This window comes from Caballeronia sp. PC1 (assembly GCF_021353155.1).
GTDB lineage: Bacteria > Pseudomonadota > Gammaproteobacteria > Burkholderiales > Burkholderiaceae > Caballeronia > Caballeronia cordobensis.
This window is the reverse complement of the sequence record NZ_JAJUBH010000001.1, coordinates 2,799,406-2,857,076: the sequence shown is the minus strand read 5'-3', so window position 1 is coordinate 2,857,076 and position 57,671 is coordinate 2,799,406. Positions and strand designations below refer to the sequence as shown.

Genomic DNA, 57,671 nt, shown 5'->3' with positions numbered 1-57,671 from the left:
CGCCGCGGCCGATATGGCGCAGAAGCTGAGCGCGGCTCCGGCTCCGGCGGCAACGCGCGCGCCCGCCTCTTTACCCGCCCCGGCGATGCAGTCCGGCTATCGCGCCGCGACGAAAGCCGCCGACGCCGCGATGCGCAACGCCGCACTTGAACTCGAAGCCCGCGCCGACGCCGCCGATGACTCGATGAACGACGCAAGCGGCATGATCGTCATTCCCGGTCCCGGCGATGCGAAGCCTGCGCGCGCTGCCGCGCCCGCGACGTCGGTTGCCTCTGTCGCGCCCGCGCTCGCGAAAGCGCCCGCCGCTTCGGCCTCGCGCGATGTCATGCCCGTCGTCGTGACGCGCGACGATGGCCTCGCCCGCGCGACGAATGCGAAACCGATCGCGGCCAGCCCCGCATCGCCGATGCAGCGTGTCAGCTTCACGCCGTCCGCGGCGGCAGCAGCCTTGCCGCAGCCAGCCGGCGCTGGCGCCGCGATGCAGGACGGCGAATCGATCCGCGTCGCCGCGCTCAATTTTCTGCAGCAGCAGGCCGCGGGCTTGCCGGGCAAGGTCGAGATCGCCGTCACGCCCGTCTTTCCGCGCGGCCTCGCCGCCTGCTCCGCGCTCGATCCGTTCATGCCGACCGGCGCGCGGCTCTGGGGCCGCATGACCGTCGGCGTGCGCTGCGTCGGCGAGCGGCCCTGGACGCTCTATGTCCAGGCGCGCGTGTCGATCAACGCCACTTACTATCAGGCCGCGCGCGCGATCGCGCCGGGCGAAGTGCTGACCAACGCCGATCTCGTCGCCCGCGACGGCGATATCACCGCGATGCCGCAGGCCATCGTCACCGATCCGGCGCAGGCCGTGGGCGCGGTGGCGCTCTCGCGCGTGCCGGCAGGTTTGCCGCTGCGCACCGACATGCTGCGCGCCGCGACTTCCGTGGCGATCGGCCAGAGCGTGCGCGTGGTCGCCGGCGGCTCCGGCTTTTCGATTTCCGCCGAAGGCACCGCGATGAACAATGCCGCGCCCGGCCAGCAGATTCGTGTGAAAACCGCCGCGGGACAGATCATCACCGGTGTCGTGAAAGACGCCCAGACAGTGGAGATTTCGCTGTAAAGGAACCGATGTGTTCGGTCCCCCACGTTTGTTTCATTTTGTTGCAAATGCGCTCGAAGCCCGCCAGATAAGGCTCTCAGCGCGTCAAGCAGATCGAACGGCAGTTGGCAGTCCGCGGGCAGGGTAAAGTTTTCAAGACCCACCGCCGATAAAGGACTCAACACGTTCGGGAATGGACATCGTGAAAATCGAATCGAATAGCAACACCAATCTGGCAAGCCTTCAGGACACCCTCCAGCGCGCGTCGCAGAACGACGCAAAAGGCGCTGCGGGCAACGTGCAACAGTCGGACGCGAATCCGGCGCAGAACTCGACGGTGAGCTTGTCGTCGTTGTCGAGCGACCTGCGCGCATCGAACGGCTCGGACATCGATACGGCGAAAGTCGAATCGATCAAGGCCGCGATCCGCGACGGCAGCCTGAAGATCGACACGAGCAAGATCGCCGACGGCATTCTGAGCACCGCGCGCGACCTGCTGCAAACGAGAACCCCGCCGACCGGCGGCTGAACGCTTCCCCGGCGCGCGACGAGCGCGTGACGGCGAGCGTTCGCGAAACCGGGCGGCTTTTTGAAACCGCTTCTGCTTTAAGAGCGATGCAATGAAAGACGCCCTGCTTGCTACCGTCACCGAAGAAGTCGCCGCTGTTCAGGCCTTCGAAAACCTCCTCGTCGAAGAGGAAAAAGCGCTGATCGCCGCGCAGCCGCTTCCGGCGCTGCCTTCGATCATCGAGAACAAGACCGCGCTGACCGAGCGCATCGCCGTGCTCGAAAAGGCCCGCGACGCGCAGTTGAACGAACTCGGTTTTCCCGGCGGCTTCGTCGGCATGGAAGCCGCAGCCGCGGACGACCGCGCGATCGCCGAGCAATGGGCGCTGCTCACCGCCGCCGCCCGTCGCGCGAAGCAGGGCAACAACAACAACGGCGTGCTGATCCGCACGCGCATGGACTACAACCGCAAGGCGCTCGCCGCATTGCAGGTCGCGCCGTCGAAAAGCGGCTTCTACGGCCCGGACGGTCGCGTGCCGGGCGGCTGAGCGGCACGGAACATCATCGGCGAAACGGCGCGTGCTTCAGGCGAGGCACGCGCCGCTTTTGTTTCCGGCGCTTTCATCTACCGAATAACCCCCTTTTCCCCGGCTTTATCCGCCGATGGCCGCTCGACGCCTTCCGCAATAATCGCTTTCATCAAAAAGCGGCTTCGCGCCGCTTGCAATGGCAAACGATGCGAGCAACGGAGTAAGGTCCGGTGGCAGAAGAAAGCGATCTCGAAAAAACCGAATCAGCGACTCCCAAGCGCCTGGAAAAGGCGCGGGAGGAAGGCCAGGTTGCGCGCTCGCGGGAACTCGCCTCTTTCGCGCTGCTCGCGGCGGGATTTTTCGGCGTGTGGGGCCTGTCGGGGCCGATCAGCCAGCACTTGCAGTCGATTCTGCGCGGCGCGTTCACCTTCAATCACGAAACCGTGCTCGACACGCGCCAGATGATGATCGGCGCGGCGAACGCGAGCAAGGAAGGCTTGTTCGCCGTGCTGCCGGTGCTGCTGCTCTCGGGTTTCGCCGCGCTCGCCGCACCGATGGCGCTCGGCGGCTGGCTCATCACAACGAAGCCGCTCGCGCCGAACTTCGGGCGGCTCAATCCGATCAGCGGCCTCGGCAAGATTTTCTCGATGCAGGGGCCGGTGCAGCTCGGCATGTCGGTGCTAAAGACGGTGGTCGTCGGCGGCCTGGCGGGCTGGGCGATCTGGAGTCGCAAGGCCGAAGTGCTGGGCCTGCTGACCAAACCGCTTTCCCTCGCGCTCGCCGACGCGATGCATTTGATTTTCGTGTGCTGCGGCATGGCGATCGCCGGGCTGTTTCTCGTCGCGGCCGTCGACGTGCCGTATCAGCTGTACTCGCACGCGAAGAAGCTGCGCATGAGCAAGGAAGAAGTGAAGCGCGAGCACAAGGAAAGCGAAGGCGATCCGCACATCAAGGGCAAGATTCGCCAGCAGCAGCGCGCGGCCGCGCGTCGCCGGATGATGCAGGCGATTCCGACCGCCGATGTCATCGTGACGAACCCGACGCACTTCGCCGTCGCGCTGCAGTACACCGACGGCCAGATGCGCGCGCCGAAGGTCGTCGCGAAGGGCGTGAATCTGGTCGCGGCGCGCATCCGCGAACTGGGCCGCGAGCACAACGTGCCGCTGCTCGAAGCGCCGCCGCTCGCGCGTGCGCTGTATCACAACGTCGAGATCAACCGCGAGATTCCGGGCGCGCTGTATGGCGCGGTCGCGCAAGTGCTGGCGTGGGTGTATCAGCTCAAGCGCTACAAAGAAGACGGCGGGATCAAGCCGGACGAACCGTCCGATCTCGACGTGCCGAAGGAACTGGACAAAGGCGGCGTTTCCGACGCCGACGCCGATCGGGAGGCCGCCGAGGCCCTGACCGGCGACAACACTGACAATGGAGCCGCAGCATGAACGCGCGCGCTGGATTTTTCGCCAAACGGCCCGACGCGCTGGGCACGCAGAACCTTCGCGCCTTAGCCGGCCCGATCCTGATCTGCATGATCCTGGGCATGATGATTCTGCCCTTGCCCGCGTTTTTGCTGGATCTGCTGTTCACCTTCAACATCGCGCTGTCGGTGATGGTGCTGCTCGTCAGCATGTACACGCAAAAGCCGCTCGATTTCGCGGCGTTCCCGAGCGTGCTGCTGTTTTCCACGCTGCTGCGCCTTTCGCTGAACGTGGCGTCGACGCGTATCGTGCTGCTCGAAGGCCACACCGGCCCGGATGCCGCCGGTCAGGTGATCGAATCGTTCGGGCACTTTCTCGTCGGCGGAAACTTCGCGGTCGGCATCGTCGTGTTCGTGATTCTGATGATCATCAACTTCATGGTGATCACGAAGGGCGCGGGACGTATCGCGGAAGTCGGCGCGCGCTTCACGCTCGACGCGATGCCCGGCAAGCAGATGGCCATCGATGCGGACCTGAACGCCGGCCTCATCAACGAAGAGACCGCGAAGAAGCGCCGCCAGGCCGTGGCGCAGGAAGCGGAGTTCTACGGTTCGATGGATGGCGCGTCAAAATTCGTGCGCGGCGACGCCATCGCGGGCTTGCTGATCATGGTCATCAACGTGGTGGGCGGGCTGATCGTCGGCATGCTCCAGCACGACATGGACTTTGCGCACGCGGCGACCAATTACACGCTGCTGACGATCGGCGATGGCCTCGTCGCGCAGATTCCGTCGCTCATCATCTCGACGGCGGCGGGCGTGATCGTGTCGCGCGTCGCGACCGAGGAAGACATCGGCACGCAGTTGACCGGCCAGTTGTTCCAGAATCCGCGCGTGCTGATGATTACGGGCGTGATCATCGGCATCATGGGCCTGATTCCGGGCATGCCGCACTTCGCGTTCATGCTGCTCGGCGGCGGTCTCATCTACGCCGCGCGCACGATGAACAAGCGCGCCGAGGCGAAGAAGAAAAGCGCCGTCACCGATGTCACGCCGCTCGCGGCGAGCGCCGCCGCCGCGACGGCCGAGAACGCGGAGGCGAGCTGGGAAGACGTGTCGCTCATCGATCCGCTGGGGCTGGAAGTGGGTTATCGCCTGATTCCGCTCGTCGATCGCAACAGCGATGGTGAACTGCTCAAGCGCATCAAGGGTATTCGCAAGAAATTCGCGCAGGAAATCGGCTTTTTGCCGCCAGTCATTCACATTCGCGACAATCTGGAGTTGCGGCCGAACGGCTATCGCATCGCGCTGAAGGGCGTGGAAGTGGGCGTCGGAGAGGCGTTTCCGGGGCAGTGGCTCGCGATCAATCCGGGGCAGGTTTCGGCCGCGCTGCCGGGCAACCAGACGACCGACCCGGCGTTCGGGCTGCCCGCCGTGTGGATCGACACGAACTTGCGCGAACAGGCTCAGGTGTATGGCTACACCGTGGTCGATGCGAGCACAGTTGTCGCGACGCATTTGAACCATCTCGTCGTGACGCACGCGGCGGAGTTGCTTGGACGTCAGGAAGTGCAGGCGCTGATCGAGCGCATCGGCAAGGACACGCCTTCGCTCACGGACGATCTGGTGCCCAAGGTGCTGTCCCTCACGACGTTGCAGAAGGTGTTGCAGAACCTGCTCGACGAAAGCGTGCCGATTCGCGATATGCGCACGATCCTCGACGCGTTGCAGGAACATGCGCCGCGCATGTCCGATCCGCACGATCTCACCGCAGCGGTGCGTCTCGCGCTGGGCCGTGCGATCACGCAGCAGTGGTATCCGGGCGCCGACGACCTGCAGGTGATGGGCCTCGATCCGACGCTTGAGCGTGTGCTGTCGCAGGCATTGTCGACGGGTGCGAATCCGGGTCTGGAGCCGGGCCTCGCGCAAACGCTGCTGAACTCGACGCAAAACGCGATCATGCGTCAGCAGAATCTGGGCTTACCGCCGGTGTTGCTCGTGCAGCATTCGCTCCGGGCGATGCTCGCGCGGTTCCTGCGCAGAAGCTTGCCGCAGTTGAAGGTGATTTCTTATGCCGAAGTGCCGGATACGCGGAACGTGAAGGTGGTGAATTTGATCGGGGCGTGATTACGCGTCGGCTGATTCCGCTTTATCTTCCGCCGGACCGGAAATGTACAGCCTGACGGGACGGCCTTCCAGGTCCAGATCCGCCCTCGCGAAAAAGCGGAGCGCCTCGCCGAAAAGCATCGCCTGCACGTAGCGATTGTCGGGCCGATTGAAGGCCGGATCGATCACGATGGCGGGTACGCGCTCGGTGTCGCCGTCGAGCGTGACCTTGCATGCGCCGGTCGTCATATCGAACTCCGAAATCACGCCGACATACTGCCTGCTTTCGGACGGCACGACGGCTGCCCGCGAAAACGCGCGCTTGTGGTCCTTGTCCAGCGTCATGAACCGGTCGCCTTCAGCATAGAGATCGATTTGACTGCACGAGCGGTCGATTGGACTGAGCGCCTGGGTTGCGGCGGAGCGGAGGATTTCGGCGAGTTTGTCGATGAGCGACACCAGCTTGTCAGCCATGCCGACGACGCTCTCGGTGTTCGCCTGATTGTTTCGCAACGCCATCTGCAATGCATCGTGGACGTGTTGCAGGCTTTCGCTGGCGTATTGGGTCTGATTCTGATCGCGTCGAGCGAATTCCTCGTCGCGCCGGGACATTTCCTGATCGCGCCGTGACAATATTTCGTTGACGTATTTCATTTGATCTTGCTCGCGTCGAGACAATACGTACTGAACCACGACAGCAAGCACGGCCCCAAACGCGCCGGACCATAGTTCCTTGCTAGTCGCCATGCTTTTCACCATTGCCAGGACTTCGAAGCAACGATGTTCCATGACGGGCGAGCACACCACGCGGACATCGAGCGCTTCGAGATTCGTGTTGAGTCTGCCCGTCAGCAACGCATTGGAGCACAACGCGAAGATGCGTGCTAAGCCCCGAATGGATTGTCCGAGCTGATTCAGATCAATCTCATGCGACGCGGCGTCGTTGCCTTCATACCGCACGCTGATGGTGGAGAGACAATGCCACTGTGCTGTTCCGACGACGCCAAGCATGGCTTATTCCTTGAGATGAACAATATCGTCATCCTAAGCAATGATTCGCGCGCCGGAAATCGGCCGGATGGACGACTTGCGCCTCATCGCGGCCCGATATAAGCCGGCTCAACACTCCACAATATTCACCGCTAACCCGCCGCGCGACGTCTCTTTATATTTGGTCTTCATATCCGCGCCCGTCTCCCTCATCGTCTTGATGACGGAATCCAGCGAAACATAATGCGACCCGTCGCCACGCATGGCCATGCGCGCGGCGTTGACGGCCTTCACCGAGCCCATCGCGTTGCGCTCGATGCACGGAATCTGCACCATGCCGCCGACCGGATCGCAAGTCAGCCCGAGGTTATGCTCCATGCCGATTTCCGCGGCATTCTCCACTTGCGCGGGCGTTCCGCCGAGCACGGCCGCCAAAGCGCCGGCCGCCATCGAGCACGCGACGCCGACTTCGCCCTGACATCCCACCTCGGCGCCGGAGATGGAAGCATTCATCTTGTACAGAATGCCGATGGCCGCCGCCGTCAAAAGAAAATCGATCACGCCCTGCGTGTTCGAACCCGGCACGAACCGGTCGTAGTAATGCAGCACCGCCGGGATGATCCCCGCCGCGCCGTTCGTCGGCGCAGTCACGACCCGTCCGCCGATCGCATTCTCTTCGTTCACCGCGATCGCGTAGAGATTGATCCAGTCGATCATCGACAACGGATCCCGCAGCGCCTGTTCCGGCTTGCCCGCCAGCGCGCGATACAACTGCGGCGCGCGCCGTTTCACCTGAAACGGCCCGGGCAGACAACCTTCCGCCTCCGGATTGCCGATGCCGCACCCGCGCGCGACGCAATCTTGCATCACGTCCCAGATGCGCAGCAGCCCGGCGCGAATCGCTTCCTCGCTATGCCAGACGCGCTCGTTTTCCCACATCAGCTGCGCGATCGATTTGCCCGACTCCGCGCACATTTTCATCAGCTCGTCGCCGGTCTGGAACGGATACGGCAACTGCTCGTGCGCGGTCAGCACCGCGGTGTTCGCCGCGCCCGCCGTGACGACGAAACCGCCGCCGACCGACAGATACGTCGCTTCACGCAGCAGCGCGCCGTTCGCGTCGAAGGCGTAGAGCTTCATGCCGTTCGGATGCTCCGGCAACGCTTGCCGATAAAACACAATGGATTCTTTCAGCGTGAACGGAATCTCGTGCGTGCCGAGCAACGCCAGCTTCTTCGAGGCGCGCACGGCGTCGAGCCGCGGCACGATGCGCGAGGCATCGACGGTATCGGGCGCGTCGCCCATCAGGCCGAGCATCACGCCGCGGTCGGTGCCGTGGCCCTTGCCTGTCGCGCCGAGCGAGCCGTACAACTCGCATTTCACCGACGCCGTCGCGGCGAGCAGCCCGTCGCGCTCGAGCCCTTGCGCGAACATCAACGCGGCGCGCATCGGTCCGACGGTGTGCGAGCTCGAAGGTCCGATGCCGATCTTGAAGAGGTCGAATACGCTGACTGCCATGACATCACCTACCTGAAAGTTTTAACGCGCCGGCAGCGGCAGACACACCGCGAGCCAGGCGGGCGGCGTCGGTGCGAGCCGCAGCGCGACCGGCGTGTAGCGGCCGTCGAGACGCGCCGCCAGATGAAAGAGTTCCGCCGCGTTCTTCGGGTCCCACTGCCCCGAAAAGCCCGGCAATCCGGCTTCGCGACGCTTGGCGTCGAAAGCCACGGACGACTTCACGAATTCGTCATGCGTCTTCGTGCCGAGCGCATACGGCGTGAGCCAGTTGAGCGCCACGGCCAGCGTCGCGCCCGACTGCGCGCGCTCCGGCAGCCAATTGCGATTGTGCCGCCGCGCGGCGAGCGCCGCGGTCACGAGCGGCTGAAGATCGTAGGTGACGTAGCGCAGCGCGTCGCGTTCGGCGAAATCGACCGTCGATCCGTCCGGCGCGATGTTGTCGCCGATATGCTCGACGAACAGCCGCTGCGCCGCGTTGATGAGCTTGCGGTCGTCGATGGTGAACGCGCCCATCGCAACCAGTTTCACGCGGTGGCTCTGCCAGTTGTTGCGGTAATTACCCGTGAGCGGACGCGGTTGCTTGTCCATATCGGCGACGTAGCCCGTCACCATCTTCGTGATGAAGGCGTTCGCCGCGTTGCGCGTCTTCACGGGCAACGCGCTCGCCGTGAGGTCGTACGCGAGAATCAGCGATTCGAAATGGGTCTCGTCGATCGGATTGAAGCTCGGCTGATACGTCGTGGTCCACGCCAGCAGAAAGCGGTCGACGAGACGCAGATAGCGCTCGTCGCCGGTTGCGCGCCACGCGAGCGCCGCATCGCGCATCAGGCCGAGGTCCTTTTCGGCTTCGATGCTCTCGTCGTAAATACCTTCGTGCGGCAGCGTGCCTTCGGTGTGCAGCTTCGCGCGCGGTTTCGGCTGATCGTTGACGTGCGATTGCACCGTCTTCACGAGCGCCTTCACGCCGGGATCGGCATTGGTGCGCTCGCTCGTCTGCATCGCGGGCGCGGCGCAGAAATTCATCGCGGCATGCGCCGTCAACGAACATGCGCACAGTATCGCCAGCGCCGTGAATCGGCCTATTTGTTTCATCTCTCGCACCTTCCGCGCCATGCGAACTCCTTGATTGGCTTTGGTCCGGGGTGAGATGTTAGCCGGTTCGACGCGCGCCGCGATACCGTCCGACAATGCTTTACGTTGTCAGCTTACTCCGCGTAGTCAGAGATCGGCACGCACGAGCACATCAGATTGCGATCGCCATAGGCGTTGTCCGCGCGCCCGACCGGCGACCAGTACTTGCGCGCAATCAGCGACTTCAGCGGATACGCCGCCGCTTCGCGCGTGTACTTGTGCGACCATGCGTCCGACGTGACCTCCGCCGCCGTATGCGGCGCGTTCCGGAGCACGTTGTCTTCGCGATCGGCGCGACCTTCTTCCACCGCGCGGATTTCCTCGCGAATCGCGATCATCGCGTCGATGAAACGGTCGAGCTCTTCCTTCGATTCCGATTCGGTCGGCTCGACCATCAGCGTGCCGGGCACGGGGAAGCTCATCGTCGGCGCATGGAAGCCGTAGTCGATCAGGCGCTTGGCGACGTCTTCCACCGAAATGCCGCTCGATTCCTTGATGGGCCGCACGTCGAGAATGCACTCGTGCGCGACGAGACCGCCCGCGCCGCTGTACAGCACCGGATAGTGCGGCGCGAGGCGCTTCGCGACATAGTTCGCCGCGAGAATCGCGCTTTCGGTCGCGGCGGTGAGGCCTTGCGCACCCATCATCGCGATGTACATCCACGAGATCGGCAGGATCGCGGCCGAGCCATACGGCGCCGACGACACCGCGCCGATGCCCGCTTCATCGCGCTTGTAACCGGTGGACGCCTGATTCGGCAGGAACTTCGCCAGATGCGCGCCGACCGCGACCGGACCGACGCCCGGTCCGCCGCCGCCGTGCGGAATGCAGAACGTCTTGTGCAGGTTCAGGTGCGAGACGTCGCCGCCGAACTGGCCGGGCGCGCAGAGGCCGACCATCGCGTTCATGTTCGCGCCATCGACATACACCTGGCCGCCGTGCGCATGCACGATCTCGCAGATTTCGCGGACGTTGCGCTCAAAGACGCCGTGCGTCGACGGATACGTGATCATGATCGCGGCGAGATTCGCCGAATGCTTCTCGGCCTTCGCTTTCAGGTCGTCGATATCGACGTTGCCGTTCGCATCGCACGCGACGACCACGACCTGCATGCCCGCCATCTGCGCCGACGCCGGATTGGTGCCGTGCGCGGACGCCGGAATCAGGCACACGTTGCGATGCCCTTCGCCGCGCGACTCGTGATACGCGTGAATGATGAGCAGGCCCGCGTATTCGCCTTGCGAACCCGCGTTCGGCTGCAGCGACACCGCCGCGTAACCCGTGCATGCGACGAGCATCTGTTCGAGCTGATCGATCATCGTGCGATAGCCGAGCGTCTGCTCGGCGGGCGCGAACGGATGAATCGCGGCGAACTCGGGCCACGTCACCGGCAGCATTTCCGAGGTTGCGTTGAGCTTCATCGTGCACGAACCGAGCGGGATCATCGTGCGGTCGAGCGCGAGATCCTTGTCCGAGAGACTGCGCAAATAGCGCAGCATTTCGTGCTCGGAATGATGGCGATTGAAGACCGGATGCGTGAGATATTCGCTTTCGCGCTTCAATGCGCCGGGAATCGGATCGCTCACGGAAGCATCCAGCGCGTCGATGTCGAACGTTTCGGTCTTGCCCGCGACTTCCGCGAAGAGCGCGAAGAGCTTGAGCAGGTCGTCGCGCGTGGTGGTTTCGTCGAGTGACACGCCCACTTGCGTGGCGCTCACACGGCGCAGGTTGATGCGCGCCGCATAGGCCGCCTGATGCAGCGCGGTCGTGTTTGCGCCGCTTTGCACGGTGACCGTGTCGAAGAACGTTTCGTTCGCGATCGTGTAGCCCAGTTTGCGAAGACCCGCCGCGAAAATCGACGCGACGCGGTTCACGCGCAGCGCGATCGTCTTGATGCCGCGCGGTCCGTGATACACCGCGTACATGCTCGCCATGATCGCGAGCAGCGCCTGCGCCGTGCAGACATTCGACGTCGCTTTTTCGCGGCGAATGTGCTGTTCGCGCGTTTGCAGCGCGAGACGCAGCGCGGGATTGCCTTGCGCATCGACCGTCACGCCGACGAGACGGCCCGGCATTTGGCGCTTGAATTCGTCGCGCACGGCCATGTACGCCGCGTGCGGGCCGCCGAAGCCGACCGGCACGCCGAACCGCTGCGTATTGCCGATGGCCACATCCGCGCCCCATTCGCCCGGCGGCGTGATGAGCGCGAGCGCGAGCAGATCCGCCGCCGCGACCACATGACCGCCCGCCGCGTGAATCTTTTCCGCCAGTTCGCGATAGTCGCGCACGTCGCCGTTCGCGCCGGGATATTGCAGCAGCACGCCGAACGCGTTCGCGCTCGCGGCATCCGCGGCCGGTCCGACCTTCACTTCGATGCCCGCCGGCTTCGCACGCGTCTGCACCACTTCGATGGTCTGCGGCAAAACATCGTCCGCCACATAGAAGACGTTCGATTTCGGCTTGCCGACGCGCTGCAGCAGCGTCATCGCCTCGGCGGCGGCGGTGGCTTCGTCGAGCAGCGATGCGTTCGCCATCGCGAGACCCGTCAGGTCCATCACCATCTGCTGGAAGTTCAGGAGCGCTTCGAGACGCCCTTGCGAAATCTCCGGCTGATACGGCGTATAAGCCGTGTACCACGCCGGATTTTCGAGCACGTTGCGCAGGATCACCGCCGGCGTGTGCGTGCCGTAATAACCCTGGCCGATGTAAGTCCGGAACACCAGATTCTCGTCCGCCAGCTTGCGCAGGTAGGCGAGCGCTTCGGCCTCGCTCTTGGGCTGCGTGAACGCGCCGAGCGGCAGCGTTTCCTTGCGGCGGATCGATTCAGGAATCACCGCGTCGATGAAGGCCGCGCGCGACGCGAAGCCAAGCGCATCGAGCATCGCGCGCTGGTCTTTTTCATCGGGGCCGATGTGCCGCTCGGCGAATGCGTCGTGGCATTCGAGCGCGGCGAGTGACAAGGGGGTGCGGTTCATCAGGCGATCCGGGTGTTCGAGCTTCATGTGAATTCCTGCTGACGACGAAGGCGCGGCGGCCTTCGTCCGTGAGATAGATTATTCGCCGATCGACTTGCCGTAGCCTTCGGCGTCGAGCAGCTTGTCGAGACCGGCGTCGCCCGACGGCTTGATCTTGAAGAGCCAGCTTTCGTACGGCGCGCCGTTGACCTGATCCGGCGCGGACGTGAGCGCATCGTTCGACGCGACCACTTCGCCCGAGACCGGTGCGTAGATATCGGAGGCGGCCTTCACCGATTCGATGACGGCGATCGCATCGCCCGCCGCGACGGTCTTGCCCGCGGCCGGCAGTTCGACGAACACGATGTCACCGAGCGCTTCCTGCGCGTGATCGGTGATGCCGACGGTCAGCGTGCCGTCGGCTTCGGTGCGGACCCATTCGTGCGATTCGGTGTATTTCAGATCGGCCGGGATGCTCATTGAATGCTCCTTGCGTGGTTCTTTCGTGAGTTTCTTGATAGGAGGGAACGGGCGCGACGGCGTTACGAAAGTTCGACCAGAACCTTGCCGTTGCGCACGAACGGAAGTTTTACCACGCGCGCGGGAAGCTGTTTGTCGCGGATGACGACCTGCACCGTGTCGCCCGCGGCAACACCCGTCGGCACGCGCGCGAACGCGATCGATTCCTGCATCGACGGCGAAAACGTGCCGCTCGTGATCTCGCCCTCGCCTTGTTGCGTCACGACTTTCTGATGCGCGCGCAGCACGCCGCCCGCCTTGCCGTTTTCCTTGATGAGCACGAGCCCGACGAAGCCCGCCTTCGAGCCGTTCGCCTCCAGCGCGCTGCGGCCGACGAAATCGCGTTCCGTTTTCAGATCGACGGTCCACGCGAGGCCGGCGTCGAGCGGCGATACGTCGTCGTCCATGTCCTGCCCGTAGAGATTCATGCCCGCTTCGAGACGCAGCGTGTCGCGCGCGCCGAGGCCGGCGGGCTTCACGCCTGCATCGGCGAGCGCGTTCCACAGGGCTTCGACATGCGTCGCCGGGACGACGATCTCGAAACCGTCTTCGCCGGTGTAACCGGTGCGCGCGAGCATCAGTTCGCCGAATGTCGCGGACTGAACCGTGACGGCGTTGAACGGCTTGATGTCCTGCGTTTGCGCGCGCGCGTCGGGCAGCACTTGCCAGGTTTTTTCGCGCGCGTTCGGGCCCTGCACGGCGATGATCGCGAGATCGCGGCGCGGCGTGATGGAAAGATTGAACTCGCCCTCGGCATTCAACTGACCGAACCAGGCGATGTCCTTCTCCGCCGTGCCCGCATTCACGACGACGCGGAAACTCGTTTCGGAGAAGTAGTAGACGATCAGATCGTCGATGACGCCGCCGTTGCCGTTGAGCAGGCACGAATAGAGGGCGCGGCCGGGCGTCGTGAGCTTATCGACGTTATTGGCGATTGCGTACCTGAAGAATTCGCGGACGGCCTCGCCTTCGAAATCGACGACGCGCATGTGAGACACGTCGAACATGCCGGCGTCGGTGCGCACCGCGCGATGCTCGTCGATCTGCGAACCGTAGTTGACGGGCATGTCCCAGCCGCCGAAATCGACCATGCGCGCGTTGAGCGCGAGGTGGGCGGCGTGCAGGGGCGTCTGTTGAAGTGAAGTCATCGGGGCCTCGGTTCGCGAAACAAAAAAGGCCACGCAGCGCAGTATTCGCTTATCGGATGCGCCTTCGTGCTGCCGGAAGCAGCGCGCAAGGCTCATGCCGCGAGCGGTTGCGATGCGTGACCCCTCTGTCCTCGGTACCTGAGAGATTGCGCGAACCGTGCACGGTCGTGCTGCGATTCATCGCGCGCCCCTTCGGTGGGCAACTGGCTTCGATGAAGCCGCTGCCGCTCTCCAGAGTGCGAGAAAACTTCGTTCCTCGACGCCGTCGGTCCTTTTGCCTGAGAGTTTGCGGGTATGCCCCTTCGGCGGCGCGGCCTTTTTCGTTGCGACGACAGGCCACGCGCTCTCCCGACGCGTGCGGCAGAATTTACGCGACCGATTTCGGGTTGTCAAACGGATTCGGGGGCATCCGATGGACGGCGCGCACCCGCCGGCAGGGATTCAGCCGAGCCGCTCGAACACCACCCGTCTCCCCTCCCGATCACTCTCAATCGCCAGCTCAATAATCGTCATCGTATCCACCGCGTCCTGCGGCGACACCGGGAACGGCTTGCCCTCCTGAATCGACGCCGCCAGCGCGCGATAAAACTCCACATACGCGCCGTCTTTCGTCGCGAATTCGTGGCGCAGATCGAGATCGCCATCGACTTCGCGCAGCAAGCCCGGCGGATTCTTCGCGAATTCAGGATTGCCCGGCCGCATGCCCGCGCGCAACTGGTCTTCCTGCGTATCCAGCCCGTTTTTCACGTAACTGCCGCGCGTGCCGTGGATCGCGAAACGCGGCGGCTCCAGCGCCGCGAGCGCGCTCGCGTGCAGGATCACTTCCTTGTCGCCGTAGCCGAGCACGAGATGCACGTAATCCGGCGCGTGCGCGTGATCGCGATGCGCCTTCACAAACGCCGTGACCGTCTGCGGCGCGCCGAACAGCGTCAGCGCCTGATCGATCAGATGCGGCCCCAGATCGAACAGCAAGCCACCGCCGCGCTCCGCCTCCTCGCGCCAGCGCTGCGGCACCTTCGGGCGAAACCGGTCGAAATGCGATTCGTAATGGGTGACGCGCCCGAGCCGCCCGCTCTCGATCAGCGCGCGCACCGTCATGAAATCGCCGTCCCAGCGGCGATTGTGGAACGGCGCGAACAGCAAGCCCCGTTGCTGCGCGAGATCGGCGAGCGTGCGGGCGTCGCGCGCGGACAGCGTCACGGGTTTATCGACGACGACATGCTTGCCCGCCGACAACGCACGATGCGCGAGATCGAAGTGCGTGTCGTTCGGCGTCGCGATGACCACGGCCTCGATTTCGTCGATGCCGACGAGCGCGTCGAAATCCGCCACGATGCGTGCGTTCGGATAGTCCGCCTGCGCGCGCTCGGCCTGGCTCGTCGCGATGGCCGCGACTTCGGCCCGGCCGCAGTGCTCGATGACGGGCGCGTGAAACGTCGCGCCGGCGAGGCCATAGCCCATTACGCCAACTTTAAGTGGTGTGCTCATGCGGGCAGCGTCCTGTCGTGAATTCGATCGGATATTGTGGCACGAACGAGGGCCGGAACCGCGCCGGTTCTATCGTGTTAACATCGCGCTCTCCTCCATGCGCCGGCCTCGCCGCGCGCGCCAAATTTCCAAGCTCAACACGATGTCCGCAGGTCTGAACGCCGCGCAAAGCGAAGCCGTGCGCTATCTCGATGGTCCCTGTCTCGTGCTCGCCGGCGCGGGCAGCGGCAAGACGCGCGTGATCACGCAGAAGATCGCGCATCTGATCGAAGGGCGCGGCTTCGAGCCGAAGCACATCGCCGCGCTCACCTTCACGAACAAGGCCGCGCTCGAAATGCGCGAGCGCACCGGCAAGCTCCTCGAAGGCAAGACGCTCACGACGCCCGGCAAGGAAGGCCGCAAGATTCCGGTCAATCAGTTGACGATCTGCACGTTCCACTCGCTCGGCGTGCAGATCATGCGGCAGGAAGCGGAGCACGTCGGACTGAAGCCGCAGTTCTCCATCATGGATTCGGACGACTGCTTCGGCATGGTCCAGGAGCAGCTCGGCACGACCGACAAGGGTCTGATCCGCAAGATCCAGTCGATCATTTCGCTGTGGAAGAACGCGATGGTCTCGCCCGATCAGGCGTCCGTGCTCGCCGCGAATGAGGACGAGCATCAGGCGGCGATCGTGTATCGCAGCTATGCCGCGACGCTGCACGCGTATCAGGCGCTCGATTTCGACGATCTGATCCTGCGCCCCGCGCAGCTTTTCGCGGAGAACGAGCAGGTGCGCGACAAGTGGCAGAACCGCTTGCGTTATCTGCTCATCGACGAGTATCAGGACACCAACGCGTGCCAGTACGAACTGGTGAAGCTGCTGGCCGGTCCGCGCGCGGCGTTCACCGCCGTGGGTGACGACGATCAGGCCATCTACGGCTGGCGCGGCGCGACCATCGAAAATCTCGCGCAGCTCGGCAAGGATTTTCCGAAGCTGCATGTCATCAAGCTGGAGCAGAACTATCGCTCGACGGTGCGGATTCTGACGGCGGCGAACAACGTCATCGCGAACAATCCGAAGCTGTTCGAGAAGAAGCTGTGGTCGGAACACGGCATGGGCGACACCATCACCGTCACCGGTTGCAACGACGAAGAGCACGAGGCGGAGTCGGTCGTGTTTCGCCTGTCCGCGCACAAGTTCGAGCGGCGCACGCAGTTCCGCGACTACGCGATTCTCTATCGCGGCAACTTTCAGGCGCGCATCTTCGAACAGGTGCTGCGGCGCGAGCGCATTCCGTATGTGCTCTCGGGCGGGCAATCGTTCTTCGACAAGGCCGAGATCAAGGATCTGATCGCCTATCTGCGTCTGATCGCCAATCCCGATGACGATCCCGCCTTCATCCGCGCGATCACGACACCGCGGCGCGGTGTCGGCAACACGACGCTCGAAGCGCTCGGCGCGTTTGCGGGCGCGGCGAAGGTATCGCTGTTCGAGGCGGTGTTCATGGGCGGCATCGAGGCGCGGCTGTCGGCGCGGCAGGTCGAACCGCTGCGCACGTTCTGCGAGTGGATGCGGCGTCTGTCGGACCGCGCCGATCGCGATCCCGCGACCGAAGTGCTCGACGACATGATGGAAGCCATCCACTACGAGTCGTATCTCTACGACGCGTACGACGAGCGGCAGGCGCAGTCGAAATGGCAGAACGTCCTCGAATTCCTCGAATGGCTGAAGCGCAAGGGCACGAAGCCGGCAGCCGCGCCTGGCGTCGAGCAAACCGGCTACGACACCGCCGACGGTTTCGCCGACGAAGGCAAAAACCTGCTCGGCCTGATCCAGACCGTCGCGCTGATGTCGATGCTCGAAGGCAAGGAGGAAGATCCGGACGCGGTGCGGCTATCGACGGTGCATGCGTCGAAGGGGCTGGAGTATCCGCACGTGTTTCTGGTGGGCGTGGAGGAAGGCATCATGCCGCATCGAGGCAGTTCGGACGATGACGCGCCCGTCGACGATTCGCGCATCGAGGAAGAGCGGCGGCTGATGTATGTCGCGATCACGCGGGCACAGCGCAGTCTGCATCTGAACTGGTGCAAGAAGCGCAAGCGCGCGCGGGAGACGGTGGTGTGCGAGCCGTCGCGCTTCATCCCCGAGATGCTGCTCGACGACGCCCCGCCGCCGACCAAGGAAGAAGCGCCTTTGTCGCCGAAAGACCGCATGGCGATGTTGAAGGCGATGCTGCAGAAGAACTGAGATCGCCTCCCGCGCCCGCTTATTTCGACGCGTTCACCATGTAATCGACGGCTGCCTTGACATCGGCGTCCGGCGCGTTCGATCCGCCCTTCGGCGGCATCGCGCCCTTGCCGTGCAGCGCGTAGTTGTAGACGGTGTCCATCGGCTCCTTGAGGCGCGGCGCCCAGGCGGCTTTGTCGCCGAATTTCGGCGCGTTGAGCACGCCGGCCGCGTGACAGGCCTGACAGACCTGCTCGTAGAGCGCCTTGCCGGCTTGAGCTGCATCGGCGGATTGCGCGCCGCCGCCCGCTGGAGCCGCCGCCGTCTGCGGCACCGATGCGAGCGCCGCGACGGCTGCCGCCGCCTGCGCATTGTCCTGCGCGCCCGCAGCGCCCGCGGCTCCCGAAGCCGCGGCGGGCGCCGAAGCCGCCGCGCCCGGCGCGGGTTGTGCCGGCTCCGCGAGTTTGCCGCCGCTGCCGTTCGCCATATAGACGACCGCGCGCGCGATCTCGAAGTCGGAGTAATCGTCGGGACTGGTGCCGCCGCGTGCGGGCATCGCGCCTTTGCCGTTGAGCGCGTTGTGCAAAAGCGTGTCGTAACCTTCGCCGATGCGCGCGGACCACGCGCCGGCATCGCCGAATTTCGGTGCGCCCGCGGTGCCTGCCGCGTGACAGGCGGAGCACACGGCCTTGTAGACTTCCTCGCCGGTTTTGTAGACGCGCGGCGCGTTGGCATCGCGGATATCGACCTGTGCGGCGGGCGCGATGCGCTCCTTCACCGACTGTTCGATGTCCGTGCCCGCGCCGGTGCGTGTGGAATTGTTCACGTACACCGCGAGCAGGATGATGATGGCGACCGGGATGCCGAAACCCGCGATGACCGCGGCGATGAGTTGGCCGGGTGTCTTAATCGGGGCTCCGTGGGGTGCTTCGCTCATGCTTGTCTCGTCTCCCGTTTTTTGGTGTGAGTCGGTTCAGTGACAGCGTGACAGCTACCGCAATGCATTGCGCTCAAGCGCGCCTTGGGGAAAGGCACGGTCGATTATAGACGGAACGCTTAACTGTCGGCGCGGGGTGGCGGACGCGGCGGAGCGGGCGTTTACCCGAATCGTGTGATGCTTTCTGACTGTTTCTGCGCATTGCCTTGAAGGCCGCGCGATGGACGAAGTCACGGAAAGCAGGTATCCTCTTGGATTCGCATGGGCCTTGCAGCCGGCTTCTTGTCCGGCGCTTAGTTTTTCCGCTTCGCAAGGCCTCCCGCCGATGCGCCCGTAGCTCAATGGATAGAGTACTGCCCTCCGAAGGCAGGGGTTGCTGGTTCGATCCCAGCCGGGCGCGCCAAAAAGTGACTAGAAATCACGTGCTTAGCGGCGACATCACCTTTCATGTTCTTCTCGTACGGAAATTGTACGGAAACACGCTACCGCTTCCCCTCCATTCCTAAAATGCGGTCGGTGGACCTTTGGCGCTGCCGGTGTTGCGCTTTGCAACCGGTTTCAAACCGCGCTCGATCGGCTCGCCGTACCGAGCAAGGCCGCTATGTCTGAGAAACTGCCCTACATCCGCGCTAGGGCGCGGCCACGGATAACGCTCGACAAATTGGCTCGAACGCATCGCGCTCAGCGTTCGAATCCGCTCTCGGACGAGGCGAAAAGACTGGGTCTTCCTGAAGAGGGCCGCGCTGATTTCGTCGAAAATCTACCCGCGTATCTGCGGCGCGTTGAACGGCCTGTATCAGGGACGCTTGTCGAAGCGTATGTGAAGCTTCAACACGCCGCGCATCAGCTTCAAGAGGCAATCCGTTCGATTCGGACCCATGACATCCATCACCGCTATTTGGCCGCCGATGTCGAGCGCGTGGAGAGGGAGTTGCGTTCGCTGCTGTTAGTCGGCGCAAGCCACGCGGTCGACGGGGAGGCGACATTCTCGCTCGACGGGAAGCTCATCCGCTTTTCATTCGATCCTAAGCCGGGTAAGCCAACTGACTATGCGACGGAGTTAGCATGCGAGGCAGCGTTTGCTTGGCATCAGTGGTTTAAAGAGTGGCCTTTACCGAGAGGCGAGGGCCGCTTCCACAAGATGCTGAGGTTTGCTTGCAGGACCGTCCTAAGAATGAATGCAGCTGAATTGCCGGGCCGCAACGCTGTGCAGGCGGGGATCGCGTTGTGCAAGCAGAGGTGCGCAAACGGCTGGTCGGGCGGGCGCATTTATAGCGCCCCTGACGACGCGGGAATGCTTCAGATTCGCGGGAAAGGATTTTGATCTGACGCGTTTTGCCGTCGGAGGCGCAACCACAATGGAGTCATTCGAACACGGATGAACTCCCATGGACAGCAAACAATTCGGACTGCGCCTTCACCGGCTACCTGACGTCTGCGGACTGACCGGCCTCCGCAAAAGCTCCATTTACGCAATGATTAAAGACGGGAGTTTTCCTGCCCCCGTCCGAATCGGCCGTCGAGCGGTTGCTTGGCGTCAGGAGGATATCGGCCGCTGGATCGACAGTCGGCAGAGCACCGAGGACGACACGCAAGCTCTCTCGGGAGGGCGCCAATGAATGCCACGCCTTCCGATCCACGCAACGCGTGGTCGACAGCCCGCGAGGAATCGCGCGGCGTATCGGCCTGGCAGCCGCCCCGCATTATTCCTCGACTCACGAGTGATCGCCGCCTTGATCCGCTCGTTTATGGCTACCGTTACGATCCTGAATTCAAGCAATGCCGCCGACGTGGATCTCGCCGTCACGAGGAACTGATCGTGGCGATTCAGGCGAAGTCATTGCGGCTAATTACGGATCGACCCGGACGCAGACTGAACAGAGCTGTGAAGCGCTTTTTGCGCTCGCCTTGGGTTCATTTCAATGTGCTGCATGACACTTGGCTCGACGGCGACGGACCACGTGGACATCTGACATTGACCGAGCGTCAGGCGACCTTCTACGCACTGTGGAAAGACCAGCAGAACGGAGTCGGACTGCCCTGGCCGCTCGACCCATCGGTCGCCTGCTCGGAACCGTTCTACCGCCGTGGGAAGTCAAAAGGCGATGGTCGCTGGCGAACGTTCTATGCGTTCGGTATCGCGCGGACCACACGTCAGCGCCTGGTGTGTGCGGCGCTAGCCGCTGCTTCTTCCAACCAGTACCGTGACCAAGTCATCTATCGAGGGGGCATGTCGGTGGTCGTGGGCGAGGTCACGCGGATGCTTAGGGATGACGCTCGGCTGACGCACTGCGCAGAGGTCGACATCCGAAACTGCTTCGACAACATTAGGCTAGCGTCAGCTCACGATGTGCTGCCGCTCTCGCCAAAGGTCATTCAACAAACGGTGGCAATCAACCCACAGGAGGCAATCGACCAAAGAGAAAGAGAACATAGAAGACGTGACCATTATCTACGGAGATGTGATGGGTCATTTGCATCTGGAACCTCGCTGGCTCTGCCTCAAGGCGCAGCCTCATCATCCCTTGTCGCTTACTGGCTAATCGAAGCAGGGTTGCCGCCGTTACCGCCTGACCGCGTGTTTTTGTACGGCGACAATCTGCTTGTGCTGGGGAAGTCACCAGACGATGTGAGAGCACAAGTGTGCCTCTTTCGAGAGCTTTTCGAAAGGCATCCTGCGGGGCCTTTGCAAATTGCCTGGAAAGACCCGGTCGATATGCGAGACGGGTTTGAGTTCTTGGGAATCGAGTTCCGGCGAGTGCAAATGACGACGCGCGGTATGGACCGCTATTTCCTCAGCGCACGAGTGCCGCCGGAAGTGCGCACACAATTTCTCGACAGCGTCCGCTCGCGAGCGGTGCTGGCGAGGGAATGCGGAGATACGACGCTGTCCGAGGTATCTCTGTACGCGAGAGGCTTCCTATGGAGCCGGCCGACCCATGATCGAGTCGAATTGCTCGTCGCGGCTTGCACGGTCATTGAAGACCTAGGCATCGACGCTACGCCGATATGGGAGCTGGAAGTAAGCTGATGAGCGAGCGCAGCGGCGACCTCGCCGCTTGCGATCATTCGCCGCGCAGCCTCTTGGAGAGTTCCGGGTCCAGCAAATTCATTGGCGTGGTCCCGAGCGCAAGCGCCAGCTTTCCAATGTTGTCGATCGAGACGTTTCGATCACCGCGTTCAACTGAGCTGACATAGGTTCGGCTCAGTCCCGCCGAATGCGCCAATTCTTCCTGCGATATTTCCTTCGCGCGCCGCAGCGCCCGCAAGTTCGAGGCAAAAAGATCCCTCGCTGTTAGTTCGACCGGCGGTTTTCTCATAGGCAGAGGATCGCCGCCAGAATTATTGCGGTCCACGCACTATCAGGTTAATCTCGATAACTATAAGTGACATCTAACAACATTCGCCTCACGGTGGACGCTACGCGCCGGTTTGAAACTGGTTGCACGGCTTGTCTATGGGGACGGGCGAAGCCCAGCCATACAACAACGGGAGAAAAAATGGCGTCGATGGTGAAGGCACGAGCGAGTGCCGTCGTTTTGGGGATTGCTCTGGTGTGTGTCGCCCATGCGGCTCCAGCCAAAGCGCCAGCTAGGCAGCCGTCGCAGACGACGCCGGCCGTCTGGGATAAAGAGCCCACGTCGTTTCTCGGTCTGGACCTTGGAAAGCCGCTCCCGTCCGATCTGCTCGAATGCCCGTCTGACACCCTTCAACGAGCGCTCACTAAGACCACCTGCGCGATGATCTATGAGAACCTCGTGAAGCTGTGGAGGGGACCCGACCTCGGAATTCCCCAAAGCATTTCGGCACTGATGTACAACGGTAAGGTTGCGTCAGTGACGCTGGACGCGAACGAACAGGACTTCGGGACGGTCAAGAACCTCCTAATAACCCGGTACGGCCCACCGATGAAAACTTCGGTATCCGTGGTGAAAGCGGTTGCTGGCGGCGAGTTCACGTCGGAAGAGAGCGACTGGAATGGCGCCAACGTCGAGATCACGCTCTATCAGCGCCAAGGACAGATCGATCAATCCGAGGTTTTCGTTCAGTACAAGCCCTTAATGAAAGCCTTCCTTGACGAACGTAACGCCAAGCAAAACGCGGCTGCGTCGAAGCTTTGACTTCCCAGGTGGCTGTTCCGTGAAAAACTGGGCTGGTGTTGGGGCTGGCAGCTCTGCTCGGACTTAATAGGTCGAGCAGATCGCTGCGAAAGCCCGCGCGGCCTTAGCCGAAGCGTGACACTGGCGATGCACTAGCGGCCGCGTTTTGTGGTCGTTTTTGAAACTGGTTGCACGCGTCTACCTGCATGAATACAAAGCTGAGTCCGTTTAGCCATGCGCCCGAGCCGCGCTCCGATGACGCCGTGCGACAGGCCACGAGTGATGGCGAGTCTTGTCAAATGGACACTCCCGCCGACATAGAGTCTGTCGTGCATCGCTTCCAGTTCGTCACGCTCGCCTTTGATAAGCCGCAGACGGTGTTCCGGTTGCCTCAGTGGCACTGGCCCGTCACGCGTCCATATAACGGGTTCAGCGGCGGTGCTCGCATTCGCGGCTGGCAACTGAACCGCTTCTACCGACAGAACGGCTGGCTTCGCTATGGCCGCGCGTGTTCGGTGACCGGCGCGGTCGGCGACGTGGGATTGCACAACGAGGATTACTCAAAACCTTGGGCCGCATACCCCGTCTCGAAGCGCGCACACACCCTGATTCATACCCGGGCGCGCTTTCCGAAAGCGTGGGCCGCCTTTCTCGCCACCGAGGCATTGTCCGACACATGGGCGCGGACTCTCTCGATTGATGGTGGAGTCGCGACCGCTGATCGAGATTGCAATGTCGTCCACTTGCTCGAACATGCCCCGCATCCTCCATGGGTCGTCGTGCGCGAGAACGAATTCGACCGCCGCTGACGCGGCGCGGAACAGCAGGGATTTTCGCCGTGTCATCACGTGTCTGGTGTCAGACCTGCCAGCCACAGTTTCACTTTCACTGCACCATCTCTAATACGGAGACGCATTTCATGGAACCGCTGACCGGCTTCATCCTGGACGTAGTCTTTGCTCTGCTCGTGGCAGCCATCGCGAAGAAGAAGGGTTCAGTTGCCGGACTTCCACTCCACGGCTCAACTTCAGCGAAACGTGCTTGAAAGTCCGTAGGCTGCCCCAACATCTGGCAGCCGCAGGGGTGATCATCCTTGCCTTACAAGAGAGGAAGAAGATATGAGCACGGGAAAAGAGTTCGAGGTCGGCGCTATTGTCAAACTGAAATCGGGCGGTCCGAACATGACGGTGCAAGAGTGGAGCAGTTACTACGGAAAGTACGTTTGCCAATGGTTCGCCGGCAAGAAACTGGAGGATGGCAAATTTCAGGGTGAATCGCTTGAATTGGTCAAAGTCGAAGCGAAGGCCAATTGATGAACGCGGACGCGGTCGCGCGGTGGATGCTCGCTCAGATTGAGCGAGAAGCGTGCATCTACCAAGATGACGTGGTGGACTATCTCGTCAAATCCCAGCGAGAAGACTTGCTGACCGAAAACGCCGACGGGAATCAAGTTGTGGGCAAGGACGTTCTTACTGCCTTTCGCAAAATCACCGAAACCACGGTCGTCTGGGTAAAACCGGATCGATACTGGCGTTTCCGTGTTTCTGAAGACGAACCCGGCCGGGATGCTAGAGGCTGATGCGGCCAGCGGCGCGACTACGTCGCGCCTGCCCCTCCTCTGAAAACAGGCGAGGCGGCGAGCCATCCCCGTCCAAAATCGGTCCGTTTCGGGCACCCCTATTTGGGCTGTCCGAAAGTCTGCTTGACATATTTTTGTACGCTGCTATTGTTTCGTACATCTATTTCGGACAGGATAGGAAAATGGGGAGAGTCTTCGCATATTGCCGGGTTTCAACGATCAGCCAGACTACCGAGAATCAACGAAACGAAATTGTCGCCGCAGGATTTGCGCTTGCGCCTCGGCGCGTCGTCGAGGAGACCATCTCCGGAGCAGTACCGGCATCCATGAGGCCGATGTTCGTCAAACTCGTTGACCGCTTGGAAGAGGGAGACGTGCTCGTCGTCACGAAGCTCGATCGCCTCGGACGAAACGCGATGGACGTTCGTGCGACGATTGATCGCTTGGCAGACGTTGGAGTAAAGGTGCATTGCCTAGCTTTAGGCGGCGCCGATCTAACAAGCGCGGCCGGTCGAATGACCATGCAGGTTCTTGCAGCAGTAGCAGAGTTTGAGCGGGATTTATTGCAGGAACGCACGATGGCGGGAATTCGCCGTGCGCGTTCGGCCGGCACTACATTCGGTCGGCCAAGGGCGGTCAATGAGGACCAGCAGTTGGTCATTGTCCGTCGCCTAGAAGAGGGGGCGACAGTGTCGCAGTTGGCCCGTGAGTTTGGCACAAGCCGACAGTCTATTCTCAGAGCCAAGAGTCGAGCAGCACAGCCGGCTAAGTAGACTTCAGGCGATGGCGACGCCATTTGCAACCGGTTTCAAAACAGCAGGGCCCAGCACAGAGGCTTTTTCGATCCGGTCGGGGAGATTTGGCTTCGGGTAAACTTCGGGCCGCGCTGTCGTGGACGATTCACCAAACTCGGGAAGACAAGAACAAAATGAAAACCGCATCGCCCCTTAGGTATCCCGGCGGGAAGTGGCGGATCGCCTCTTTCTTTAATCGCTTGATTGCCGCGAACAGATTGGAGGGGATCGACTACGCGGAGCCCTATGCGGGGGGGGCATCTCTTGCACTTAGCCTGCTTTTTCAGGACAAGGTCGGGGCGATACACTTGAACGACCTTGACGTCGCTATATATTCGTTTTGGTCGGCGATACTGGAACATAACCAGCGATTCGTTGATCAAATTGCAGCCGTCGAGGTTACCCCGGACGAGTGGCAGCGACAGCGAGATGTTTACTTGCTCGGCCCACGAGCCGACCCATTTGACCTCGGGTTCGCCACCTTTTTCCTCAATCGGACAAACCATTCGGGCATCATGAATGGTGGAATGATCGGGGGCAAAGCGCAAAGCGGGGAATGGAAGCTCGATGCCCGCTTTAATAAAGCAGACTTGGCATCGCGCGTTGCGCGCGTCGGCCAGCATCGGTCTCGAATACACCTCTCGAACTTGGACGCGCTAGCATTCCTGTCGCGTCTGCGCCGACACCGGCGGGAGAAGCTGATCTATCTCGATCCGCCCTATTTTAAAAAAGGGCCAGATCTATATATGAACGCATACAGTCCCGGCGATCACGCGAAGGTCCGCGCAGCGGTCGATGATATCGACGCGCCATGGGTCGTGTCGTACGATGACGTCCCACAAATCAGAACGTTGTATGGTGGTATCAAAGCACGAGGGTTTGATCTATTGCACAACGCGAGAACTACCCGAATGGGGCGCGAGGTGATGTTCTTCTCGAACTCGTTGCGTGTCCCTCGGTCGGTCGGCTGAAGAAGTCGACCTAGGACCACCGGGTAGTAAAATGAGCACCATTGATGAAGGGAGGTCGTTATGGCCAGCAACCGGATGAAATCGCTTGGGTCGGAATGCCGTTTCTGCCGTATTGGGGCGGGGGAGGCTCACCTCAGCCATGATCGCGTGTTGATGGAGTCTGACGACTACTACGCGATTGCATCAATCGGCGGATTCGTCGAAGGATGGACGCTTGTGTGTGCGAAACGCCACACGCTCAATCTCTCCGGAGACTATCGTCAGCCAGCGTTTGAGGCGTTCGCCTCGGACGTTGCAAGTGTAGTGTCGTCTGCGTACGGGCAAGTTGTCATATTCGAGCATGGCGTCAGGACGCATGGCTCGCTCACAGGTTGCGGCACCGATCATGCCCATCTGCACCTTGTGCCGTTTAGCGGCTCGTTCGTTCAATGTGTCCTTGAAGGCGATCGAGACCGTGCTTGGATTCGTGGTTCGGCGCGAGATATTGATGGATGGACGAGGGGCAGTGAATATCTGTTGATGGCGGACTCGGTCGGAGCGCTCGCGACCTCGTCTTATGTCTCGCTCGTCAAGCGGCCAGAGTCGCAATTTTTCCGCAAAATTTTGGCTGCATCTGTCGGTGTGTCGGAGCAGTCCGATTACCGACTCTTCCCGTTTGCCGACAGAACCGAACGAACGGCGCAGCGAGTCGGGGAGTTGGCTGGCGAGCGCTTGACGGCTGCGGCGGCCTAGACCGAGGCGCTATGACATCGGAAAGAACGACTGATAACGAACAGCCGCAGACCGGGGCATTTGGGAATGGCGCTGCCGCTACCGATGGTGAGGGGGTTGATGGCGACACGGGTTCGGCATCCGGCGAGGCCAACGCAAACGCCAACGCCAACGCCAACGCCAACGCCAACGCACAAGAGGGAACGGGCGACACCTCCGTAGTTCCTGACGTCATCCCGCACGACGAAGCGGACGGACGGGCCCGTCTTGAATGGAAGTCTCGCTATCCGATTGAAGCCCGACGTCAAATTCGTGTCGAGGCTACCCTCGTTGCTGCAATTTCAATGGGATCGCTCGCGATGATTTTTTTCGTGTGGAGCGGCCTCTTTGTGAAGTGGAGTGGCTGTGTCATATGCAGTCGGCCGGTGTTTTCCCGATATGGCTACTTTTTTCTGGGAGGCGTGCTGGGCGGGACGCTCTTCGGAATTAAGTGGTTGTACCATGTGGTGGCCAGGGGCTATTGGCATCAAGACCGGTGTCTCTGGCGCGTGATGTCGCCGTTGCTCGCGGGGTCGTTGGCTTTTGTGGTGGGGACCCTCATGGATGCGGGTTTTCTGGGTTTGACCATCAGCGCGAGTAAGGCACCTGCATTCCTCTCTTTAGGCTTCATTACGGGCTACTTCGGCGACAAGGCGTTGGCCAAGATGACCGAAATCGCCGAAGTCATTTTCAGTACTCGCGAAGGATCGAAACCGAGCGGGACACCAGCTAAGGGCGATGGCAAATAATCGTCGTCCCAATCGGATGCGTTCCGATTCCACCGTGCCATCGCCAATCAACCCGCTTCGAATCATTACGACAAGCGGGCTGCGAACGCTTGACACGGCTGAAATCACACCGGCGATAGTTGGCTGGAAAGCAGTTGGCCTCAGCACCCTGCCAGCACAGTGGGTTCCCCCTTTCTTCGTCATTTCTGCCGACTGCCTGACAGGGCCGGTTGACGGGGCGACTGAGGAATATATCGCGCAGGCGATTCAAGAGGCGCTCAGTTCGGTCGAGTTCGTTGATCACACACCAGTATTTATTCGATCGAGTGGGGTCGCCGAGACGTTGCACGTGCGCGGACAGCTCGACTCGGTTGAGTGTGTCGCGCGCGAGATATGGACTCGCGCGAAGGAACTTACTCAACGGCTCGCCACGATCGCGCCAGTGGGAGCAGGAGCGATACACCTCGTCGTGCAAAAAAGCGTTGCCGTCGCAGAAAAGGGGCATTTGTCGAACGAACGCCGTCTTAGCCACGAGCCGAGGGATTGGGTTGCAGAATTTGAGCCGGCCAATGGTGAGTTTGGCCGCACCGAGCCTGTGGCGGTTAGAACGTGGCGCAGTGGGAAAGCGATCGAGACATCGACAAGATTGGAATGCAGCGCGCGAACGGCAATTGGAATCGTCCTTAAGCGAGTGGGCGCGTGGGCTATGCGATTTTCGTCCCGCCTGCACTTGGAATGGGTTTGGGACCGTAGCGCAGTGTGGCTTGTTCAGGCCGATGACGCATCGGTCAGTGGTGGAATCGATCCGAGGTCGGTCATTCCAAAGCACATCCCAGTGCTTAAGACCGATGAGTTGCACGCATTTCGCGCTGCGGGAGAAGCGGAGTTTGCAACGTACGGCAAGCTGCGTAACGCAAAACTGTATTCGGACCTAGGGTATCGGATGCCGCCGTTCTATGTTCTTGACGAACAGGCGGTCCTCAGCGCGCTGCTCAATGGCGCCCTGACGGACGAACTCGCAGCCGATCTCAGCGTTTTAACTCAGCGACCGTTCATTATTCGAACCGATGGTACCGGCATTCCGAGCGCGAAGCGCGAGATGTTGCCGCGCAGTGATGAACTTCGCTCACTAGCTGACGCGAAGAGCTGGCTTACGGGTACTTTCGCAAGTTTTGTGCGGGATTCTGAACTGGCCGACGCCGGCTTGTGCTTGATTGCACATCACTTTATTCCGTCCGTCGCGTCCGCGTGGGCACGCGCGGAACCGGGAAATCCGATCGTTAGAATCGAATCGTTGTGGGGTATCCCGGAGGGGCTTTATTGGCATTCGCACGACACGTTCGAGGTCGATACCGGCAGCAAGGTCATTGGGAACACCGAAATTGGCGGTGATCTGGCTTACGGGCTGCGCGAGCGCTTGCGATACAAGGGCACATTTATCGCAGCCGATGAGGAGGGTCATTGGGTTCCGCAGATCACAGACGCGGCGCACGATTGGGCCCGAAGCATTACGCGGACGCAATGGATATTTGAAATCGCGCAGACTACACGGCGGGTTGCGGAGCGATCCACTAAGGCTACTTCCGTGATGTGGTTTGTGGACAATCATCCCGAAGCTACGCTCCATCGCGTCCTGCCGTGGTTCCATAGTCCGTCAGTCCTTGAGAGCGGACCTAAGGCCGCCCCTCGGCGAAAACGGCGCTCGTCGCATGATGTCGTCATTCGACACGCGGCCGATTGGGAGCACCTCAAAAGCTCCATTGAAGGGGGGCAGACGATCGAGCGCGTTGTGATGGCTCCCGTTGATACTGAGTTGATCCGTAATGCGAGTTTTGCTGCTGAATTGGCGCAACTTGCCAAGAAGATTGGCTTCGTCGTAGAGCTGTCCGGCGGGATTCTCTCGCATGCCTACTACATGTTGAGTAGAGAGGGTTGTCGCGTCGAGTGCGTCGATCTGTTTGGAGCAGGCGAAGAAGTCGTCGAGTTTCACAAGTTGGTCAGGGATGGCATTCCTGACATGATCCGGGACCGTGGGGAGAAGGTTGAGTCCGTTGCGCTGAAGGGTGACGCGCTGGTCAGCGCCCTCCGACAGAAGCTCGTGGAAGAGGCCTTCGAAGCTCTTGATGCGGGCTCGGGGGATGAGCTGTTAGGCGAGCTGGCTGATGTCCAAGAGGTGCTGCTGGCGCTCGCCGCAGCGCTCAATATCGATCAGGCGAGTTTGGATGGGGAACGACTCAAGAAGCGAAAAAAGCGGGGCGGGTTTGAAAAGGGGCTGATGCTGCTTAAGACCGCGACTCCACAATCTATAGGGAAGCTGCTCCACAATGGAGAGGGCTCCGGCGGCGACCTGTCAGTGGAGGAATTGCAGGATCAGTCGGCACCCGCAATCACCGAGCCGATGGCCGTGCCGTCGAAAGCACGGTATCGCCGACCGGACATGCGAAATGTCGATGGAGGCATAGAAAAGCTTTTTACCTTCAAGACAGATATCGCGTCATTGCATGAACTTCAGCAACGGCTGGCGTTTGAAATGCCGATGCCAAGGGTGGGAAAAACTCCGTTTCTTCTAACAGTGGAACTGGATCGCGATCGAGCTGTAGTCCGAGGGAAGATTCGCTTGCAGGTCGTGCAAACCCAATTGGAATTGCCGTTTTAGCGATCCCCTGACGCCAGCATATTGGTCGAGACTACACAATTGCGATTGCATCCAGTTTTGCGCGCATTCGGTCGTGCCGTAGATGGCCGTAGTGCTTGTCGATCATCTCAGTGGATGTACCGGCCATGCGGGCGACCTCGAAACTGTCGATGCCATTTGCGATCATTTCGCTGATTGCCGGTAAGCGGCTCGGCAACTCACCTTGAATGTAGCTGAAACAGTTGGGAGTATCGTGTCCACTAAAGCGAATAAGCGGACACGTGAACACTATCGAAGAAGAGGCGTTGCCGACGCGTCGCCGTCGTCGGCGCTACACCGAAGAATTCAAGGCGCGCGTTGTCGCCGCTTGCCAAGGCACCGGCGTGTCAGTGTCGGCCGTGGCGCTGGAACATCGGCTCAACGCGAATCTATTGCGCCGCTGGCTTGATCAGGCAGAAGGCAAACTTCCAAAGCGTTTGTCTGAAGGCCCGGCAGAAGCTCAATCGACACCCCTACCAGCGTTCGTCCCTGTTGCTATGGGAGTAAAGGAGGTAGCCTCGACGGAGATCCGTGTCGAAGTTCGCCGGGGCAGTCAGTCGATAACCGTGAGCTGGCCGGTCTCCGAAGCCGCGCAATGCGCGACGTGGCTGCGCGAGTGGCTGCGGTGATTCGTGTCGACGAGATCTGGCTAGCAGTCGATCCGCTGGACATGCGGGCCGGCTTCGACACGGCGTTGGGGCGCGTGGTGAAGGTGTTCGGCGCCGCGCATCCGCACCACGCCTATCTGTTCACCAACCGCCGCGCCAACCGACTGAAGGTTCTCGTCCACGATGGCATCGGCATCTGGTTGGCAGCGCGCCGGCTGAACGAGGGGCGGTTCGTCTGGCCGCACGCTGGCAGCGAACCCAAGCAGCAGTTGCTCACGCACGAGCAACTGGCGGGCTTGGTGCTCGGGCTGCCGTGGCAGCGCATCGGCCAAGATGGCGTGATACGCATAATCTGACGCGTTAAGGGCGACGTATACAGTTCTGCTTCTCGCGTTTGCGGGGTTCTGGCAGACTGGTCTGCATGAACCCGCCGGCCGACCTCGACGACCTCAATCCAGAGCAGTTGCGCGCCCTCGCAGCGCAACTGCTCGCCGAGGTCCACGCCAAGGATCTGGAGGTAACGGAGAAACGGCGAGAGCTCGGTGAGCTAGAACGGGAGCTGCATTACCGACAAACTCGCATCGACCAACTGACTCACGAGATCTCCGTGCTCAGGCGCCAGCAGTTTGGCCGGCGCAGCGAACAGCTCAACAGCGAGCAAATGAGCCTGCTTGACGAGGCGATTGATGGCGACCTGGCTGCCATTGAGATAGAGCTCGAAGAGCTCGAGCCTTCACGCAAGCGCCAACACGAACCGTCCAAGCGCGCACCCTTGCCGCCGCAGTTGCCGCGTGTCGACATCCGTCACGAACCGGACAACACGGTGTGCCAATGCGGATGCGAACGTGTTCGTATCGGCGAAGACATCAGCGAGAAGTTAGATTACGCGCCGGGCGTGTTCAAGGTGGAGCGACACATTCGCGGTAAATGGGTATGTCGCCACTGTGAGACGCTAATCCAGGCACCCGTGCCCGCGCACGTCATCGACAAGGGCATCCCAACCACCGGACTTCTAGCGTCGGTACTGGTCAACAAATTCGCAGATCACTTGCCGCTGTACCGTCAGGAGCAGATCTTTGCTCGGGCGGGCCTGGCGATACCGAGATCCACGCTGGGAGCGTGGGTGGGCACATGTGGCGCGCAGTTGCAGCCACTGGTCGACGCCCTTCGTCGAGAGATCTTGCAGCAAGGCGTGTTGCACGCCGACGAAACGCCGGTGCAGATGCTCAGCCCCGGCAAGGGAAGACGCATCGGGCTTATCTGTGGGCATATACGTCCACGCAATTCAGTCACCTTCGCGCGGTGGTGTACGACTTCGCGGGCAGCCGAGCTGGAGAGCATGCCCGTACGTTCTTAGACGGCTGGCGTGGCAAGCTGGTGTGTGATGACTACGGCGGTTACAAGGCCTCATTTCTTCAGGGCATCACCGAAATCGGCTGCGCAGCTCACGCGAGGCGCAAATTCTTCGAACTGCACGCCAATCACAGCAGCCAGCTTGCTGAGCAGGCGCTACCGTTCTTCACCGAGCTCTATGACATCGAGCGCGATGCCGCGACCTTGGATGTCGAAGCTCGACGCCAACTTCGTAAAAGCCGAGCCAAGCCCGTGTGCGACGCGCTCTATGAATGGCTTGTCACACAGCGGAAACTCGTTTCTGACGGATCGGCCATTGCGAAGGCTTTGGATTACAGCCTGAAGCGCTGGGAGGCGCTGACGCGCTACCTCGATGACGGGCACGTACCAATCGACAACAATTGGGTCGAAAATCAAATACGCCCATGGGCCATCGGCAGGACCAATTGGTTGTTTGCGGGGTCGCTTCGCGCAGGCCAACGTGGGGCTGTGATCATGAGCCTCATTCGCTCAGCGCAACTGAACGGGCACGAACCCCACGCGTATCTGAAAGACATCCTGACACGCTTGCCGGCCCACAAAGCGTGCGATATCGCATCTTTGCTGCCTCATAACTGGCAGCCTCTCACGTCTGTCGCGTAGCCCTTCGCCCGTCAAGACGGGTTCGCTGGCCGCTTACGATTGCCGTATGCCGGAGCGAGTACATGACAACGGACGAGGGGAGGCTCGCGGCGGCCACGGCAATCTTGAATGGCTTCTTCCACGAATCCTTGTTCCAGCGCTGGCCGAATGCGGTTGTCAGGATTGGGGCGTTGGCTATCTTGTCTTTCGTCTGCGCTTCGAAGAATGCAATCGCGGACGACGAGAGTGAAACGATCCTGTGGCCCGTCTTTCCTTGGAGGGCCAGCGTGCCTTGTTCCCGGTCAAAGTGCTTTACGCTCACGTTGGCTAGCTCGCCTGGGCGTGCTCCCGTGAGCAACATGGCCAGCACGAGCTGCCGTATGTCGGTGTCGCACGCGTTCACTAGTGCCTTACGCTGATCGGCAGGTAGGAAGGATTGCCGCCTGCGGCCCACGTCCCTGAATTTCGTGACCGTTTTCCAACCCGCGTCGGTAGCGACCAGTCGGTCACGCAACGCGAGATTTAGCGCCGCCTTCAATGACGCGAGGTTTCGATTTGCGCTGTCCTTGGCGCGCCGCAAGTCGTCCTCGTCCTCAGCTTCATCTTCATCAAGTTCGATTTGAGCCAGAAGCCAAGCGTTGAGGTCCGATGTGCGCAACTTCGATAGCGCGACTTTTCCGAGCTTCGCCCCGTACACAAGGCGCTTGAAGCGGCCCTCGGCGTCGGCTTTGCTTTTTGCTCCCTTGTGGAGCGCAAGGTACTTTACATAGTGTTCGCACGCTTCTTTGACGACCATGCCTTTCGATCTAACACCTGACTCGATCGCTGCAGCCCATTCGAGCGTCGCCTTCACCGCCTCGTCGTAGTTGGTGCACCCGTCAAGCTTTTGATAGTCCTGCTTGCCTTCGTCGTTACGTCGGCGCGCTATCCAGCTGCCCTCGCCTTGCACGAGCTTGCGATAGCCGACGTATAGCCCAGTCTGCAGCCGAGTGAAGTAGGGTTCGCGGCGCGCTTGAAGTTTGTCACGTGCAGTCTTGGATTGGATCGGGTCGCTCATGTCATTCCGTACGGAAACGGTACGGAAATTCTATGGTGCACCTTGATGGACGTCAACAAACTAAATACGATTACAAATCAGTGGCTTGAGTTATTTTCCGAACTTCCTCGATCCGCTTTGAACGATGCTTCCGGCCCTCCGAAGGCAGGGGTTGCTGGTTCGATCCCAGCCGGGCGCGCCAATAAAGCTTCGCTTCAATCCTCTAGCGCAATTCAAACTTCGCGGCGTCGATTTGTACGGCTTCGTGCAAATGCACGCGCGCGTCCATAACGCTCACGTGCGCTCCGAATACGATCTCGCGCTTATCGCCGCGAGACGCCAAGGTCGAAACTACGCAGCCGTAGCGTTGCGAATTCGCTGCTTTGTCAATTAAGCGCTCGCCCACAAAATGTAAGAATGTGCGACAATTGTGCATAAATTTTAATGAAAAGCGCAATTTTTACCGATTGACAAAGAAATGAATCTTACAAACAGCGTCTCACAGCAGGTCCGTCCGTGGTTCATGCTCGACGAGCAAGTTGATTCCAGGCTCAAAGATCTCGCACCAGATGTCCGACGCCATGCGATCAGCCTGATCGAAAACGGTTACACAATCATCAGAGGCGGATTCGATCGCAGGTCATGTGAGCGGCTGATTGCACGATTCAAGGCATTCGCCGACGCCAACATGGACAAGTTCGGCAAGTATCTCGACAAAGACGGGCATTACCCGCGGATCATCAATTTGCATGCGGCAATGCCGGAGCTTTTCGATTTGTTCTCCAAGAACGAAATGGCGTTGCGCGTTCAGACAGCCTTGTTTTCAGCAACGCCTTGCTTGTACACATCGCTCTTTTATGAGCGTGGGTCTGCGCAACCGCTGCACCGCGACACGCCCGTTTTCAGCACGAAGCCGGAATACTTCTATTTCGGCGTTTGGACCGCGCTCGAAGACGCCAATGAGAGCAACGGCGCATTGGAAGTGTTGGCGGGTGGCCATAAATTGCCGGAACTCGACCGGCCTGCGATGGCGAGCGAATTCTTCTCTTCGCCCGAGGAAATCAGCGATTTTTCACAGCCCTTGTGGAATCGATATCAGAAGGCAGTCGCCGAACAAGGCGAGGCGGCAGGGCTTCGAAAGACGATGCTGGACGTCAAGGCCGGCGACACGGTGATCTGGCATCCGCAACTGCCACACGGCGGCGGACCGATCAAAGACATCGCCAGGAGCAGGTTCAGTTTTGTCATGCACACCACGCCGATTGGCGTGCCGGTCTATCACCAGGACAAATTCTTCAATCCTTCAGGTCCCGCGGCGATCGATGCGCCTTGGCCCTACGAGGTCGTCGACGGTTCGCATCGCGTGATGCACAACGAAGTTAATTTCGCGCACCAGGAAGCTTTCGCGGCGAGCGACTTCAAGCAACCGGAAGGCTTCGTCGACGTCGAAACGGAAGATAAATCCGCCTCGTCCTCGGCGTTCGACCGACTGCGGCGAGTTTTCACCAAGGCATAACGCCACCTGAACGATCGGAATGCTGGTGCAGCCGGTTCAGTCGGACTGGCTGCCTCAGAGGCAACTACCCCACCAGTTCCGCCGCCGACACCACCTTCGCATACCCGAACCGCAGCGCCGCCATGAACGCCGCATGCACCTGCGCCGCCGGCACGCGCACGCCATTGAATTCGAGATCATGCGTCGCGCAGGCGTCGTGTACGACGGTCGTTTCGTATCCGAGATCGGCCGAATGGCGCGTGACCGCATCGATGCACATGTGGCTCATGTTCCCGACCACGACGACTTTTTCGATGCCGTTGCGCTCGAGAATCGCTTGCAAGCCCGTTTCGCGAAACGGATTCATGTGGTGTTTGACGACGACACGCTCATGCGGCAGGTTCTTCGCCTTTGCATGAAGCTGCACGCCTTCCGTATCAGGCGCGAAGAACGGCGCGTTCGCGTCCAGCGTCACGTGCTGAACATGAACGACGAGGTCGCCGTTCTTCCGCGCCGCGTTGATGACCGCCTGTGCGTTGTCCGCAACGGCGTCGACACCCGCCAATACCCATTTCCCGCCCGCGAAATAGTCGTTCTGGATATCCACTACGATAATTGCCTGATTGCTCATTAGAAGCTCCGTCCAAAGTTGATGGACTTCGCGGCGAATCGGCCATCGAACGCGTGTCTTGCGCCCGATCGCTGCACGTCTGAAGTCTCGACGACAATGCTGACGCCTTCCTTCCAATGAGGGAATCCCATCTCCGGAGAAGATATTGTTCGCAAAACGAGAAGAATATGACGGAGTGCCCGACTACCGTTAAAGCAACGTGCCGTATCCAAACGCCATCCCCGCCAACCACTTTCTGTAAGCCACCGCCATCCGATCCGCCCGCTGATGCAACTCCGCATCGAGCGCCAGCGGCAAAAGCGGGGGCCATTGCGATTCGACGATCGGCGTGTCCTGCATCAGGATTTCCATATTGAAGTCGTAGAGCTCTCGATCGCTATGCACCGCGTCGTCTTCATGCACGGAAACGAGCCACGCGCGCGTCTCCGTCTGCGTGACCGGCGACGCCGCCAGCATGATATGCAACGCCCCCAGCCCGCCGCCGGCCATCTTCGTGAGCGTCGCGATCAAGGGCCGCTTGACGCGATACACATAGTCGATCATTGCGCCGCCGCCCTGCCCCGGAATCCCGGCGGGCTGCCAGTACCGGCACTGCCGCGCCTCCAGTCCATCATCGGTGGCGACGACTTCGTAGTCGGGTACTTCCGTGTGCGCCTCCTCACCGAGAATCCCGGCATGCACGAACGAGAAGTGCGCCATATCCAGAAAATTCTCGACGACGCGCGGCGCCGACGACTTCACCGTCTGCGGCGCGAGGTTGATGCGGCGGCCACCGGCAATCGCGGCTTCGGGAAAAAAATCGAGCGCATGCGCGGGCTCGCCGAAGCACATCCACACGACGCCGTACTTCTCCTCGCTGACGAAAGTCGTCGCGCACGCACGCTTGGAAGGCCGCAGCGACGGATTCGACGGAATGCGCAGACACTGCCCTTCGATGTCGTATCGCCAGCCGTGATACGGACACACGATCTGATCGCGCATCACCTGCCCGAGCGACAACTGCGCGCCCCGATGCGGACAGTAATCGCGCCACACATGCGCCGCGCCGAGGCTGTCGCGCCACACGACGATCCTTTCATCCGCGACGATGAACCCGCGCGCGCCGCCGTCCGGCACGTCGTCGCTGTTGCAGACCGGCAGCCATTCGCCGTCGAGAGAAAGAAGAGATTCGTCGCGCATCGCGGTGAAGTCGAAATAGTCGTGCCAAAGGAGTAGTTACACGAAACACAGCCTCTTCGCAAAAAGCTGCAAAATAGCGGATCGCTCGCCGGTGCAACGTTCACCGGCATCATGCGACGGGGCTGCAGGTCATAACAGCAAGATAAAAGAAAGAAAACCATCCAGGGGTTCAGTATGGAGCAGGCGCATCAACCGGCACGCCGGGGCTATGTCTTTCCATGGTCCGGACACCGGAATCCCGAACGCGAGCAGGCCACGCTGCGTGTCTGGATGGGCGCAGCGGTTCTCGTGGCATACGGCGTCTTTTCGTGGCTCCATCCTTCGCGCGATGCGTTCCTTGTCATGCGCATCGTCGGGCTTTACGTGTCCTACGGCGCGATCACGCTGCTTATCGTGAGCCGCTCGGCGTCGGCATCGCAGACGCGCCTCACCGCGACGACCATCGCCGATCAGTCGATTCTCGGGCTCGCGCTCGCCGTGGGCGGCGCCACGGCGCTGCCGCTCATCTGGGTGATGTTCTGGTTTCTGATCGGCTCGGGATGCCGCTACGGCAAGCGCACGCTCGCCGTGTCGTGCGCGACGGCGCTCGTCATCGTCGTGACGCTGAGCATCGGGCAGCCGTGGTGGAATGCGAATATCCCCGCCGCGATCGGGCTGGGTCTGAGTGTGCTGGGCGCGTCGGTGTATCTGAGCGTGCTCGTCGACCGGCTCGGCAGCGTCAATCGCGACCTCGCGCGGCAGGCATCGACCGATCCGCTCACGGGACTATCGAACCGTTACGCGCTCGAACAGATCGTCGATCGCGCGATGTCCGCATCCGCAGCCGCCAGCGATGGCGATGCCGCCACCGCGCTGCTGCTCATCGATCTCGACGGCTTCAAGGAAGTGAACGACACGTACGGGCATGCGGTCGGCGACATGTTGCTGCAATCGTTCGCGCACGCGCTCGCCAAGCGCATGCGCAAGACCGACATGACCGCGCGTCTGGGCGGCGACGAGTTCGTCGTGCTCGCGCATCAGGTGCGCGATCGCGCCGCGGTGCTCGCGGTCGCGGACAGCATCCATTCGGTGCTGGGCGCGATCACGTCGGTGCAGGAACGGCCGGTGTCGGTATCGGCGAGCATCGGCGCATGTCTGCTGTCGAGCGCGACGGCCGGGCATCAGACGGGTATGACCGCCGTGCTGCGCGCCGCCGATCGCGCCATGTATCGCGCGAAAAGTCTCGGCGAAGGCAAGACCGTCTTCGCCGAGACGCGCGACTTCGAAGCCAGCTAGTAAGCCTCAGGCTTCGACGCTCGTCCACGCCTGCTCGCGCAGCTTCGTGCGCAGGCGCGCGACCGCCTGGCTGTGCAACTGGCACACGCGCGATTCGCTCACTTCCATCACTGCGCCGATTTCGCGCAGGTTCAGGCCGCGTTCGTAGTAGAGGCTCATCAGGAGCTTCTCGCGTTCCGGCAGCTTGTCGATGGCTTCGATCAGCGCGCCGCGCAGGCTGTCATCGAGCAGCGCGGAGAGCGGGTCCGAGCGATCGACGCAATAACGGTCGAGGAACGGCTCGTCGTCGGCGGAGCGGTCGAAGTCTTCGTAATAGATCAGCTGGCTGCCGTGCAAGTCCTGCAGCATCGACTGATATTCGTCGAGCGGCAACTTCATGTGGTCCGCGATCTCCGTCTCGCTCGCCGAGCGGCCGAGGTTCTGCTCGACCTTGTGCACCGCCGATTCGACTTCGCGCGACGTCTTGCGCATGCTGCGCGGCAGCCAGTCGTTCGCGCGCAGTTCGTCGAGCATCGCGCCGCGAATGCGCTGGCTCGCGTAGGTTTCGAACTGCGCGCCCTGATCTTCCTTATAGCGGCTCGCCGCGTCCAGGAGGCCGATCATGCCGGCCTGAATCAGATCGTCGAGATCGACGCTCGCCGGCATCTTGGCGACGAGCTGAAGCCCCAGCCGGCGTACGAGCGGCGCATATTTCGTCAGCACTTCCGACTGTGAGAGTTTGCCTTGGGCGTTATACATCTTGGTCACCTATCTTGATCACATCGACGCCGTGCTGCTCATTGCATGCGCGGAAAACAAAACCTCTCGCAAGCCGTGGTCAGAGTCGCCTACCGGGTTGCGCGCGTTCTTCTGGCCATCCGCTTTCGCCGGATACGGCGTGGGGCGCATCGGCCAGTGCAGGAGCTCCGCCGCGATCGCGCGGTAGTCGCGCGCCGCGGCCGTGGCCGGGAACGCTTCGACTGCGCAGCGTGAGAGTTCCTTCGCCCGAGCGACGCGCGCATCCTCGGACACATATCCCGCCTGCACGAGCGACACGGCCAGATACCGGCTCGCGACGCCCGACAGGTTGTCGAACGCGACCGCCGCGTCGGCCGGGTTCTGAACGTGATTGATCAGCACGCGGAACTGGCCGATCGCATGGGCGTAGTGCAGGCGCTTCATGCACGCATACGCCTCGGTGATCGCGGACGCGGCCACCCGCGTCACGACGAGAAAGTCATGCGCCTGCGCCGCGAGCGTCGACAGCGCGCCGTGGCGATCGAGTTGCGCATCGATCAGCACGATGTCCGCGGGACCGTCGAGCAGGGCGCGGCACTGCGCTGCGTCGTGAACGATGCGTTCATCGCGCGGCGCGGCCATCAGCGAGAAGCCGAGCGGCGTGCGCTCGACAACCTCCGTGAGCGCGCGGCGGCCGGACATCACCGCGGCGAGCGCGCCCGCATCGTCGAGGCCCGCGAGACGGCTGATCGATCCTGCGTCGCGATGCTCGTCGATCACGAGCACGTCCTTGCCATGCACGGACAGCGCCGCGCCGAGATTCGCCACCGCCGACGTGCATCCGATGCCCGCCGGACCGCCCGCGACCGCCACCACGCGCGAACCGGCGCGGGTGAGGAGCCGTCGCAGACCTTCCGCCTGGTCGAGCACGAACTTATCCAAAGTGCACCCCATGCATTTCGGTCGAGGCACGCGCCGACAACGCGGAGAGCAGCGCCGGCACTTCTTCGTCCTGCGGCACGAACGGCGAGCCGTCGCGCGGAATGCAGAACGCGCTCTTGATCAGAAACCGCTTGGTCGCGACGTACAGGTTCTCCGGCACCTTCTGGCCCGTCGAAACGTAGTGCACGGGCAGCTTGTAGCGGATGACCGTATCGAGCACGCCGCCGAGATTGGTCGCTTCGTCGAGCTTCGTGAGAATGCAGCCCGCGAGCGGCGGCTGATCCGGCGCGCTCTTGTAGGCCTGCACGACTTCGTTGAGCGTGTCGCCGTGGCTCGTCGCGTTGAGCAGCAAAATGCGCTGGACCGGATGACCCGCGCCGCACAGCATCGCGATCTGGTCGGACACCATGCGATCGCGCTGGCTCATGCCGATGGTGTCGATGAGCACGATATGTTTGTTGCGCAGTTCGGACAGTGCGAGCTGCAGGTCGGCGGCGTCCTTCACCGCGTGAACCGAAACGCCGAGAATCTTGCCGAAGATGCGCAGTTGTTCGTGCGCGCCGATCCGGTAGCTGTCGGTCGTGAGCAGCGCGACCTTGCTTGCGCCGAAGCGCATCACGCAGCGCGCCGCGAGCTTCGCGGTGGTCGTGGTCTTGCCGACGCCCGTCGGGCCCATCAGCGCGAACGCACCGCCGCGCTCCATCAGCGCGTCTTCGCTGTCCATCACCGGGATATTCGATTCGAGCACTTGCTGCACCCATTCGAGCGCGCCTTCCACGCTCTCCATCTCCGGCATGTTCTCCACCATCATGCGCACGAGCTGCGCCGAGAAGCCGGCGGAGAAAAGACGCTTCGTGAGCGCGCTGCCCGTCGGGTTGCGGCGCTGACGCTCGCCCCAGAGCAGACCGGAGAAGTGCTCTTCCATCATGGTGCGCATCGACGAGAGCTCGTTCATCACGGTGTCGTTGACGACTTGCTCCATGCGCGCACGGATCGCTTCCGTGACGACGGCCGCCGCGTTCGCGGGCAAGCCTTCGAACGGGTGCTCGGGCGTGGCGCTCGCCTGGCTCGCCACGGGCGCATCGGCGTGCGGCGCGCTTGCGTTGATCTTCTGCGCGGCGCGGCGCGCGGCGACTTGCGCGGCTTCGCGCGCCCATTCGGGCGTTTCGACTTTCGGCTCGACGGCCGCTTCGGCGCGCCTGGCTTGCTGACGCATCGCGTACTTGCCGGCTTCCGGCGCTTTTGCGGCGCGCGCTTCCTGTGCGGAAGCCGGCACCGGCACGCCCATGCCGCGCGCGATCGCCGCGGACGCCGTGAGCGGGCGGTTCGACGGCATCGACGCCTGTTGCGCGATGCGCTTCGCGTGCTCGATCAGCCACGGATTCGTGTCGGCCATCGTGCGCGGGGGTTCGTCGTCGGCGTGGGCTTCGGGCTCGGCGTGAAATTCGTCGTCGGCATCGGTGTTCGCGCCGAAGACCGACGAGAACACGTCGCCGCTCGCATACGGATTGGCGGCGGACTGCTTGACCGGCATCGCAGCCGCGGCGGCGGCGAGCGCGGCGCGCGACGTGCCGGACGAACGCGCGGCCTGTTCCTTCGCGGCGGGCGAGATCGAGGCGATATCGCTGTCCGCGACACCGACGATCTCGACGGAGCCATCATCCAGCGTGCGATTGGACAACACCACGGCATCGGGTCCGAGCGCTTCACGAACCTGGCGCAATGCGTCGCGGCTGTTCGCGCCGATGAATTTACGAATGTTCAAACTTGCCCCCGATGAGGTGTGAGACTGCGATCTTTAGCCAGCGGCACGTTCTGCGTTATTGCCGTGCCCGCTTTTCAGTGAAGCCATTATTGCGAACTTGAGCGTTTGCCCATCGCTGGATAAAAGGTGAGAAAAAGGGGTATTTCGGCTGATGGACATGCGGGGCCGGCGCAAACGTGCGCGTCGCCGGAAAAAGATTCCGCCTCGCTTCGTTCCGGACATCGGCGCGTGGGCGTAAGCTTTAGGGCAATTCGCTCACGGTCCGGCTCGCGCTCGCGACTGCCTGGACACTCAAAAAAGGAGACTTCTTCGCATGGCGTCCGCTGTCCCCGCTCAGATTCAGACCACCGGTGCGCGTCTTCTCGTCGATGCGCTCGCGCATCACGGCGTCGAACGCGTGTTTTGCGTGCCCGGAGAAAGCTTCCTTGCGGTCCTCGATTCCCTTCACGACGAAACCTCGCAGATTCAGACGATCGTCTGCCGCCACGAGGCGGCCGCGGCGAACATGGCCGAGGCGGTCGGCAAGCTGACGGGCAAGCCGGGCATCGCGATCGTCACGCGCGGGCCGGGCGCGACGCACGCGTCGATCGGCGTGCACACCGCGTTTCAGGATTCGACGCCGATGATCCTGCTCATCGGCCAATGCGCGCGGGAGCACATGGACCGCGAAGCGTTTCAGGAAATCGACTACCGGCGCATGTTCGGGCAAATGGCAAAGTGGGTCGCGCAGATCGACGATCCGCGCCGCGTGCCGGAATACATGAGTCATGCGTTTCACACGGCGACATCGGGCCGTCCGGGGCCGGTCGTGCTCGCGTTGCCCGAAGACATGCTGACCGAAGCCGTCGACGCCGCGCCGCCCGCGCCGCGTTATCAGCGCGTGGCGGCGTCGCCTTCGGCGGCGCAGATGACGCGTCTGAGCGAATTGCTCGCGAACGCCAAGAAGCCGTTCGTGATCGCGGGCGGCAGCGGCTGGACCGCCGAGGCGACGCAGGACTTCGCGCGCTTCGTCGAGCGATGGAAACTGCCGGTGGGCTGCGCGTTCCGCTATCAGGACACGCTGTCCAACGAGCATGCGAACTATGCGGGCGATGTCGGCCTGGGCATCAATCCGGCGCTCGCCGCGCGCGTGCGCGATGCCGACGTGCTCTTCGTGCTCGGCCCGCGCATGGGCGAATCGACGACCGGCGGCTACACGCTGCTCGATATTCCGAAGACGAAGCAGACGCTCATCCACGTGCATCAGGGCGCGGAAGAGCTCGGCCGCGTGTACAGCGCCGATCTGCCGATCGTGTCGGGCATGCCCGAAATCGCCTCTCTTCTGGCCTCACTGGAGCCGCCCACCAGCGTCTCATGGGCCGGCAGCGCCGAAGCGGCGCACGCGGCGTACCTCGAATGGCGCACGCCGCGCCCGATGCTCGGCGACGTTCAGCTCGGCGAAATCATGCGTCAGCTCGCAGAGACGATTCCCGCCGACTCGATCCTCACGAACGGCGCGGGCAATTACGCGACGTGGCTGCATCGGCACTATTCGTACCGGCATTTCCGCTCGCAGGTTGCGCCGACGAGCGGTGCGATGGGCTACGGCGTGCCCGCCGCGATCGCCGCGAAGTCGCTTTATCCGGCGCGCACGGTGATCGCGTTTGCGGGCGACGGCTGCTTCATGATGTCGAGCAACGAAATCGCCACGGCGATGCAGTACGGGCTCGCGGTGATTTTCATCGTCGTGAACAACGCGCAGTACGGCACGATCCGCATGCATCAGGAGCGGCATTATCCGAATCGCGTGCATGGCACGGGGCTCACGAATCCGGACTTCGTCGCGTACGCACGCGCGTTCGGCGCGCATGGCGAACTCGTCGAGACGACCGATCAGTTCATGCCCGCGTTCGAGCGCGCGCAGGCTTCGGGGCTGCCGGCGGTCATCGAAATCCGTATTCCGCAGGATCAGAGCACGCCGGGCGCGACACTCGAACAAATTCGCCAGCAAGGCCAGCGCTAGCGGACAAACTTTCGATTTGCTTGCGGCGCGCATCCGGTGGCAGTAGAGTAGCCAGTTCGAAACCACCGGGAGTTAGCGATGCTTAAGGTTCTGGCTTTGTCGTTGGCATTGGGTTTTTCGGGCGCGGCGTTCGCGAAGGCGGACTGCACGGCGCATCCGAAGAGCGAGTGGATGAAGGAATCGGACGCCAAGGCGCAGCTCGAGGCGCAAGGCTACAAGATTCGCAAATTCAAGGTCGATGGAAACTGCTACGAGATCTACGGCCACGACAAGGACGGCAAGAAGGTCGAGATTTATTACGACACGAAGACGCTGGCTGTCGTGAAGTCGGAAGTCGAGTGACGCGCGCGCGGTGAAAGTCTGGGACGGCTTCGTCCGGCTGACGCACTGGGTCGTCGCGGGCATCGTGCTGTGGAATCTGTTCGGTCCGACGGATTCCACGCATCGCCTGCTCGGTTACGTCGCGGCGGGGCTTGTCGTGGCGCGGATCGCGTGGGGCTTCGTCGGCTCGCGTCATGCGCGCTTTGCCGCGTGGTGGCCGACGTTTTCACATCTCTCCGAATATCTGCGCTCGCTTGCAAGGGGCAAGCCGGTGCATCACGTATCGCACAATCCGCTCGGCGGATTGATGGCGCTTTTGCTGTGGTTTCTGATTCTCGCGCTCGCGGTGTCGGGCTGGATCATGCGACTCGATGCGTTCTGGGGCGAGGACTGGCCGCAGGAGATTCACACGTGGCTGTCGATTGCCGTCGAGGTGTGCGTGTGCGTGCATGTCGTTGCAGCAGTACTGATGAGTTTCTGGACGCGAGAGAACCTGATTCGCGCGATGGTGACGGGTAATAAGCGCCCAGATCGATAGCCCACGCGCGGACTGCGCTCGAATCAATCAGGATTGCTTGTCGTCGCTTTTCGGCAATCGTTAATGGACGACCGTCAATTCAACTTCCACAAAGGCAAGAATCTCATTGACCATCGGTTCAAAATAGCTGCTTCACCGCACGCATAGAAAGGCATTATTAAGCATTTTCATCTTTATATTCATCGACACACTTACGACACTGTCTTGCCCAGCCTACGTACGGAGGCAGTCCATTGGTGTCAACTCCAATACCCCTCGCCACGAAACGGTTCCTCAGGGTCGGCATATTCTATGACGGCAACTATCTCGACGTGGTGCGAAAGTACTACATGCATCAGCATAAGAAGAACGCGTGGATATCTGTGCGCGGACTTCACGATTACATCCGGTACAAAATCGCCCTCGAAAACGATCTGAATCCGAAGGACTGCCACCTCGTCGAATTGCATTATTTTCGCGGACGGTTTTCGGCTCAGCAAAGCGTCGAGAAAGGACTAGACATGCTGTACAGGGAGCGTGTGTTCGAAGACTTTCTCATGAAAGAGAACGTCACGACCCATTACCTTCCCATGAACTTCGCCGGGAAAGAAAAGGGCATCGACGTATGGCTCGCACTCGAAGCATACGAAATGGCGGCGGAGAAGCGGTTCGATGTTGCCGTGCTGATCGCTGGCGACAGCGACTACATTCCGCTCGCGCGCAAGCTCAAGGCGCTTGGCATGCCGGTATTGGCGCTCGGCTGGTCCTTTGCCTATGAAGACGCCACGGGCGAGCAAAAGGGCACGCGGCCGAGCCAGTTGCTTTTCAACGAGGTGGCTTATCCGGTCATGATGTCCGACGTCATCGACCGGATGGACAACGCTCAAGGCGACGAGCGGGAAGCGTTGAACTCGCTTTTCCAGCGGCAGAAGAACGTGATTCAATCGCTCAGCGCCGGGGACGACGACTGGAAAACAGGAACCATCGCCAGCGTGCTGAACGGCTATGGATTCATCCGGCCGGAAGGCGCAAAGGAGAACCTGTTCTTCTATTGCTCCGCCTTGATCGACGCGGACTTCGACGATGTCTACAAGGGCATGGAAGTCAGTTTTCAGGAGGGCATCGGCCAGAAGGGTCCGGTGGCCGAGAAAGTCCGCACAACCTGAGCGGGCGTGTGCCTCGACGAAAAACGGCCCGGCCGCTTACGCGAACCGAGCCGTTCTGATCGAAGGCTTAAGAAGACCGGAGTCTTACTTCCCGCCCACGCTCTGCAGCGTCGTCCACCTGCCGCCGACGACCTTATACAGCGTAATGCCGCCGTTCTTCAGATCGCCCTTCGAGTCGTACGACAGGTGCTTCGCCGTCACGCCCTGCATGTCCGTCTTCGCGAGGAACGGCAGATACTTCGCCGGGTCCGTCGAGTTCGCGGCCTTCATTGCCGTGAACATCGCCATTGCGCCGTCGTAGGCGTACGGCGAGTACGTCTGCACGTCTTCGTTGAAGCGCTTCTTGTACTTCGCCGAATAATCCGCGCCGCCCGGCATTTCGTCCATCGGCAGGCCGGCGAGCGATGCCACCGTGCCGTCCGCCGCGTCGCCCGCGATCTTGATGAAGGTGTCGGTCTTCACCATTTCGCCCGCCATCAGCGGCGCGCGGAAGCCGAGCGTCTTCATCTGCTTGACCATCGGGCCGGCTTGCGAATCCGCGCCGCCGTAGTACACGAGGTCCGGATTCATCGACTTGATCTTGGTCAGAATCGCCTTGAAGTCCACCGCCTTGTCGTTCGTGAACTCGCGCACGACGATCGTGCCGCCCGCCGCCTTCGCGGCCTTCTCGAACTGGTCGGCGAGACCCTGGCCGTAAGCCGTGCGGTCATCGACGATCGCGATCTTCTTCACCTTCAGGTTCTTCACCGCGAATTCACCCGCGACCGAGCCTTGCTGCGTGTCGGAGGTCATCATGCGGAAGGCCGTCTTGAAGCCTTGCGTCGTGTATTCCGGCGCGGTCGCCATCGCGATTTCGGGGATGCCCGCGTTCGCGTAGATGCGCGATGCGGGAATCGTCGTGCCCGAGTTGAAGTGGCCAAGCATGCCCTTGATGCCTTCGTCGACGAGGCGCTGCGCGACGGTCGTGCCCGTGCGCGGGTCCGCCTGATCGTCCGCCGAATCCAGCACGATGCGCACTTGCTTGCCGCCGATCGTCGGCTTCGTGGCGTTGAAATCTTCGACGGCGAGCGTGATGCCGTTCTGCATGTCCTTGCCGTAGTGCGCCTGCGCGCCCGTCAGCGGTCCGGCGTAACCGACCTTCACGTCCTCGACTTGCTGCGCAACTGCGGTCCCCGCGACCGACAGGCCGACGAGCGTCATGGCCGCTGCCAGCTTGGTCATCGTGTGCTTCATAGCTTCTCCTTGTTCCAGTGTGGATGGCAGCTCTTGCCGGGATCGCCGTGCCCGCTGCCGCTTGTTTGAATTCGTTTGAATCGAGCGTTCGAGGGGTGTCTCAACCGATCGTCATCAAATTCGCATTGCCGCCCGCCGCCGCCGTGTTCACGCTCACCGAGCGTTCCGTCAGCAGACGTTCGAGCGCGTAGTCTTCGCCGTCGTGGCCAGCGTCGGCGAACGCTCCCGCAGCCACGCCCTGCACCGATACGATCGGCCCGGTGCGCTTCGCGACTTCCTTCACGAGCGAAAGCAGTTCGTCGCTATCGCCTTCGAACAGCACGGCGTCGAAATCTTCCGCTGCTTTGCCGACCCGCGCGTACGGTTTGAGCGACGCAGGCAGCGACGCCGCCAGTTGCTCGCCCGCCGATCCGCTGAACAGCGCGCGGTTGCCCGTCGCGAGCACCGCGGCGAATTGCGCGCGCGCGCCGCTCGCCGTCGCCGCCACGCACAGCACCGTGCCGCGCGCGCCGAGCGTATAGGTGTTGCGCTCGCCGGTCGGGCCGTTCAGCACGGCCGTCGCGCCCGCCATCACGTGTTGCAGATAGCCGTCGCAGCGCGCGGCCGTCTGCGGATCGCGCTCGCCGATCGCCCAGTCGCGCAACGCGGTGAGCGACGCGGACGGGGTGTCCTTCGATGCCGACTGATCGACCACCAGCGTGCTCGCAAGCGACTTCGGCAAGCCGGTCGGACGCTTCGCCAGCAAGCGCTGCAAGTACAGCGCGCCGCCCGCCTTCGGCCCCGTTCCGGACAAACCTTCGCCGCCGAACGGCTGCACGCCGACCACCGCGCCGATCACGTTGCGGTTCACGTAGATGTTGCCCACGTGCGCCCGCGAGATTACATGCGCAATGGTTTCGTCGATACGCGTATGGATGCCGAGCGTAAGGCCGTAACCGGTCGAGCGAATTTGGTCGAGGAGTTTATCAAGGTTCGAACGGCGATAACGCACCACATGGAGCACCGGGCCGAACACTTCGCGCTTGAGCTCGTCGATGCTGTCGAGCTCGATGAGCGTCGGCGGAACGAACGTGCCTTGCGCGCAGTGGTCGGGCAACGGCAGTTGCGTGACGTTGCGGCCCTTGTCGCGCATGCCGGCGATGTGCGCATCGATGCCGCGCTTCGCGTCGCCGTCGATCACGGGACCTACGTCCGTCGAAAGGCGATCCGGATTGCCGACCGCGAGCTGGTTCATCGCGCCGGTCAGCATTTCGAGCGTGCGATCGGCGACGTCGTCTTGCAGGCACAGCACGCGCAGCGCCGAGCAGCGCTGGCCGGCCGAATCGAACGACGACTGCAGCACGTCCGCGACCACCTGTTCCGCGAGCGCCGACGAATCGACGATCATCGCGTTCTGGCCGCCGGTTTCGGCGATCAGCGGAATCGGACGGCCATCGGAATCGAGGCGTTCGGACAACGTCTTGTTTATGAGGCGCGCGACTTCCGTCGAACCGGTGAACATCACGGCGCGCGTGCGCGGGTCCGCGACCAGCGCCGCACCCACGGTTTCGCCATTGCCCGGCAGCAGTTGCACCGCGCCGGCCGGCACGCCGGCTTCGCGCAGAATGCGCACGGCTTGCGCGGCGATCAGCGGCGTTTGCTCGGCGGGCTTCGCGAGCACCGGATTGCCCGCGGCGAGCGCGGCGGCCACCTGGCCCATGAAGATCGCGAGCGGGAAATTCCACGGGCTGATACACACGACCGGACCGAGCGGACGATGCGTGTCGTTGGAAAACTCCGCGCGAATCTGCGACGCGTAATAGCGCAGGAAGTCCACCGCCTCGCGAATTTCGGCGATGGCGTTCGGCAACGACTTGCCCGCCTCGCGGATGATGAGGCCCATCAGCGTATGCATCTGCGCTTCGAGCAGATCGCCGGCGCGCGCGAGGCAATCGGCGCGGTCTTCGACGGGCGTCGCCTGCCAGATCGGCGCGGCGGCAACCGCGTTGGCGATCGCGGCGCTCACTTGCTCGGACGATGCCTCGACCACGGTTCCGACGAGATCGCGCGAATCGGACGGATTGCGCACATCGCGGGGAGCGCCGTTATCGACGGAACCGCCTTCGAGCATCGGCTCCGCGCGCCACGCATGGTTCGCGCTCGCCAGCAGCGCCGACGACAGCGACGCCAGACGATGCTCGTTCGACAGATCGAGGCCCATCGAATTGGGGCGCTCGTTGCCGTAAAGCTGGCGCGGCAGCGGAATCTTCGCGTGCGGCGCGCCGAGCGGCACGATGGCTTGCGCTTCGTCGATCGGATCGCGCACGAGTTCCTTCACCGGAATCGACTCGTCGGCGATGCGGTTCACGAACGACGTGTTCGCGCCGTTCTCGAGCAGGCGGCGCACGAGATACGCGAGCAGCGTTTCGTGCGTGCCGACCGGCGCGTACACGCGGCACGGACGATTCAGCTTGTCGCGGCCCGTGACTTCTTCGTAGAGCGGCTCGCCCATGCCGTGCAGGCACTGAAACTCGTACTGGCCGGGATAGTAATTCTGGCCCGCGAGGTGATAGATCGCCGACAGCGTAAACGCGTTGTGCGTCGCGAATTGCGGATACACGGCATCGGGCGCGCCGAGCAGCTTCTTCGCGCACGCGAGATACGAGATGTCCGTGTAGATCTTGCGCGTGTAGACCGGATAGCCTTCGAGGCCATCGACCTGCGCGCGCTTGATTTCAGTATCCCAGTACGCGCCCTTCACGAGGCGGATCATCAAGCGATGACGGCTGCGGCGCGCGAGATCGATCAGATAGTCGATCACGAACGGGCAGCGCTTCTGATAACCCTGCACCACGAAACCAATGCCGTTCCAGCCCGCGAGTTCCGGATCGAAGCACAGCGCTTCGAGCAGATCGAGCGACAGTTCGAGGCGATCGGCTTCTTCAGCGTCGATATTCAGGCCGATGTCGTAACGGCGCGCCAGTTGCGCGAGCGAGCGCACGCGCGGCAGCAGTTCGTTCATCGTGCGTTCCTGCTGCGCGCGCGAATAGCGCGGATGCAGCGCGGAGAGCTTGATCGAAATGCCCGGGCCTTCGTAGATGCCGCGCCCGCCCGCGGCCTTGCCGATCGCGTGGATCGCCTGCTCGTAGGAGGCGTAGTAGCGCTGCGCGTCTTCTTCGGTCGTCGCGGCTTCGCCGAGCATGTCGTAGGAATAGCGGAAGCCGCGCGCTTCGTATTTGCGGCTGTTCGCGAGCGCTTCGGAAATGGTCTCGCCGGTGACGAACTGCTCGCCCATCAGGCGCATCGCCATGTCGACACCCTTGCGGATCAGCGGCTCGCCGCCCTTGCCGATGAGACGCGTCAGCGCGGAGCTCAGGCCCGCTTCGCTGTTGGTCGTCACGAGCTTGCCGGTGATCATGAGGCCCCAGGTCGCGGCGTTCACGAACAGCGACGGCGCCTGGCCCATATGCGATTTCCAGTCGCCCTTGCTGATCTTGTCGCGGATGAGCGCGTCGCGCGTGGCGCGGTCGGGAATGCGCAGGAGCGCTTCGGCGAGGCACATCAACGCGACGCCTTCCTGGCTCGACAGCGAAAACTCGTGGATCAGGCCTTCGACGCCGCCGCCCGAGCTTTTCGCGCGCAGCGCTTCGACGAGCCGGGTCGCGAGCTTTTCGGTTTCGGCGGAGACGTTCGCGGGCAGACGCGCCTGACCGATCAGGAACGGCACGCACTCCGGCTCTGGCCGGCGGTACGCCGCCGTGATCGCCGCGCGCAGCACGGATTGCGGCTGAATGTTCTGCGCGAAGTCGAGGAAGGGATGCGGCGCGCCGTCTTCGTCGCCATCGACGGGGGCGGCATCGGTCAACTCGGACGAGCCGTTCGCGCCCGACAGTTCGGGCGGAAGCTGCCCGTGCTCGATGCGCTCCAGGTACGCGAAGATCGCCTGCTTGATCAGCCAGTGCGGAGTGCGTTCGAGGCGCGTCGCGGCATCCTTCAGCCGGGAACGCAGCAAATCGTCGACTTTGACGCCTAAGGTTGTGCTCGCCATATTTCCTTCGTTTGCCGGTCGTGCCTACCCGGCCAATGACCAAAAAGTTGGCGAATCGTACCCCGCTGATATAAAAGGTGCAACCGAGATTTTCGCTAGGGTTGCACCATTGCAAAACCCTTATGCGACAAGGCTTTCCGCGGTGCACCGCGCGTGGGCCGCAGGCGGTTCCCCCTTAGTATTTTCCCTAACCCGATAATTTTTTGGATACCCCCTAAGTAATTGACCGCAACCGGCCGATATAAACGAAACGCGCGCCATTCGAGGCGCCGTATCCGCGGGCTTGGGAGAGCAACGGGCATGAACACATGGGTTGTGGTGGCCAGCGTTTGGGCGATGTTCGCGGTGTGCGTGGTGCTGTTCGTGCGAGGCGCGTCGCCGCACGTGCATCGATCCGAAAAGGGTTCGGATAAATCCGGGCGGACGCCCGTCGATCCTTCCCGCACCGAAGTCTGAGGGCCGGGTTGCGCCGCGGCGCAGCCAGTGAATCAGACGTCCAGCGGATCGACCTCGACGTTCCAGCGCAGCACGCCCCTGAGCGAGCGCAGCACCGGCTGCCATGCGTGCAGCGCCGTCTGAAGCGCCGCGCGCGACCCGCTTTCGAGCAGCAGTTGCGCCCGATGAACATTGAACACTTTCACGATGGTGAGCGGCACGGCGTCGTAGACCGTGACGCGCTCGGCGCCGGGCAACGGCGCGAAGGCGGCCGCCGCTTCGGCGAGAAAGCCGAGCGCCGCTTCCAGCGTCCGTCCTTCCGCGCGCAGCATCGCCTGATAGACGAACGGCGGCAGACAGGCGTCGCGCCGTTCCGAAAGCGTCGAGTTGGCGAAGCCCACGTAATCCTGCCGCGATAGCGCCTGATACAGCGCGTGACGCGGATAGCGCGTCTGGATCATCACCTCGCCGGGCAAACCGGCGCGTCCCGCACGGCCGCTCACTTGCGTCAGTTGCGCGAAGAGCCGCTCGCTTGCGCGGAAGTCGTGCGAAAACAGCGCGGTATCGGCATTGAGCACGCCGACGAACGTCACGCGCCGGAAATCGTGCCCCTTCGCGATCATTTGCGTGCCGACCAGGATATCGACTTCGCCCGCGTGGACGTCGGAAAAAAGCGCCTGCGCGCTGCCCTTGCGGCGCGTGCTGTCGGCGTCGATGCGCAGCACGCGCGCGCCCGGCACCACGTTCGCGAGCGTTTCCTCGACACGCTGCGTGCCGCGGCCCATCGGTGCGATATCGATGTTGCCGCACTCCGGACACGACTTCGGAATGCGCGATTCCCAGCCACAATGATGACAACGCAGCGCGCGCTCCGGCTTGTGAAGCACCGCATAGGCGCTGCAGCGCGGACAACCGGCCACCCAGCCGCAAGCGTCGCAGGACAGGATCGGCGCATAGCCGCGCCGGTTGAGGAACACGAGACTTTGCTCGCCGCGTTCCACGCGCGATTTGAGCGCGGCGATGAGCGGCCCCGCCAATCCTTCGACCGACGCGCGCCCGCGCCGTCTTTCCTCTTCGAGATCGATGAGCTTGACGGTCGGCAACGCCGCTTCCGCGACCGCGCGGCGCGTGAGCGTCAATCGCGTGTATCGGCCCTGCTCGGCCTGCCACCAGGTTTCGAGCGACGGCGTCGCCGATCCGAGCACGGCGGGAATGCCGAGTTGCTTCGCGCGATAGACCGCCAGATCGCGTGCGGAATAGCGCAAGCCTTCCTGCTGCTTGTACGCGGGATCGTGCTCTTCATCCACGACGATCATCGCGAGCTTGGGCATCGACGCGAGAATCGCGAGTCGCGTGCCCAGCACGATGCGCGCGCTGCCCGTGTGCGCCGCAAGCCAGTGACGCGCGCGCTCGCCTTCGGCCAGACCGCTGTGCATCGTGACGATGGAGCCGTGCGCCAGCGCGGCGAAGCGCGCGCGAAACGCGGCTTCGAACTGCGGCGTCAGATTGATTTCGGGGACGAGCACGAGCGCCTGTGCGTCCGGCCGCTCGGCGAGCAGCGCGGCGAGCGCGTGCAGATACACCTCGGTCTTGCCGCTGCCCGTCACGCCGTGGAGCAGGAACGGCGCGAAGCCTTGCGCCTGCGCGATCGCATCGACGGCATCGCGCTGTTCGGCGGTCAGAACGGGAAGCGTTGCGTTGGCGGTCGGCGCGGGCGTGCCCGTGTCCGCTTCCGTGAAATCCGGCGCGGCGAGGTCGATCCAGCCGCGCGCGAGCCAGTCATCGAAGGTCGCGCTCGCTTTGGGATGCAGCGCGCGGGCATCGGACAAACCGAGCGCCGGCGCTTCGGCCAGCGCATCGGCCAGACGGCGCAAGGCGCTTGCGCGCGCCGGCAACGCGCCGGGAAGATGCGCACGCCCCTGGTCCAGCAACCGATAGCGCGGCTCGACGGCGAAAAGCCGGTCCCAGCGCGAAGCGTCGCGTAAAGCCTGCGGCAGCGCCGGCAACGCGACTTCGCCCAGACCGCGCTGGTAATAATCGGCGGCGAAGCTGGCGAGCGCGATCCAGGCATCGGAAAGCGGCGCGCAGCCGTTGCAAATCGATGTGACGTTGCGGAGTTTGGCGGCAGGCACGTCGCTTGAATAAGCGATTTCGCAGATCAGCCCGACGACGTCGCGCCGCCCGAACGGCACCTGCACCAGCGTGCCGACGACAGGCGCGTCCGGCAAGGCGTAGCGGTAGTCGAACAGCACGGCCAGAGGCTGATCGACGGCGACGCGGACGAAAACCTCAGTCATCGCGCCGGGCCCCGCGCACGAGCGCTCGACACAGCAATGGGCCCAGGCGAGACGAAGTTAAAGTGAAACATCAGAATCGTCTGTAAACCGCCGATTATTTTTGGATTTCCGATGCTTTCCACAGACCTGTGGATAACTTTGTTGAGAAGTGCGCCCCCCATCGCGACAAACAATGTCACGAAAGCCTTATGTGCGCTGGCCCACATTTCGGGTAAAGCTCTTGAAAACCGTTCAGAATCATTGACTTGTAGCACACATAGCGACACGTTATTGGTTGCTGGCGGCCATATGTCTGATGGCGCGTCGCAGCGAACAAATTGTGCATAAGTCAGTCTTGACATCGGGTGACGCCGCCAGAGACGGGGGATTGCGAAGGAATGCTCCCTCCCCTGACAACCGCTCCCGGCGTGCCGTTGCCGCAATGCAGCACACGCCGAAAAGCCGGTTTCAGCAGGCGTTCAGCGGGGGGATTGCGCCGCGCGCATGGCCCGGCTGTGACGATGGACTTCGTCGACGAGCTCGGCGACGTGCTCGGGCGGCGTGAATTGCGAGATGCCGTGACCCAGATTGAAGACGTGGCCGGGAAAATTCCCGAAGCTCTCCAGCACGGCGCGCGCTTCCGTGCGGATGTTCGCTGGCGGCGCGAACAGCACGCTCGGATCGATATTGCCTTGCAGCGCCACGCGCGATCCGACCTTCTCCCGCGCCGTGCCCAGATTCATGGTCCAGTCGAGACCGACCGCATCGACGCCGGTCGCGGCGATTTCCTCGATCCACAACCCGCCGCCCTTCGTGAACGTGATGACGGGCACGCGCTCGCCGTCGTGCTCGCGCTTGAGCCCCGAGACCACTTTCGCGATGTAGTCGAGCGAGAAACGCTGGTACGCGCCGTCGGCGAGTGCGCCGCCCCATGTGTCGAAGATCATCACGGCTTGCGCGCCCGCTTCGATCTGCGCGTTCAGGTAGGCGGTGACGGCTTGCGCGTTCACGTCGAGGATGCGGTGCATCAGATCGGGCCGCGAATAAGCCATCGACTTGACGGTGCGATGATCGTCCGAGCCGCCGCCTTCCACCATGTAGCACGCGAGCGTCCACGGGCTGCCCGAAAAACCGATGAGCGGCACCTTCTGACGGCCTTGCGCGTCGGTGAGCGCGCGGCGGATCTGGCTGACGGCATCGGTGACGTAGGAAAGCGTGGCGCCGATGTCGGGCACGGCGAGGCGTTTCACGTCGTCTTCGGTGCGCACCGTGCGCTCGAAGCGCGGACCTTCGCCCTGCACGAAGTTCAGGCCGAGGCCCATTGCGTCGGGCACGGTCAGGATGTCGGAGAAGAGAATCGCGGCGTCGAGCGGAAAGCGTTCGAGCGGCTGAAGCGTCACCTCGGTCGCGTAATCCGGATTCTTCGCGAGGCCGAGAAAACTGCCCGCGCGGGCGCGCGTCGCGTTGTATTCCGGCAGATAGCGGCCGGCCTGGCGCATGAGCCAGATCGGCGTGTAATCGGTCGGCTGACGCAGCAGCGCGCGCAGGAAGGTGTCGTTCAGAAGAGTGTGTGCCACGTCGCTCGATGCCGAAGGCGAAGAATCGTCCATTCTACCGGAGCGGCAAGGCGTTTTCCTTGAGTGATCCCAGCGATTCGAAAGCTTCGCGCAGGGCGGCCTATGCCGTTTGGCCGGATGTCGGACGGCGGATCGCATCGTTATGATCGATGTGCTTACACAACTAGAACCAGGAGAATCGATGCAACCTGCTTTTGCCGTTACCGCCATCGCGTTGTCGCTGTCGCTGTCCCTTTCGCTCGCGAATGCCGCGCACGCTCAGACGATTCAAGCCGGCAGTGTCGCGGGCACTAAGCCCGCCGCGCCCACGCCCGCAGTGACGCCCTCGCGGCTCGACGACGTCCTCGCGCGCAAGACACTGCGCATCTGCACGACGGGTGACTACAAGCCGTATTCGTTCCTGCGCACGGACGGGCAGTTCGAGGGCATCGACATCGATCTCGCGGAGAGTCTCGCCAAGTCGCTCGGCGCGAAGGCGGAATACGTGAAGACGTCGTGGTCGAGCCTGATGAACGATTTCGTCGCCAAATGCGATGTCGCCGTGGGCGGCGTGTCGACCACGCTCGAACGGCAGAAGCGCGCCTTCTTCACGGCGCCCTACATGGAGGACGGAAAGACGCCGATCGTGCGCTGCGACGATGTCGAGAAGTATCAGACGGTCGCGCAGATCGATCAGCCGAACGTGCGCACGATCGTCAATCCGGGCGGTACCAACGAACGCTTCGCGAAGCAGTTTTTCCCGCATTCGCAACTGATCGAGTATCCGGACAACGTGACGATCTTCAAGCAGATCCTCGAAGGCAAGGCCGATGTCATGGTCACGGACGCCTCCGAAACCTTGCTTCAGCAAAAGCTCAATCCCGGACTGTGCTCGGTGCATCCGGACAAGCCGTTCCAGTTCGGCGAGAAGGCGTATTTGCTACCGCGCGGAGACGTGCCGTTCCAGCAGTATGTCGATCAATGGCTGCACCTCGCCCGTTCGTCGGGCGAGTTTCAGGCCGTCTACGACAAGTGGCTGAAGTAAGGATCCACGCCCGCTGCTCAGCGCCCGGCGCGCACGCATTCACCCATGCGCTCGCCGATGCGGCGCAGCCAGTCGAGCGCCGCATCGGACTGCGAATGCACGCGCGCGAATCCGTGCGACATATCGCGGGCGTCGATCAGTTCGACACGGCCGCCATTGGCCGCGAGAAAGCGTTCGAGTTCGAAGGCGTCGTCGTAGAGCGGGTCGTGGGCCGCCGCGACCACGATCGCGGGCGCGGGCGTGCGCTCGAACGGTTCGGCGAGGGGAAACGCCCGCACGTCGTGATCGTGCGGCGTTACGCCCGACAGAAACTGCGCCCAGTACCATTTCATTTCGTCGTTCGTGAGCCCCGGGCCATTCGCGTTCGCGAGGCAACTCGGGCTTTCGAACTGGCGGCGCATGACCGGATAAAGAAGCAACTGACAACCGACGAGGCCGGCCACGCGCTGATTCGCCTCACGCGCGGCGACGACCGCCAGATGCGCGCCCGCGCTGTCGCCGCCCACCGCCAGCCGGTCGGTCGCGAAGCCGAGCCGCGAACGATGCTCCGCGAACCAGATGAGCGCATCGAGCGCGTCGTCGCACGGCGCGGGAAACGGATGCTCCGGCGCAAGCCGGTAATCCACGCTCGCCACCGCGCATTGCGAATCGAGCGCGAGCCGTTCGACCAGGCCATCGTGCGTGTCGAGATCGCCGACCACCCATCCGCCGCCGTGAAAATAGACGAGGAGCGGCAGCGGGCCGCGCACCGCTTTCGGCTTATAGACGCGCGCGGCGAGCGTGCGGCCTGCGAGCGGAATCGCGATATCTTCCGCGCTCACCGCATCGCCGCGCGGCTGGGCGTATGCTTTGGCGATCTGACTGAAGCGGTCTCGCACTGCTTGCGCATCCGCGCCGGGCTTCAGAAGCGGAAACGCTTCGGCGATGGCGCGGTGGTAGCGAAGCAAGGCTGAGTCGATGGTCATGCGTGTCTCCATGGCTTTCGTGGGCTAATGGGCGGGCGCGACGCGATTGCGCTTCGATTTCATGCGTCCACCCGTTCTTTTTTCGTGCGCGTTTAGAATAATCGCACTAGTGCGAAAAAGCGGCATTTTTGTGTCCGGACATTCCGATCGGATAAATCATCTGACTAGCAGACAATATATTTTCGGTAATCGCGCATTTATCCGGAGAAAATTTCCCTCCAGCCTTATGGGACGGGGGTTACAACCTGAAACACTTTGTTACGGCGACCCGGAATCAATTCGCCCACAATCTGTTCAAACGGTTTCAACACGGATGTATTCGGGCGCGCTGTGCAAAAGCCGCGTGTCCGGTGGCAGACTTTTGGTCCGAGCTCTCTTACC

The 57,671-nt window shown here is 62.3% G+C and carries 49 protein-coding genes, 1 tRNA gene, 1 pseudogene and 2 riboswitches (1 of these 53 running past the window's edge); of the genes and pseudogenes, 31 read left to right on the top strand and 20 right to left on the bottom strand.

The features are described from left to right. The 5 genes from flgA to flhA form a co-directional block, all read left to right on the top strand. A protein-coding gene (gene flgA, locus LY284_RS13625; protein WP_233386762.1) for a flagellar basal body P-ring formation chaperone FlgA crosses the window boundary here: on the top strand, positions 1-1,099 show its 3' portion. The gene continues 167 nt to the left of window position 1, outside the view; only the last 1,099 of its 1,266 coding nucleotides appear in the window; its start codon lies beyond the left edge, outside the window; its stop codon occupies positions 1,097-1,099. Between the two features lie 181 nt (positions 1,100-1,280). Beyond that, positions 1,281-1,607, top strand: a complete 327-nt coding sequence (gene flgM, locus LY284_RS13620; RefSeq protein ID WP_014192643.1) for a flagellar biosynthesis anti-sigma factor FlgM — start codon at positions 1,281-1,283, stop codon at positions 1,605-1,607. Positions 1,608-1,698: 91 nt separating this feature from the next. Next, the gene (locus LY284_RS13615) at positions 1,699-2,133 is read left to right on the top strand and encodes a flagella synthesis protein FlgN (RefSeq protein ID WP_053567165.1); all 435 of its coding nucleotides are present in this window, start codon (positions 1,699-1,701) and stop codon (positions 2,131-2,133) included. A 212-nt stretch (positions 2,134-2,345) separates the two neighbouring features. Beyond that, positions 2,346-3,554, top strand: coding sequence for a flagellar biosynthesis protein FlhB (gene flhB / locus LY284_RS13610; RefSeq protein WP_077157689.1), 1,209 nt, complete (start codon positions 2,346-2,348; stop codon positions 3,552-3,554). Continuing rightward, positions 3,551-5,656, top strand: coding sequence for a flagellar biosynthesis protein FlhA (gene flhA / locus LY284_RS13605; protein WP_014192646.1), 2,106 nt, complete (start codon positions 3,551-3,553; stop codon positions 5,654-5,656). Before flhB ends, flhA begins: the two co-directional genes overlap by 4 nt. Here the strand turns inward: flhA and LY284_RS13600 are convergent, their stop codons facing one another. From LY284_RS13600 to LY284_RS13570, 7 genes are all read right to left on the bottom strand, one after another. Then, positions 5,657-6,646: a hypothetical protein gene (locus tag LY284_RS13600; protein ID WP_233386760.1), complete on the bottom strand. Its 990-nt coding sequence runs from the start codon at positions 6,644-6,646 to the stop codon at positions 5,657-5,659. Between the two features lie 108 nt (positions 6,647-6,754). Beyond that, positions 6,755-8,143: an L-serine ammonia-lyase gene (locus LY284_RS13595; protein WP_014192649.1), complete on the bottom strand. Its 1,389-nt coding sequence runs from the start codon at positions 8,141-8,143 to the stop codon at positions 6,755-6,757. Between the two features lie 21 nt (positions 8,144-8,164). After that, positions 8,165-9,235, bottom strand: a complete 1,071-nt coding sequence (locus LY284_RS13590; RefSeq protein ID WP_233386758.1) for an alginate lyase family protein — start codon at positions 9,233-9,235, stop codon at positions 8,165-8,167. A 113-nt stretch (positions 9,236-9,348) separates the two neighbouring features. Next, entirely contained in the window at positions 9,349-12,276 is a 2,928-nt protein-coding gene (gene gcvP, locus LY284_RS13585; protein ID WP_014192651.1) for an aminomethyl-transferring glycine dehydrogenase, read from the bottom strand. Positions 12,277-12,327: 51 nt separating this feature from the next. Next, complete coding sequence (gcvH, locus tag LY284_RS13580) at positions 12,328-12,708, bottom strand: glycine cleavage system protein GcvH (protein ID WP_014192652.1); 381 nt, start codon at positions 12,706-12,708, stop codon at positions 12,328-12,330. 62 nt (positions 12,709-12,770) lie between these two features. Continuing rightward, positions 12,771-13,895 carry a glycine cleavage system aminomethyltransferase GcvT gene (gene gcvT, locus LY284_RS13575; RefSeq protein ID WP_041730828.1) on the bottom strand — a complete coding sequence of 375 codons (1,125 nt, stop codon included), beginning with the start codon at positions 13,893-13,895 and terminating at the stop codon, positions 12,771-12,773. A gap of 115 nt (positions 13,896-14,010) precedes the next feature. After that, a riboswitch (glycine riboswitch) is annotated at positions 14,011-14,140 on the bottom strand. An 11-nt stretch (positions 14,141-14,151) separates the two neighbouring features. Further along, positions 14,152-14,256, bottom strand: a riboswitch (glycine riboswitch). Positions 14,257-14,336: 80 nt separating this feature from the next. Next, on the bottom strand, positions 14,337-15,383 hold the full coding sequence (locus tag LY284_RS13570) for an oxidoreductase (protein WP_233386756.1): 1,047 nt from the start codon (positions 15,381-15,383) through the stop codon (positions 14,337-14,339). 142 nt (positions 15,384-15,525) lie between these two features. On the opposite strand from LY284_RS13570, the gene LY284_RS13565 reads away from it, so the two are divergent. Next, complete coding sequence (locus tag LY284_RS13565; RefSeq protein ID WP_233386754.1) at positions 15,526-17,613, top strand: UvrD-helicase domain-containing protein; 2,088 nt, start codon at positions 15,526-15,528, stop codon at positions 17,611-17,613. A gap of 19 nt (positions 17,614-17,632) precedes the next feature. On the opposite strand, the gene LY284_RS13560 is transcribed toward LY284_RS13565, so the two are convergent. After that, on the bottom strand, positions 17,633-18,529 hold the full coding sequence (locus tag LY284_RS13560; RefSeq protein WP_233386752.1) for a cytochrome c5 family protein: 897 nt from the start codon (positions 18,527-18,529) through the stop codon (positions 17,633-17,635). A 327-nt stretch (positions 18,530-18,856) separates the two neighbouring features. On the opposite strand from LY284_RS13560, the gene LY284_RS13555 reads away from it, so the two are divergent. From LY284_RS13555 to LY284_RS13540, 4 genes are all read left to right on the top strand, one after another. After that, positions 18,857-18,932, top strand: a tRNA-Arg gene (locus tag LY284_RS13555). 198 nt (positions 18,933-19,130) lie between these two features. Further along, on the top strand, positions 19,131-19,853 hold the full coding sequence (locus tag LY284_RS13550; protein ID WP_233386750.1) for a hypothetical protein: 723 nt from the start codon (positions 19,131-19,133) through the stop codon (positions 19,851-19,853). A 64-nt stretch (positions 19,854-19,917) separates the two neighbouring features. Beyond that, complete coding sequence (locus tag LY284_RS13545) at positions 19,918-20,148, top strand: AlpA family transcriptional regulator (protein WP_233386748.1); 231 nt, start codon at positions 19,918-19,920, stop codon at positions 20,146-20,148. Further along, complete coding sequence (locus LY284_RS13540) at positions 20,145-21,560, top strand: hypothetical protein (RefSeq protein WP_233386746.1); 1,416 nt, start codon at positions 20,145-20,147, stop codon at positions 21,558-21,560. The genes LY284_RS13545 and LY284_RS13540 overlap by 4 nt, the downstream gene beginning before the upstream one ends. A 34-nt stretch (positions 21,561-21,594) precedes the next feature. On the opposite strand, the gene LY284_RS13535 is transcribed toward LY284_RS13540, so the two are convergent. Next, entirely contained in the window at positions 21,595-21,885 is a 291-nt protein-coding gene (locus LY284_RS13535) for a helix-turn-helix transcriptional regulator (RefSeq protein ID WP_309243185.1), read from the bottom strand. Positions 21,886-22,029: 144 nt separating this feature from the next. On the opposite strand from LY284_RS13535, the gene LY284_RS13530 reads away from it, so the two are divergent. The 13 genes and pseudogenes from LY284_RS13530 to LY284_RS13475 all read left to right on the top strand — a co-directional run bounded on the left by LY284_RS13530 (position 22,030) and on the right by LY284_RS13475 (position 32,728). Further along, on the top strand, positions 22,030-22,650 hold the full coding sequence (locus LY284_RS13530; protein ID WP_233386744.1) for a hypothetical protein: 621 nt from the start codon (positions 22,030-22,032) through the stop codon (positions 22,648-22,650). A 278-nt stretch (positions 22,651-22,928) separates the two neighbouring features. Continuing rightward, complete coding sequence (locus tag LY284_RS13525; protein ID WP_233386742.1) at positions 22,929-23,438, top strand: hypothetical protein; 510 nt, start codon at positions 22,929-22,931, stop codon at positions 23,436-23,438. A gap of 110 nt (positions 23,439-23,548) precedes the next feature. After that, positions 23,549-23,674 carry a hypothetical protein gene (locus LY284_RS38655; RefSeq protein WP_255724102.1) on the top strand — a complete coding sequence of 42 codons (126 nt, stop codon included), beginning with the start codon at positions 23,549-23,551 and terminating at the stop codon, positions 23,672-23,674. Positions 23,675-23,747: 73 nt separating this feature from the next. Beyond that, positions 23,748-23,942 (top strand): YodC family protein, encoded by a 195-nt coding sequence (locus LY284_RS13520; protein WP_233386740.1) that lies wholly within the window; start codon positions 23,748-23,750, stop codon positions 23,940-23,942. Further along, positions 23,942-24,208, top strand: coding sequence for a DUF6953 family protein (locus tag LY284_RS13515; RefSeq protein WP_233386738.1), 267 nt, complete (start codon positions 23,942-23,944; stop codon positions 24,206-24,208). The genes LY284_RS13520 and LY284_RS13515 overlap by 1 nt, the downstream gene beginning before the upstream one ends. A 182-nt stretch (positions 24,209-24,390) precedes the next feature. Next, positions 24,391-24,981 (top strand): recombinase family protein, encoded by a 591-nt coding sequence (locus LY284_RS13510; protein WP_233386736.1) that lies wholly within the window; start codon positions 24,391-24,393, stop codon positions 24,979-24,981. 155 nt (positions 24,982-25,136) lie between these two features. Beyond that, the gene (locus tag LY284_RS13505) at positions 25,137-25,973 is read left to right on the top strand and encodes a DNA adenine methylase (RefSeq protein ID WP_233386734.1); all 837 of its coding nucleotides are present in this window, start codon (positions 25,137-25,139) and stop codon (positions 25,971-25,973) included. 60 nt (positions 25,974-26,033) lie between these two features. Next, positions 26,034-26,705 (top strand): HIT family protein, encoded by a 672-nt coding sequence (locus LY284_RS13500; protein WP_233386732.1) that lies wholly within the window; start codon positions 26,034-26,036, stop codon positions 26,703-26,705. 11 nt (positions 26,706-26,716) lie between these two features. Next, positions 26,717-27,472, top strand: a complete 756-nt coding sequence (locus LY284_RS13495; RefSeq protein ID WP_233386730.1) for a hypothetical protein — start codon at positions 26,717-26,719, stop codon at positions 27,470-27,472. Then, positions 27,462-30,107 (top strand): nucleoside triphosphate pyrophosphohydrolase, encoded by a 2,646-nt coding sequence (locus LY284_RS13490; protein WP_233386728.1) that lies wholly within the window; start codon positions 27,462-27,464, stop codon positions 30,105-30,107. Before LY284_RS13495 ends, LY284_RS13490 begins: the two co-directional genes overlap by 11 nt. Before the next feature lie 260 nt (positions 30,108-30,367). Further along, a complete protein-coding gene (locus LY284_RS13485) occupies positions 30,368-30,754 on the top strand; it encodes a transposase (protein WP_014194150.1) in 387 nt (128 codons plus the stop codon). Beyond that, on the top strand, positions 30,721-31,089 hold the full coding sequence (tnpB, locus tag LY284_RS13480) for an IS66 family insertion sequence element accessory protein TnpB (RefSeq protein ID WP_014194149.1): 369 nt from the start codon (positions 30,721-30,723) through the stop codon (positions 31,087-31,089). The genes LY284_RS13485 and tnpB overlap by 34 nt, the downstream gene beginning before the upstream one ends. 65 nt (positions 31,090-31,154) lie before the next feature. Continuing rightward, positions 31,155-32,728: pseudogene (locus tag LY284_RS13475) on the top strand (IS66 family transposase). Here the strand turns inward: LY284_RS13475 and LY284_RS13470 are convergent. Beyond that, complete coding sequence (locus LY284_RS13470; RefSeq protein WP_233386726.1) at positions 32,712-33,764, bottom strand: site-specific integrase; 1,053 nt, start codon at positions 33,762-33,764, stop codon at positions 32,712-32,714. The pseudogene LY284_RS13475 and the gene LY284_RS13470 sit on opposite strands and share 17 nt — an antisense overlap. A gap of 457 nt (positions 33,765-34,221) precedes the next feature. On the opposite strand from LY284_RS13470, the gene LY284_RS13465 reads away from it, so the two are divergent. Further along, entirely contained in the window at positions 34,222-35,259 is a 1,038-nt protein-coding gene (locus LY284_RS13465; protein WP_233386724.1) for a phytanoyl-CoA dioxygenase family protein, read from the top strand. 64 nt (positions 35,260-35,323) lie between these two features. Here LY284_RS13465 and LY284_RS13460 read toward each other — a convergent pair whose 3' ends face one another. Next, positions 35,324-35,869: a cysteine hydrolase family protein gene (locus LY284_RS13460; RefSeq protein WP_233386722.1), complete on the bottom strand. Its 546-nt coding sequence runs from the start codon at positions 35,867-35,869 to the stop codon at positions 35,324-35,326. A gap of 189 nt (positions 35,870-36,058) precedes the next feature. Next, a complete protein-coding gene (locus LY284_RS13455; RefSeq protein ID WP_233386720.1) occupies positions 36,059-37,048 on the bottom strand; it encodes an aromatic ring-hydroxylating dioxygenase subunit alpha in 990 nt (329 codons plus the stop codon). 174 nt (positions 37,049-37,222) lie between these two features. On the opposite strand from LY284_RS13455, the gene LY284_RS13450 reads away from it, so the two are divergent. Next, a complete protein-coding gene (locus LY284_RS13450; RefSeq protein WP_233386718.1) occupies positions 37,223-38,323 on the top strand; it encodes a GGDEF domain-containing protein in 1,101 nt (366 codons plus the stop codon). Between the two features lie 6 nt (positions 38,324-38,329). Here the strand turns inward: LY284_RS13450 and LY284_RS13445 are convergent, their stop codons facing one another. From LY284_RS13445 to flhF, 3 genes are read right to left on the bottom strand one after another with little or no spacing between them, the layout of a single operon-like run. Continuing rightward, a complete protein-coding gene (locus LY284_RS13445; RefSeq protein WP_014192660.1) occupies positions 38,330-39,061 on the bottom strand; it encodes an RNA polymerase sigma factor FliA in 732 nt (243 codons plus the stop codon). Positions 39,062-39,079: 18 nt separating this feature from the next. Further along, on the bottom strand, positions 39,080-39,982 hold the full coding sequence (locus LY284_RS13440; RefSeq protein ID WP_014192661.1) for a flagellar biosynthesis protein FlhG: 903 nt from the start codon (positions 39,980-39,982) through the stop codon (positions 39,080-39,082). Next, positions 39,975-41,747: a flagellar biosynthesis protein FlhF gene (flhF, locus tag LY284_RS13435; protein WP_233386716.1), complete on the bottom strand. Its 1,773-nt coding sequence runs from the start codon at positions 41,745-41,747 to the stop codon at positions 39,975-39,977. The genes LY284_RS13440 and flhF overlap by 8 nt, the downstream gene beginning before the upstream one ends. Before the next feature lie 313 nt (positions 41,748-42,060). Here flhF and LY284_RS13430 point away from each other — a divergent pair, with 313 nt between their 5' ends. From LY284_RS13430 to LY284_RS13415, 4 genes are all read left to right on the top strand, one after another. Beyond that, the gene (locus tag LY284_RS13430; protein WP_014192663.1) at positions 42,061-43,749 is read left to right on the top strand and encodes a thiamine pyrophosphate-binding protein; all 1,689 of its coding nucleotides are present in this window, start codon (positions 42,061-42,063) and stop codon (positions 43,747-43,749) included. A 78-nt stretch (positions 43,750-43,827) separates the two neighbouring features. Continuing rightward, positions 43,828-44,091, top strand: coding sequence for a PepSY domain-containing protein (locus LY284_RS13425; protein ID WP_061158588.1), 264 nt, complete (start codon positions 43,828-43,830; stop codon positions 44,089-44,091). Between the two features lie 10 nt (positions 44,092-44,101). Beyond that, a complete protein-coding gene (locus LY284_RS13420; RefSeq protein ID WP_233386714.1) occupies positions 44,102-44,608 on the top strand; it encodes a cytochrome b/b6 domain-containing protein in 507 nt (168 codons plus the stop codon). A 236-nt stretch (positions 44,609-44,844) separates the two neighbouring features. Continuing rightward, positions 44,845-45,753, top strand: a complete 909-nt coding sequence (locus LY284_RS13415; protein ID WP_309243184.1) for an NYN domain-containing protein — start codon at positions 44,845-44,847, stop codon at positions 45,751-45,753. Positions 45,754-45,837: 84 nt separating this feature from the next. Here LY284_RS13415 and LY284_RS13410 read toward each other — a convergent pair whose 3' ends face one another. Beyond that, positions 45,838-46,986: a branched-chain amino acid ABC transporter substrate-binding protein gene (locus tag LY284_RS13410; RefSeq protein WP_233386710.1), complete on the bottom strand. Its 1,149-nt coding sequence runs from the start codon at positions 46,984-46,986 to the stop codon at positions 45,838-45,840. Between the two features lie 100 nt (positions 46,987-47,086). Beyond that, positions 47,087-51,013, bottom strand: coding sequence for a trifunctional transcriptional regulator/proline dehydrogenase/L-glutamate gamma-semialdehyde dehydrogenase (gene putA / locus LY284_RS13405; protein WP_233386707.1), 3,927 nt, complete (start codon positions 51,011-51,013; stop codon positions 47,087-47,089). 300 nt (positions 51,014-51,313) lie between these two features. On the opposite strand from putA, the gene LY284_RS13400 reads away from it, so the two are divergent. After that, the gene (locus LY284_RS13400) at positions 51,314-51,469 is read left to right on the top strand and encodes a hypothetical protein (protein ID WP_233386699.1); all 156 of its coding nucleotides are present in this window, start codon (positions 51,314-51,316) and stop codon (positions 51,467-51,469) included. A gap of 32 nt (positions 51,470-51,501) precedes the next feature. Here LY284_RS13400 and LY284_RS13395 read toward each other — a convergent pair whose 3' ends face one another. Continuing rightward, positions 51,502-53,745 (bottom strand): primosomal protein N', encoded by a 2,244-nt coding sequence (locus LY284_RS13395; protein ID WP_233386697.1) that lies wholly within the window; start codon positions 53,743-53,745, stop codon positions 51,502-51,504. Positions 53,746-54,203: 458 nt separating this feature from the next. Next, positions 54,204-55,301: a uroporphyrinogen decarboxylase gene (hemE, locus tag LY284_RS13390; RefSeq protein WP_041731205.1), complete on the bottom strand. Its 1,098-nt coding sequence runs from the start codon at positions 55,299-55,301 to the stop codon at positions 54,204-54,206. A 181-nt stretch (positions 55,302-55,482) separates the two neighbouring features. On the opposite strand from hemE, the gene LY284_RS13385 reads away from it, so the two are divergent. Next, positions 55,483-56,325: a transporter substrate-binding domain-containing protein gene (locus LY284_RS13385; RefSeq protein WP_041730835.1), complete on the top strand. Its 843-nt coding sequence runs from the start codon at positions 55,483-55,485 to the stop codon at positions 56,323-56,325. Between the two features lie 17 nt (positions 56,326-56,342). On the opposite strand, the gene LY284_RS13380 is transcribed toward LY284_RS13385, so the two are convergent. Next, complete coding sequence (locus LY284_RS13380; RefSeq protein ID WP_014192672.1) at positions 56,343-57,290, bottom strand: alpha/beta hydrolase; 948 nt, start codon at positions 57,288-57,290, stop codon at positions 56,343-56,345. Between the last annotated feature and the right edge of the window lie 381 nt (positions 57,291-57,671).

Coding starts and splice junctions, on each gene's coding strand:
- tnpB (WP_014194149.1), top strand. CDS start 30,721: ATGCGCGACGTGGCTGCGCGAGTGGCTGCGGTGATTCGTGTCGACGAG.
- LY284_RS13560 (WP_233386752.1), bottom strand. CDS start 18,529: ATGAGCGAAGCACCCCACGGAGCCCCGATTAAGACACCCGGCCAACTC.
- LY284_RS13590 (WP_233386758.1), bottom strand. CDS start 9,235: ATGAAACAAATAGGCCGATTCACGGCGCTGGCGATACTGTGCGCATGT.
- LY284_RS38655 (WP_255724102.1), top strand. CDS start 23,549: ATGGAACCGCTGACCGGCTTCATCCTGGACGTAGTCTTTGCTCTGCTC.
- LY284_RS13395 (WP_233386697.1), bottom strand. CDS start 53,745: ATGACTGAGGTTTTCGTCCGCGTCGCCGTCGATCAGCCTCTGGCCGTG.
- LY284_RS13455 (WP_233386720.1), bottom strand. CDS start 37,048: ATGCGCGACGAATCTCTTCTTTCTCTCGACGGCGAATGGCTGCCGGTC.
- LY284_RS13470 (WP_233386726.1), bottom strand. CDS start 33,764: ATGAGCGACCCGATCCAATCCAAGACTGCACGTGACAAACTTCAAGCG.
- LY284_RS13595 (WP_014192649.1), bottom strand. CDS start 8,143: ATGGCAGTCAGCGTATTCGACCTCTTCAAGATCGGCATCGGACCTTCG.
- LY284_RS13540 (WP_233386746.1), top strand. CDS start 20,145: ATGAATGCCACGCCTTCCGATCCACGCAACGCGTGGTCGACAGCCCGC.
- LY284_RS13385 (WP_041730835.1), top strand. CDS start 55,483: ATGCAACCTGCTTTTGCCGTTACCGCCATCGCGTTGTCGCTGTCGCTG.
- LY284_RS13425 (WP_061158588.1), top strand. CDS start 43,828: ATGCTTAAGGTTCTGGCTTTGTCGTTGGCATTGGGTTTTTCGGGCGCG.
- LY284_RS13600 (WP_233386760.1), bottom strand. CDS start 6,646: ATGCTTGGCGTCGTCGGAACAGCACAGTGGCATTGTCTCTCCACCATC.
- LY284_RS13460 (WP_233386722.1), bottom strand. CDS start 35,869: ATGAGCAATCAGGCAATTATCGTAGTGGATATCCAGAACGACTATTTC.
- LY284_RS13505 (WP_233386734.1), top strand. CDS start 25,137: ATGAAAACCGCATCGCCCCTTAGGTATCCCGGCGGGAAGTGGCGGATC.
- gcvT (WP_041730828.1), bottom strand. CDS start 13,895: ATGACTTCACTTCAACAGACGCCCCTGCACGCCGCCCACCTCGCGCTC.
- LY284_RS13545 (WP_233386748.1), top strand. CDS start 19,918: ATGGACAGCAAACAATTCGGACTGCGCCTTCACCGGCTACCTGACGTC.
- LY284_RS13525 (WP_233386742.1), top strand. CDS start 22,929: ATGGACACTCCCGCCGACATAGAGTCTGTCGTGCATCGCTTCCAGTTC.
- LY284_RS13570 (WP_233386756.1), bottom strand. CDS start 15,383: ATGAGCACACCACTTAAAGTTGGCGTAATGGGCTATGGCCTCGCCGGC.
- LY284_RS13500 (WP_233386732.1), top strand. CDS start 26,034: ATGGCCAGCAACCGGATGAAATCGCTTGGGTCGGAATGCCGTTTCTGC.
- LY284_RS13450 (WP_233386718.1), top strand. CDS start 37,223: ATGGAGCAGGCGCATCAACCGGCACGCCGGGGCTATGTCTTTCCATGG.
- LY284_RS13445 (WP_014192660.1), bottom strand. CDS start 39,061: ATGTATAACGCCCAAGGCAAACTCTCACAGTCGGAAGTGCTGACGAAA.
- LY284_RS13515 (WP_233386738.1), top strand. CDS start 23,942: ATGAACGCGGACGCGGTCGCGCGGTGGATGCTCGCTCAGATTGAGCGA.
- LY284_RS13510 (WP_233386736.1), top strand. CDS start 24,391: ATGGGGAGAGTCTTCGCATATTGCCGGGTTTCAACGATCAGCCAGACT.
- LY284_RS13490 (WP_233386728.1), top strand. CDS start 27,462: ATGGCAAATAATCGTCGTCCCAATCGGATGCGTTCCGATTCCACCGTG.
- LY284_RS13565 (WP_233386754.1), top strand. CDS start 15,526: ATGTCCGCAGGTCTGAACGCCGCGCAAAGCGAAGCCGTGCGCTATCTC.
- LY284_RS13380 (WP_014192672.1), bottom strand. CDS start 57,290: ATGACCATCGACTCAGCCTTGCTTCGCTACCACCGCGCCATCGCCGAA.
- LY284_RS13400 (WP_233386699.1), top strand. CDS start 51,314: ATGAACACATGGGTTGTGGTGGCCAGCGTTTGGGCGATGTTCGCGGTG.
- LY284_RS13430 (WP_014192663.1), top strand. CDS start 42,061: ATGGCGTCCGCTGTCCCCGCTCAGATTCAGACCACCGGTGCGCGTCTT.
- gcvP (WP_014192651.1), bottom strand. CDS start 12,276: ATGAAGCTCGAACACCCGGATCGCCTGATGAACCGCACCCCCTTGTCA.
- LY284_RS13615 (WP_053567165.1), top strand. CDS start 1,699: ATGAAAGACGCCCTGCTTGCTACCGTCACCGAAGAAGTCGCCGCTGTT.
- gcvH (WP_014192652.1), bottom strand. CDS start 12,708: ATGAGCATCCCGGCCGATCTGAAATACACCGAATCGCACGAATGGGTC.
- LY284_RS13550 (WP_233386750.1), top strand. CDS start 19,131: ATGTCTGAGAAACTGCCCTACATCCGCGCTAGGGCGCGGCCACGGATA.
- LY284_RS13530 (WP_233386744.1), top strand. CDS start 22,030: ATGGCGTCGATGGTGAAGGCACGAGCGAGTGCCGTCGTTTTGGGGATT.
- putA (WP_233386707.1), bottom strand. CDS start 51,013: ATGGCGAGCACAACCTTAGGCGTCAAAGTCGACGATTTGCTGCGTTCC.
- LY284_RS13495 (WP_233386730.1), top strand. CDS start 26,717: ATGACATCGGAAAGAACGACTGATAACGAACAGCCGCAGACCGGGGCA.
- flhA (WP_014192646.1), top strand. CDS start 3,551: ATGAACGCGCGCGCTGGATTTTTCGCCAAACGGCCCGACGCGCTGGGC.
- LY284_RS13410 (WP_233386710.1), bottom strand. CDS start 46,986: ATGAAGCACACGATGACCAAGCTGGCAGCGGCCATGACGCTCGTCGGC.
- LY284_RS13520 (WP_233386740.1), top strand. CDS start 23,748: ATGAGCACGGGAAAAGAGTTCGAGGTCGGCGCTATTGTCAAACTGAAA.
- LY284_RS13465 (WP_233386724.1), top strand. CDS start 34,222: ATGAATCTTACAAACAGCGTCTCACAGCAGGTCCGTCCGTGGTTCATG.